General features: G+C 36.1%; 58 protein-coding genes and 1 other annotated feature (2 of these 59 cut by a window edge). Of the genes, 15 read left to right on the top strand and 43 right to left on the bottom strand.

Features of this window, described 5'->3' with window-relative positions; translation table 11 throughout:
* On the bottom strand, positions 1–127 hold the 5' end (the start) of the coding sequence (locus D1Z92_RS09545; RefSeq protein ID WP_128895443.1) for a hypothetical protein. The gene continues 335 nt to the left of window position 1, outside the view; 127 of the gene's 462 nt are visible here — the first part of the coding sequence; it begins with the start codon at positions 125–127; its stop codon lies beyond the left edge, outside the window.
* A 462-nt stretch (positions 128–589) separates the two neighbouring features.
* Between D1Z92_RS09545 and D1Z92_RS09550 the strand changes: the two genes are divergently transcribed.
* Positions 590–1,759 carry a DUF418 domain-containing protein gene (locus D1Z92_RS09550; protein ID WP_240666648.1) on the top strand — a complete coding sequence of 390 codons (1,170 nt, stop codon included), beginning with the start codon at positions 590–592 and terminating at the stop codon, positions 1,757–1,759.
* A gap of 81 nt (positions 1,760–1,840) precedes the next feature.
* Here the strand turns inward: D1Z92_RS09550 and D1Z92_RS09555 are convergent, their stop codons facing one another.
* From D1Z92_RS09555 to D1Z92_RS09570, 4 genes are all read right to left on the bottom strand, one after another.
* Positions 1,841–3,331, bottom strand: a complete 1,491-nt coding sequence (locus D1Z92_RS09555) for a methyl-accepting chemotaxis protein (protein WP_164931541.1) — start codon at positions 3,329–3,331, stop codon at positions 1,841–1,843.
* A 17-nt stretch (positions 3,332–3,348) separates the two neighbouring features.
* The gene (locus tag D1Z92_RS09560; RefSeq protein WP_128895445.1) at positions 3,349–3,885 is read right to left on the bottom strand and encodes a hypothetical protein; all 537 of its coding nucleotides are present in this window, start codon (positions 3,883–3,885) and stop codon (positions 3,349–3,351) included.
* 68 nt (positions 3,886–3,953) lie between these two features.
* Positions 3,954–4,481, bottom strand: coding sequence for a hypothetical protein (locus D1Z92_RS09565; protein WP_128895446.1), 528 nt, complete (start codon positions 4,479–4,481; stop codon positions 3,954–3,956).
* 285 nt (positions 4,482–4,766) lie between these two features.
* Positions 4,767–5,141 carry a VOC family protein gene (locus D1Z92_RS09570; protein ID WP_128895447.1) on the bottom strand — a complete coding sequence of 125 codons (375 nt, stop codon included), beginning with the start codon at positions 5,139–5,141 and terminating at the stop codon, positions 4,767–4,769.
* Positions 5,142–5,242: 101 nt separating this feature from the next.
* Between D1Z92_RS09570 and D1Z92_RS09575 the strand changes: the two genes are divergently transcribed.
* The gene (locus D1Z92_RS09575; RefSeq protein WP_240666646.1) at positions 5,243–6,028 is read left to right on the top strand and encodes an SIR2 family NAD-dependent protein deacylase; all 786 of its coding nucleotides are present in this window, start codon (positions 5,243–5,245) and stop codon (positions 6,026–6,028) included.
* 115 nt (positions 6,029–6,143) lie between these two features.
* Here the strand turns inward: D1Z92_RS09575 and D1Z92_RS09580 are convergent, their stop codons facing one another.
* The 10 genes from D1Z92_RS09580 to D1Z92_RS09625 all read right to left on the bottom strand — a co-directional run bounded on the left by D1Z92_RS09580 (position 6,144) and on the right by D1Z92_RS09625 (position 14,017).
* Entirely contained in the window at positions 6,144–7,031 is an 888-nt protein-coding gene (locus D1Z92_RS09580; protein WP_128895448.1) for a PDZ domain-containing protein, read from the bottom strand.
* A gap of 3 nt (positions 7,032–7,034) precedes the next feature.
* Positions 7,035–8,201: an NAD(P)/FAD-dependent oxidoreductase gene (locus tag D1Z92_RS09585; RefSeq protein WP_128895449.1), complete on the bottom strand. Its 1,167-nt coding sequence runs from the start codon at positions 8,199–8,201 to the stop codon at positions 7,035–7,037.
* 90 nt (positions 8,202–8,291) lie between these two features.
* Positions 8,292–8,810: a hypothetical protein gene (locus D1Z92_RS09590; RefSeq protein ID WP_128895450.1), complete on the bottom strand. Its 519-nt coding sequence runs from the start codon at positions 8,808–8,810 to the stop codon at positions 8,292–8,294.
* Positions 8,811–8,933: 123 nt separating this feature from the next.
* Positions 8,934–9,179 (bottom strand): acyl carrier protein, encoded by a 246-nt coding sequence (locus tag D1Z92_RS09595; protein ID WP_128895451.1) that lies wholly within the window; start codon positions 9,177–9,179, stop codon positions 8,934–8,936.
* Positions 9,180–9,245: 66 nt separating this feature from the next.
* The gene (locus D1Z92_RS09600; RefSeq protein WP_128895452.1) at positions 9,246–10,280 is read right to left on the bottom strand and encodes a hypothetical protein; all 1,035 of its coding nucleotides are present in this window, start codon (positions 10,278–10,280) and stop codon (positions 9,246–9,248) included.
* A gap of 13 nt (positions 10,281–10,293) precedes the next feature.
* Entirely contained in the window at positions 10,294–10,701 is a 408-nt protein-coding gene (gene acpS / locus D1Z92_RS09605) for a holo-ACP synthase (RefSeq protein WP_128895453.1), read from the bottom strand.
* Positions 10,692–11,516 carry a phytanoyl-CoA dioxygenase family protein gene (locus tag D1Z92_RS09610; protein ID WP_128895454.1) on the bottom strand — a complete coding sequence of 275 codons (825 nt, stop codon included), beginning with the start codon at positions 11,514–11,516 and terminating at the stop codon, positions 10,692–10,694. Before D1Z92_RS09610 ends, acpS begins: the two co-directional genes overlap by 10 nt.
* A 27-nt stretch (positions 11,517–11,543) precedes the next feature.
* Positions 11,544–12,194: a helix-turn-helix domain-containing protein gene (locus D1Z92_RS09615; RefSeq protein ID WP_164931542.1), complete on the bottom strand. Its 651-nt coding sequence runs from the start codon at positions 12,192–12,194 to the stop codon at positions 11,544–11,546.
* A gap of 54 nt (positions 12,195–12,248) precedes the next feature.
* Positions 12,249–12,503 (bottom strand): hypothetical protein, encoded by a 255-nt coding sequence (locus D1Z92_RS09620; RefSeq protein WP_128895456.1) that lies wholly within the window; start codon positions 12,501–12,503, stop codon positions 12,249–12,251.
* A 32-nt stretch (positions 12,504–12,535) separates the two neighbouring features.
* A complete protein-coding gene (locus D1Z92_RS09625) occupies positions 12,536–14,017 on the bottom strand; it encodes a class I adenylate-forming enzyme family protein (protein WP_164931543.1) in 1,482 nt (493 codons plus the stop codon).
* A 338-nt stretch (positions 14,018–14,355) separates the two neighbouring features.
* On the opposite strand from D1Z92_RS09625, the gene D1Z92_RS09630 reads away from it, so the two are divergent.
* The 5 genes from D1Z92_RS09630 (at position 14,356) to D1Z92_RS09650 (ending at position 20,173) form a co-directional block, all read left to right on the top strand.
* Positions 14,356–15,294 carry a 3-oxoacyl-[acyl-carrier-protein] synthase III C-terminal domain-containing protein gene (locus D1Z92_RS09630; RefSeq protein ID WP_164931544.1) on the top strand — a complete coding sequence of 313 codons (939 nt, stop codon included), beginning with the start codon at positions 14,356–14,358 and terminating at the stop codon, positions 15,292–15,294.
* On the top strand, positions 15,269–16,510 hold the full coding sequence (locus D1Z92_RS09635; protein ID WP_128895459.1) for a hypothetical protein: 1,242 nt from the start codon (positions 15,269–15,271) through the stop codon (positions 16,508–16,510). Before D1Z92_RS09630 ends, D1Z92_RS09635 begins: the two co-directional genes overlap by 26 nt.
* A gap of 19 nt (positions 16,511–16,529) precedes the next feature.
* The gene (locus tag D1Z92_RS09640) at positions 16,530–17,030 is read left to right on the top strand and encodes a chorismate pyruvate-lyase family protein (protein ID WP_164931545.1); all 501 of its coding nucleotides are present in this window, start codon (positions 16,530–16,532) and stop codon (positions 17,028–17,030) included.
* Between the two features lie 371 nt (positions 17,031–17,401).
* The gene (locus tag D1Z92_RS09645) at positions 17,402–19,378 is read left to right on the top strand and encodes a YheC/YheD family protein (RefSeq protein WP_164931546.1); all 1,977 of its coding nucleotides are present in this window, start codon (positions 17,402–17,404) and stop codon (positions 19,376–19,378) included.
* Between the two features lie 21 nt (positions 19,379–19,399).
* The gene (locus D1Z92_RS09650; RefSeq protein ID WP_128895462.1) at positions 19,400–20,173 is read left to right on the top strand and encodes an aspartate/glutamate racemase family protein; all 774 of its coding nucleotides are present in this window, start codon (positions 19,400–19,402) and stop codon (positions 20,171–20,173) included.
* An 89-nt stretch (positions 20,174–20,262) separates the two neighbouring features.
* On the opposite strand, the gene D1Z92_RS09655 is transcribed toward D1Z92_RS09650, so the two are convergent.
* From D1Z92_RS09655 to D1Z92_RS17305, 8 genes are all read right to left on the bottom strand, one after another.
* A complete protein-coding gene (locus D1Z92_RS09655; protein WP_128895463.1) occupies positions 20,263–21,525 on the bottom strand; it encodes an MFS transporter in 1,263 nt (420 codons plus the stop codon).
* A gap of 7 nt (positions 21,526–21,532) precedes the next feature.
* On the bottom strand, positions 21,533–22,084 hold the full coding sequence (locus tag D1Z92_RS09660) for a hypothetical protein (protein WP_128895464.1): 552 nt from the start codon (positions 22,082–22,084) through the stop codon (positions 21,533–21,535).
* Positions 22,081–23,352 (bottom strand): M16 family metallopeptidase, encoded by a 1,272-nt coding sequence (locus D1Z92_RS09665; RefSeq protein WP_128895465.1) that lies wholly within the window; start codon positions 23,350–23,352, stop codon positions 22,081–22,083. The genes D1Z92_RS09660 and D1Z92_RS09665 overlap by 4 nt, the downstream gene beginning before the upstream one ends.
* A complete protein-coding gene (locus D1Z92_RS09670) occupies positions 23,352–23,918 on the bottom strand; it encodes a flavoprotein (protein ID WP_164931547.1) in 567 nt (188 codons plus the stop codon). Before D1Z92_RS09670 ends, D1Z92_RS09665 begins: the two co-directional genes overlap by 1 nt.
* A gap of 31 nt (positions 23,919–23,949) precedes the next feature.
* Complete coding sequence (locus D1Z92_RS09675; protein WP_128895467.1) at positions 23,950–24,780, bottom strand: hypothetical protein; 831 nt, start codon at positions 24,778–24,780, stop codon at positions 23,950–23,952.
* On the bottom strand, positions 24,773–26,074 hold the full coding sequence (locus tag D1Z92_RS09680) for a radical SAM/SPASM domain-containing protein (protein ID WP_128895468.1): 1,302 nt from the start codon (positions 26,072–26,074) through the stop codon (positions 24,773–24,775). The genes D1Z92_RS09675 and D1Z92_RS09680 overlap by 8 nt, the downstream gene beginning before the upstream one ends.
* Positions 26,075–26,175: 101 nt before the next feature.
* Positions 26,176–26,325, bottom strand: a complete 150-nt coding sequence (locus D1Z92_RS17300) for a hypothetical protein (protein WP_164931548.1) — start codon at positions 26,323–26,325, stop codon at positions 26,176–26,178.
* Positions 26,326–26,451: 126 nt separating this feature from the next.
* Positions 26,452–26,595, bottom strand: coding sequence for a hypothetical protein (locus tag D1Z92_RS17305; RefSeq protein WP_164931549.1), 144 nt, complete (start codon positions 26,593–26,595; stop codon positions 26,452–26,454).
* A gap of 288 nt (positions 26,596–26,883) precedes the next feature.
* On the opposite strand from D1Z92_RS17305, the gene D1Z92_RS09685 reads away from it, so the two are divergent.
* Entirely contained in the window at positions 26,884–27,486 is a 603-nt protein-coding gene (locus D1Z92_RS09685) for a response regulator transcription factor (protein ID WP_128895469.1), read from the top strand.
* Between the two features lie 155 nt (positions 27,487–27,641).
* Here the strand turns inward: D1Z92_RS09685 and D1Z92_RS09690 are convergent, their stop codons facing one another.
* Positions 27,642–29,357: a M3 family oligoendopeptidase gene (locus D1Z92_RS09690; protein WP_128895470.1), complete on the bottom strand. Its 1,716-nt coding sequence runs from the start codon at positions 29,355–29,357 to the stop codon at positions 27,642–27,644.
* 257 nt (positions 29,358–29,614) lie between these two features.
* Here D1Z92_RS09690 and D1Z92_RS09695 point away from each other — a divergent pair, with 257 nt between their 5' ends.
* Positions 29,615–30,115 (top strand): GNAT family N-acetyltransferase, encoded by a 501-nt coding sequence (locus D1Z92_RS09695; protein ID WP_128895471.1) that lies wholly within the window; start codon positions 29,615–29,617, stop codon positions 30,113–30,115.
* A 52-nt stretch (positions 30,116–30,167) separates the two neighbouring features.
* Here D1Z92_RS09695 and D1Z92_RS09700 read toward each other — a convergent pair whose 3' ends face one another.
* The 3 genes from D1Z92_RS09700 to D1Z92_RS09710 all read right to left on the bottom strand — a co-directional run bounded on the left by D1Z92_RS09700 (position 30,168) and on the right by D1Z92_RS09710 (position 32,866).
* Positions 30,168–30,614: a GNAT family N-acetyltransferase gene (locus D1Z92_RS09700; protein WP_128895472.1), complete on the bottom strand. Its 447-nt coding sequence runs from the start codon at positions 30,612–30,614 to the stop codon at positions 30,168–30,170.
* A 156-nt stretch (positions 30,615–30,770) separates the two neighbouring features.
* On the bottom strand, positions 30,771–31,679 hold the full coding sequence (locus tag D1Z92_RS09705) for a S41 family peptidase (RefSeq protein ID WP_128895473.1): 909 nt from the start codon (positions 31,677–31,679) through the stop codon (positions 30,771–30,773).
* 89 nt (positions 31,680–31,768) lie between these two features.
* Positions 31,769–32,866, bottom strand: a complete 1,098-nt coding sequence (locus tag D1Z92_RS09710) for a peptidyl-alpha-hydroxyglycine alpha-amidating lyase family protein (protein ID WP_128895474.1) — start codon at positions 32,864–32,866, stop codon at positions 31,769–31,771.
* A gap of 633 nt (positions 32,867–33,499) precedes the next feature.
* Here D1Z92_RS09710 and D1Z92_RS09715 point away from each other — a divergent pair.
* Positions 33,500–34,411: a phosphate/phosphite/phosphonate ABC transporter substrate-binding protein gene (locus D1Z92_RS09715; protein WP_128895506.1), complete on the top strand. Its 912-nt coding sequence runs from the start codon at positions 33,500–33,502 to the stop codon at positions 34,409–34,411.
* A gap of 133 nt (positions 34,412–34,544) precedes the next feature.
* Here the strand turns inward: D1Z92_RS09715 and D1Z92_RS09720 are convergent, their stop codons facing one another.
* The 13 genes from D1Z92_RS09720 to D1Z92_RS09780 form a co-directional block, all read right to left on the bottom strand.
* On the bottom strand, positions 34,545–35,798 hold the full coding sequence (locus tag D1Z92_RS09720; RefSeq protein WP_128895475.1) for an MFS transporter: 1,254 nt from the start codon (positions 35,796–35,798) through the stop codon (positions 34,545–34,547).
* A gap of 85 nt (positions 35,799–35,883) precedes the next feature.
* Positions 35,884–36,144 (bottom strand) — a binding site (T-box leader).
* 76 nt (positions 36,145–36,220) lie between these two features.
* A complete protein-coding gene (gene phnE, locus D1Z92_RS09725) occupies positions 36,221–37,039 on the bottom strand; it encodes a phosphonate ABC transporter, permease protein PhnE (RefSeq protein WP_240666649.1) in 819 nt (272 codons plus the stop codon).
* On the bottom strand, positions 37,039–37,839 hold the full coding sequence (gene phnE, locus D1Z92_RS09730) for a phosphonate ABC transporter, permease protein PhnE (RefSeq protein ID WP_128895477.1): 801 nt from the start codon (positions 37,837–37,839) through the stop codon (positions 37,039–37,041). Before phnE (D1Z92_RS09730) ends, phnE (D1Z92_RS09725) begins: the two co-directional genes overlap by 1 nt.
* Positions 37,836–38,630, bottom strand: coding sequence for a phosphonate ABC transporter ATP-binding protein (gene phnC, locus D1Z92_RS09735; RefSeq protein ID WP_128895478.1), 795 nt, complete (start codon positions 38,628–38,630; stop codon positions 37,836–37,838). Before phnC ends, phnE (D1Z92_RS09730) begins: the two co-directional genes overlap by 4 nt.
* A 166-nt stretch (positions 38,631–38,796) precedes the next feature.
* Positions 38,797–41,370: a lamin tail domain-containing protein gene (locus D1Z92_RS09740; RefSeq protein WP_128895479.1), complete on the bottom strand. Its 2,574-nt coding sequence runs from the start codon at positions 41,368–41,370 to the stop codon at positions 38,797–38,799.
* A 395-nt stretch (positions 41,371–41,765) separates the two neighbouring features.
* Positions 41,766–42,131: a cupin domain-containing protein gene (locus D1Z92_RS09745; protein ID WP_128895507.1), complete on the bottom strand. Its 366-nt coding sequence runs from the start codon at positions 42,129–42,131 to the stop codon at positions 41,766–41,768.
* A 254-nt stretch (positions 42,132–42,385) separates the two neighbouring features.
* Positions 42,386–43,240, bottom strand: a complete 855-nt coding sequence (locus tag D1Z92_RS09750; protein ID WP_128895480.1) for a hypothetical protein — start codon at positions 43,238–43,240, stop codon at positions 42,386–42,388.
* Positions 43,241–43,450: 210 nt separating this feature from the next.
* Positions 43,451–44,944, bottom strand: coding sequence for an NCS1 family transporter (locus D1Z92_RS09755; RefSeq protein WP_128895481.1), 1,494 nt, complete (start codon positions 44,942–44,944; stop codon positions 43,451–43,453).
* 134 nt (positions 44,945–45,078) lie between these two features.
* Positions 45,079–46,716: a bifunctional metallophosphatase/5'-nucleotidase gene (locus D1Z92_RS09760; protein WP_128895482.1), complete on the bottom strand. Its 1,638-nt coding sequence runs from the start codon at positions 46,714–46,716 to the stop codon at positions 45,079–45,081.
* Between the two features lie 66 nt (positions 46,717–46,782).
* The gene (locus tag D1Z92_RS09765; protein WP_128895483.1) at positions 46,783–47,616 is read right to left on the bottom strand and encodes an alpha/beta fold hydrolase; all 834 of its coding nucleotides are present in this window, start codon (positions 47,614–47,616) and stop codon (positions 46,783–46,785) included.
* A 16-nt stretch (positions 47,617–47,632) separates the two neighbouring features.
* A complete protein-coding gene (locus D1Z92_RS09770; RefSeq protein WP_128895484.1) occupies positions 47,633–48,172 on the bottom strand; it encodes a GNAT family N-acetyltransferase in 540 nt (179 codons plus the stop codon).
* A gap of 67 nt (positions 48,173–48,239) precedes the next feature.
* Entirely contained in the window at positions 48,240–48,563 is a 324-nt protein-coding gene (locus tag D1Z92_RS09775; protein ID WP_128895485.1) for an antibiotic biosynthesis monooxygenase family protein, read from the bottom strand.
* A 212-nt stretch (positions 48,564–48,775) separates the two neighbouring features.
* Positions 48,776–49,780, bottom strand: coding sequence for a helix-turn-helix domain-containing protein (locus D1Z92_RS09780; RefSeq protein ID WP_164931550.1), 1,005 nt, complete (start codon positions 49,778–49,780; stop codon positions 48,776–48,778).
* A 352-nt stretch (positions 49,781–50,132) separates the two neighbouring features.
* On the opposite strand from D1Z92_RS09780, the gene D1Z92_RS09785 reads away from it, so the two are divergent.
* The 3 genes from D1Z92_RS09785 (at position 50,133) to D1Z92_RS09795 (ending at position 52,443) form a co-directional block, all read left to right on the top strand.
* On the top strand, positions 50,133–51,299 hold the full coding sequence (locus tag D1Z92_RS09785) for a tyrosine-type recombinase/integrase (RefSeq protein WP_164931551.1): 1,167 nt from the start codon (positions 50,133–50,135) through the stop codon (positions 51,297–51,299).
* A gap of 31 nt (positions 51,300–51,330) precedes the next feature.
* Positions 51,331–51,855, top strand: a complete 525-nt coding sequence (locus tag D1Z92_RS09790) for a hypothetical protein (RefSeq protein WP_128895488.1) — start codon at positions 51,331–51,333, stop codon at positions 51,853–51,855.
* 69 nt (positions 51,856–51,924) lie between these two features.
* Positions 51,925–52,443, top strand: coding sequence for an ATP/GTP-binding protein (locus D1Z92_RS09795; protein WP_128895489.1), 519 nt, complete (start codon positions 51,925–51,927; stop codon positions 52,441–52,443).
* A 103-nt stretch (positions 52,444–52,546) separates the two neighbouring features.
* Here D1Z92_RS09795 and D1Z92_RS09800 read toward each other — a convergent pair whose 3' ends face one another.
* Positions 52,547–53,305 carry a serine hydrolase gene (locus D1Z92_RS09800; RefSeq protein ID WP_128895490.1) on the bottom strand — a complete coding sequence of 253 codons (759 nt, stop codon included), beginning with the start codon at positions 53,303–53,305 and terminating at the stop codon, positions 52,547–52,549.
* Positions 53,306–53,965: 660 nt separating this feature from the next.
* Here D1Z92_RS09800 and D1Z92_RS09805 point away from each other — a divergent pair.
* Entirely contained in the window at positions 53,966–54,325 is a 360-nt protein-coding gene (locus D1Z92_RS09805; protein WP_128895491.1) for a ubiquitin-like protein, read from the top strand.
* A gap of 216 nt (positions 54,326–54,541) precedes the next feature.
* Here the strand turns inward: D1Z92_RS09805 and D1Z92_RS09810 are convergent, their stop codons facing one another.
* Both D1Z92_RS09810 and D1Z92_RS09815 read right to left on the bottom strand, forming a co-directional pair.
* Positions 54,542–55,765, bottom strand: a complete 1,224-nt coding sequence (locus D1Z92_RS09810) for a serine hydrolase domain-containing protein (protein ID WP_128895492.1) — start codon at positions 55,763–55,765, stop codon at positions 54,542–54,544.
* Positions 55,766–55,792: 27 nt separating this feature from the next.
* Complete coding sequence (locus D1Z92_RS09815) at positions 55,793–56,869, bottom strand: M23 family metallopeptidase (protein WP_128895493.1); 1,077 nt, start codon at positions 56,867–56,869, stop codon at positions 55,793–55,795.
* A gap of 324 nt (positions 56,870–57,193) precedes the next feature.
* On the opposite strand from D1Z92_RS09815, the gene D1Z92_RS09820 reads away from it, so the two are divergent.
* On the top strand, positions 57,194–57,671 hold the 5' portion of the coding sequence (locus D1Z92_RS09820) for a cupin domain-containing protein (RefSeq protein ID WP_128895494.1). Its footprint extends 128 nt past the window's final position; 478 of the gene's 606 nt are visible here — the first part of the coding sequence; its start codon is at positions 57,194–57,196; its stop codon lies beyond the right edge, outside the window.

Here is a 57,671-nt window from a genome sequence, read left to right on the forward strand (position 1 = left end):
CTGGAATATCGTTTAACGTTGCTGGGGCCTCACTCATTCCTTGGAAAGGTTGCTCTGTGGAAAGAGCATTGGAATCAAAAGGATTTGAAGCGAAAGGATTTTGATGTTCTGGTGGTGTTGTAGTCAAATCATCTACCTCTTTCTATTATGTATTCAATAGGGCTTATCCTCTTTGCTTTTACTCATCGTTTAGTATATTTAATATAACATGTGTTTAAGAAAATGTTAACGCAGAAACAAAAAAATCAACACCACCATTGGTGCTTGATTTTTTTTGTCTCGTACGATATCAGCATAAATGAATACAGTAGATAAAAAATTGTAATAAAATGTAGATTTAAAAGTTATTATTTAACATAAAAACGATATAATAGGCATAAATTCTTTATTATTATTTAAAATTTTCCAATACATTATGTTGAAACCTGTTTACTAAATTAATGAAATAGTGTATTGTTTTAATACGTTTAATCATTTGTGATTGGTTTTGTAATTGCTTACATATCCTATATTTATCAAGTTCTTCACAACTTTCGTTTTTGTAATTTTTATAACAGAACATAACTTATTAGGAGAGAGAGTGATTTCTTTGGTTCAACAGAGCAAGAGACTACCACTAATTGATATGATACGTGGATTTGCTATTTTGGGAACATTGGGAACTAATATTTGGATTTTTGCTCATCTTGGAGATATTTCTTTTATTTCTACTAGCAACTATTCAGAATGGTGGTCATTCAATGATTTGCTTAGAATGATTGTTTTATTTTTTGTAAATGGAAAATTATTAGGTTTGTTGACTATAATGTTTGGTGTTGGTTTAGAAATGAAGTATCAGCAGTCGATTAGGAAAGGTAATGCTTGGCCTGGTATTTACTTATGGACTGTTGCATTTTTGTTCGTAGAAGGTTGTATTCACTACATATTAGTGATGGAATATGATATTTTAATGAGTTATGCTGTAACTGCACTTATTATATCTTTTATTGTCAGAGCTGGGGAGTCAGTAATAAATAAAGCGATGGTTATCACTGGTACTTTTCATGTTCTCATGTTACTTTCAGTTGTAATTGCTATATTACTGGGTGGCATTGACACTACACTTACTAATTCTAAAACTCTAACATCGCTCTATCAGTACGGTTCTTGGTTTGAACAAATACAATATCGATTAGATAATTTTTTATTTTATAGACTGGAGTCTATTGTCATCATTCCTATGAATATATTTTTATTTTTATTAGGAGTGAAGTTTATGCGTCATGGTGTATTCTCACAAGATGAAAACGGACGCCATAAACGCAAAAAACTATTTCAAATTGGTATTTTCATAGGGTTACCACTAAATCTTTTAATTTTTGTTCCAGGTGGCATTTTTGATTACCCTGCACGTTATTTATTCGCCCCAATATTATCTTTAGGTTATATTGGCATGTGGAGTTTCTTCATTCGTTTTACAAAGTTAAATTGGTTGTGGTATCGTTTTGGGGAAGTTGGTAAAATGTCATTAAGTAGCTATGTATTACAAAATATTATAGCCTCTATTATATTTTACGGTTGGGGATTGAGTTTAGGAGGCAAACTAAATAGTATTGAAATCATTAGTATTTGGATTGCACTTTCATGTGTACAACTTTACTTAGCACCAATTATCATCAAGCATTTCAAATATGGTCCGATGGAATTTATTCGCAAGCATACCATTCAATATATCGTACAAAAGCAAGCAAAGCATTCCAATCATAGTGAAAGATATTAATTCAGACTTCCTGTATGATATCTGAAAACTCATTATTTCATTTTAAAAAAATCAAGTCCCTTATAAGGGACTTGATTTTTTTTATGCATTAAGTTCAGAAAGCTTGCTTTCTAGTGAATTAAACTTGGTATAGATGTTTTCCATTCCTTCTTTTTGATTCATGACTAAATTCCGTACTTGTTCAATGCCTGCTTTGTTTTGCTGTGTAATAGCCGAGTTCGTTTCTGCTTTTGCGCCTACTTCTTGCAACATCGCTTGTACGTTGGTAATAAATTCTTGCAAACTTCTCGTTTTCTCATGGAAGTTTTCCATGTGCGTCGTGATCGTGTCGAAAAGTTCTTTTACTTCTCCCATGCCCTCACGATTTTTGACGATATCTTGTTGAGAACGTGAAATAATTTCATAACTTTTTTGCGTATCTGTTCTAATCGTTAATAGCATTTCTGAAATGTTATTCGAAGCTTCTTTAGAGGATTCCGCTAACTGTTTAATTTCTGTTGCAACAACAGCAAACCCTTTTCCATGCTCTCCTGCTCTTGCTGCTTCAATCGATGCATTTAATGACAATAAATTTGTTTTTGAAGCAATGTCAGAGATCGTTGTAATAATTTTTTCTATAGATTCCGTTCTATTCTCTAAATTCTTCATGATGTTCGTGGTCGTTTCGATATTGCTGTTAAATGCTTCAAGATCATTTTCCAGCAATTGTATACGCTCTCCACTTTCTATTGTTGCATCTTTTGTGGATTGAATGTAGTTGTTCATCTGTACAGCAGAGTGCGTCATATCATCTACTTTTTCATTTGTCGTTTCCATTTCCATATAAATAGCTTCCGTTTGATCAGATTGAACAACATACGATTTGGAAATGTCCTCAATAGATTCAAAGATGTCGGCTGCCGCTTGGTTAACCACTTCAGTATCACTGTTTAGTTCTTGCTGATATTGTTTAACTAAATCAATAGAAGATTTAATATGACTTAGTACAACTTTCAACTCTTCTTGATTTTTCTCTGCTTTCATTTTCTGAACTTGTAGATCCTCTTGCATCTTTTGATTAAAACTAGATTGCAATAACGTAACGAGTGTAACAAAAGAAAAAGGCATGACAAGATACAGGATATCAGAATCAGATAAGTTAGAACTTACTATACTGTCGTTATAAGTTAAAATTAAAGCTAAAGTAATCACATAACTAAAAACATTAATCATTTTATCTTGATATATACTTACAATAGAAACAAAAACAAAAAAGAATAAAAGATTAATAATATGTGGTTCGTTAATCATAACTAGTGCTAAAAAAACAGAAATAATAGCTACCGTTACATATTTTATAATTTGATGTGTTTTTAATAAACTAGTTTTAAACAAAGTAATATTTTTATATATAACGAATGCTAACGGTAGGATAATAACAACCATTATTCCTATTAATTGTAGTATGGAAATAATATCTTTTTGAACAAAAAAATTAAAAATCTGTGTAAATGTTACGAGTAGTCCAAATACGGTAATGCACCAAATGTTTCTTTTTTTCGATAATGATATTGCATGATCTGCTCCACTCAACTTGAGAAACCTCCACTTCATTTTGCTTTCACTGGTTCAGGTATCCACTTATCACGATACCTTTCACTTTGTTTATTTTGATATACATGTGCGACGTCGATCAGCGTAGGAATAACTTTGCCTCCTTTATACATAAAAGGCTCACTTGTCATCTCTACTATTAAATTTAATTTATTTTTTAGCAAATAAAAAACCTCTTCACTCGTTAACGAAACACAGTGGGTCATCTGATGTCTTTCACCGTAGTCCATGGCCACTTCCATAATCACAGGCGTTAACTTACCTCTGTATTCTGGTAAGATAGCAAAACCATCCACCTCGAAAATAGCAGGGTACGTATCGATAGCTTTTTTGAAAAGCTGCTTAGACTCGTCTCTCATTTTCTCATACGGTGTTATTTCACATGTACCACCGGCCGTATCGCTGTCCACCAGCATAAGATATTTTTCTGATCTTTCATTATGTTCAATTTCAAACCCTTGTTCTTTCCAACAAGCATCTTTAATTTGATAGAATTGTTGTGACATTTCTTCGTTATTTACTAGTTTATACATGAGAACACCTCCTTTTCTTACATATCGGAAAGAAACAAGTTATTTATAAATGTTTTGCATGTCTTCCTTTACTTCATTGCTACTGTCTTGCGCATCCATCTGTAACGGCGGTTCTCTTTGCTGCTGTATACATCCTGTACATCAAAGCCAATGGGTATTGTTAACCCACCTTTATAGATAAAATTTTCACCTACTTTGTCCACCATTAAATTTAATTTTTTCACTAAATAATACACTTCTTCGCTTGCTAACGAAACACAATGGGTTAGTCCATGTTTTTCACCGTAATCAACAATGAGTTTCATAACTATGAGTGCTAGTTTTCCCCTTTGTTCAGGTAATATAGCAAATCCGTCCACTTCAAAAATGGAAGGATATGTATCATAAGCTTGTTTAAAAACATGTTTGGACTCGTCTCTCATTTTTTCATAGGGAGTAAACTCACAAGTACCTCCTGCAATACCGGCATTCGTATAAATGAGGTATTTTTCTGATTGCTCGTGATGTTCGATCTCATATCCAGCTTCTGTCCAACAAGCATCTTTAATCTCATAAAATTGTTTTAACATTTCATTATTATTTACTTTTTTATACATGGTATTACCTCCACTTAGTAAGTTCGGCAAGAAACACTAAAATTATAAAATAATTGTTGCTGTATTAAAAGATTCATTTATACAAAATAGGATAATTATGGTTAAAATATAGTTTATATTTGTTGAACATTGGATAAATAAAGTGAAAAATCTATTACTTTTATATATATGTGTCATATCTATGTAAACAAAAAAATCAAGTCTATGTTGCCTACTTGATTTTTTATCGGAAAATGTTCACTATTTTTTTAGTAGAATTTATAATATTTTAGTAAATGTTTAAAATTATTTTACATGTCTTTCTATCATTTCGATTCGGTTGCCAAATGGATCATGCAAATAGATTCGATCTGCAAAGGGTAGGTTTTTATCTTCGATGTAAGGGATCTGTTGTTCTTTTACATGATGTATCAACGTTTCAAGGTGATGAACGTGTAGCGCGGGATGAGCCTTTTTTGCAGGAATGAAGTGGTCTTCTACTCCTAAATGAAGTTCAATATGACCTGATTTGAACCATACTCCACCTCTATGTTGTAAAGCAATTGGCTTTTCTATTTCCACAAAACCTAATAGATTGACATAGAACAACCTTGCTTCTTCTTCTTTTCCTTTGGGCATGGCTAGTTGAACATGATCAAGATGAGTGAAAAATTCGTTCATAATAATACTTCAACTCCCTTCATCTCTTAGTATATCATGAGATGGAAGAGAATTTTCACGGTCAAAATCGTGGTATGATAACAAAAAGGAGGGCGTTCAACTTGAAATTTAATGCTATTTACGAAGACATAGCACAGGTAATTACAAATGCGAAAAAAACGGTCGTATTAACAGGTGCAGGCATGTCAACGGAAAGTGGTTTGCAAGATTTTCGCAGTAACAACGGGTTATGGGCTGGAAAAGATCCCATGGAAATAGCGAGTACGCATACGATACGTCCACAATCTTTCAATGAAAGTGATACACAATATCAGCAACGTATTCACGCGTTTGTTGACTTTTATGTAACGCGAATTAAGGAAGTGAACACACATGAACCCAATGCAGGCCATCGAATATTAGCCGATTGGGGACGTAAAGGCTATATTTCTAGTATTGTTACGCAAAATGTAGACGGCTATCATGAAGCATGCGGTGATCCCGAAGTATTTCCACTGCATGGTACGTTGTTGCGTTTACGCTGCCAACAATGCGATACTGCATATGGTATAGAGAGATATATGTTGACTTCTGATGAGCGTACATATTTTTGTGACCAATGTGTGACAGGACTCATTCGTCCAAATATTGTACTGTTCGGAGAAGGATTGGATGAGAATTATGTAAAAGCGGAACAAGCTGCGAAACAAGCAGACGTCATGCTTGTCTTAGGAACGTCACTGCAAGTGATGCCAGCAAGTTATTTGCCGATGGAAGTTGTGGATCGTGGTGGTAAACTCATTATGATTAACTTTGACGACACGCCATTAGATCGTTACGCAGATCATATCATTCATGGTGAAAAAATTGGAGAGGTATTACATAAAATAGATTCCTTGCTAAGTTGAATAAATAAGTTGAATCCAAATGAAATGAAAGATAAGAATGAATGTAACGTGAAAAGGCTGTCCCTCAAGTAAGTTGCTACACTTAGAGGACAGCCTTTTCATTGTAATGCATAACTTATGATTGTTCTTTCCACATCGCACCAGATGCCGAGCGTTGTCTTGCAAGTTCTTCTCTTTTCTTCCTTACCTCTTCTAAAGGGGTGTCTTCAATATCTACGAGCCCTGTAAACGTATCGTCGATAGAAAATACAATAGTGGACTGTTGTTGTGTACCGTTTCTGATATATACAACTTCCTCCGATGCTTGTTTTCCATAATAAGAAGATACGACACGAACAAATTCTCTATAGTTGTTGACGGGTTTACCCCCAATGGAGAGAATGACATCCCCTTTTTGTAATCCAGCTTGATCTGCAGGACTGTTTGGGAATACTTCCATTAAGTAGTTTCCAGCTGCTTCGGCAGTACCCGTTTGTTTACTTTGCTCTTGATTCACGGTGCAATTGACCACACCCATTCGTGGGAAGCTAAACATTTCTGTTCTGAGGTCTAAGCCTAACTCCAACACGGATTTTAAATTCATGAGCGATCTTCGCCATCCCATTTCCAAACATTCGCGAAACCATTGACCGTGTGTATTGTCTTCAAATCCTTTTACTTCTAATTCTAGTTTAGTGAACTCACCTGCTGCTTCTAATCTATATGTCGTTTGCACGATGTATTTTCGCATTTGCCCGTCGGGGTCCATTGATTCATATTCATCGGCTAAAGTCATCAAGGCATATGGCTCACACACTTTGACGGTGGTCACATTGTTAATGTCTCCATAGTTGTAATGGTACATATCTCCTACTTTAGGTTCTCCATCTATTCCAGTTGTCGTTCCATAGAACGTCAAATACGAATTAGAACCTGATGGGGTTGCTACAGACCACCAAACTTGCTCTATTGGTGCTTCTAAATAAGTAATATTGAGAGAACGATCATTTGGACATGTAATCACGGTTTATCCCTCCATTAACATCGTATAAATATCTTGAGCATGTACACTCATTTCTTTTGCGAGACTGGGGAATGTACATAATAAGTCTGTCATTTGTAATTGATCTTGTGGGATGGAAGTTGCTGCTTTTGCTAACGTTTGTAAACAGGCATCGTACTGTGGTTTAATACGTTCATCACGTTTTGCAACATAAAGGCTCATTGCACTTTCCCAACATAATTCATGCTTTAACCATTTATCTAAACATTGTGCAAGAATTTTAGCCATGCAAACTGCATTATCTATGCCTGAGCCAGAGATCGGATGTAAATAAGCAGCGGCATCACCAACCAATACCCATCCTTGTCCATAAGCTTGTCTTATGTAGCTAGCTGTACTGGCAATCCCGCGTATGTTATTTTTCATTTGAATGTTCTTGGTTCGTGAACGTAACGTTTCAATTTGCTGTATTCTTTGCAAAAAATGATGAGTCACATCGTGGGACCAATGTTCGAATGTTTGCTGTGGAATCATGACGGCAATACAGTGCATGTCCTGGTCCAATGGGTTACATAACAAAATGTCTTCGCCACTCCAGTACCATTCCATCGTGGGAATCGGCAAAGCATACATACCATCTACATAGGCATAGTACACCGCTAAATGGTTTGCTTTTGATGCATGGTACATTTCCGCTTTAACGCTTTTGGCAACGATGGAATTTCTTCCGTCTGCACCAATGACGAGTTTTGCCTCTACTTCTTTTTCTTCTCCTGCTATGGTTTTGTATTTTACTCCTGTAATGTGTTCGTCTTTTTGCAGTGTGGTAAGGACTTTCGCTTGTAATACAATATCGATATTTTCTGTATGCTCTAACTTTTGAAATAACCATGAATCTAATAACTCTCTTCTTACACTGAGTGCTCTTGGTGTCACGGTAATGTTAGACTCGAACACCCTGGTTTCTACATCTACCCTCATTCTTGTCATTTCCGGTATTGCACTTTCCTTAAACTTTTTGGTGATATCTAGTGAATCATAAATGTCGGTCTCCCCAATAATATGAGAGGAAAGCGTAGGTCCTGGTTGTTTATATTGATCGATAATGAAAATGCGATAACCTTGCTTGGCCAGAAAATATGCTGTTACTGCACCGGCACACCTTGCACCGACGATAATGAAATCGTACATATTCTCCTCTCTTCTCCCTTCCTTTGCATGTCAATGATACAGAAAGGAAGGGTCATACGAAGATGACCCTTCTGCTTGAGGTTTATGTCATTAGTTGGATTGTAAGCATCCGTAGATTTGACCAATTTGATTATCTTGCTCATCATACATAGGGACAACACTTTCAGAATAGAAAGTAGCATCTTTCGGTGGAAGTCCTTTTAAAGTACCTTTCATATGAATAGGTTGTTTGTTATGGAAAGTACCTTCAGGAGTTTCTAATGTCCAGTACAAGTAAGACTCACCTTGTACACCGTCTGTCATTTTTTTGTTGAAAGGTATAGTAGCACTAGCTTTCATTGGTGCACCTTGTCCATCTAGTCCACCGCGAACACGGATGGTTTGTCCAGGCCAGATAACTTCAGAAGTTGCAACAAGGTCTACATTCATAATGTCAAGATCAACTGTTACACCAGATTTTAAGCTGAATTCTGAATCATTTACTGTGAAGTGAGTTGGTTCAGCTTGCGTAAATTGTAATTCCTCTGTTCTACCGTCTAAAAGCTCTAAATACGTTTTACTGTTTGAGTTTTCAAGTGTCATGGAAAGTTTTTTTAATGCTGTTTTCATGGATACTACCTCCTAATATTCTTCTTGTGATTGCCTCCCGGGGATAGTTACATTTTCTCATGATTTTTAGGTATTGACTCAGCTTTAGTGACCTTCACTTTCGTTTTTATGTGTGGTGTGAAACTATTTCGCTATTAATGCTTCTAGTAAATCGCAAATACTAGTGACTTTACTGAAATGATCTAAATAAATGGACTGATCTTCAATTTCAATGTCAAAAGCATCTTCAAGAGAGACAACGAGTCGAATAAAGGTCATCGAGTTAATGCCTACTTTTAATAAATCGGTGTTATGATCAATTTGTACATTAGAAGGGATGATATCTTCAATGCATTGGATTACTTTACTTTCTAATTGCGCTCTGTTCATACTATCTGCCTTCTTTCCTTACATTAGTAGTCATAAAGGGGATGTGTGTTTTGTAGGTTAACGGGGTTACAGTTTAAGTTTAGTATCAATGAGATATTCCATCAGTAATGGTACAGCTCTTCGCTCTTGCTCAAAAACGGTCTGAAATTGTTGGCTAATAGAAATGAAGTATTGCTTGTCCAACGTTTTTTGATATTTAAAACTATGTGCTCTAATTTGAGCAAGCGCACGTTTAGCACGTTCATATTTTTTCTCCACTTGTTGCAGGATAGGAAGATCTGCAACTTCTTTGAGCCACTCTATACGACGTAACATCCATGTTTTATGCTGTATCATTTTCACCACGGTAATATTCCATAAGCCGTGCTCCCTCTCGTCTATCTCTCCACTCTCCATTAAAGATGAAAAAAAGTGAGATAAATATTGATTAACATAAGGCCCATTAGCAAGCATCGCTTTCGTCCCTTTCCCTGCTTGCATATTGCCACGTTCTAAAGAGAAAAACAGGTTGCTCATGGGATGGGATAAGTATGGGGCTTGCACTTTAATAGTAGAAAGAGGAAATCCATAAAAGGCGAACCATTTTTCTGACGTGAGGTGATGGTTTTTCATGTCAAGTAATTGTTGCTCACACTGCGCATACGATATGGGGACGGTGTCATAGGCTTTACCATTCACCTCGAATGCAATAACGTCAAAGGTTTCACTATTATCGTCGTAACCATAGATGATGGCATCATGAATTAAGTCATTTCCTTTGTAAAAATTAGAAGAAGCAATGTGTTTCCAATTCAAATAAATGACGATATATTGCTGTTGATGCAGGGCTTCTTTGATGAGAGAGACGAGCTGGGTAGGTGAATAGGCCCTAATATCGATGGTTTCTTCCTCTAACACGTGGGTGTATATATCTAGATGTTCTTCAAACCCGACGAATGGGATAGAGAGATGGTCTTTACTTTGTAGTTGCAAGTTTACAAAGTGGTTGTAGTACCATGGTGCAAACTGGGGATTCGTCATTAAAATACTAAGTCGAAAATTATGATAACATTCTGTTGCTAATCCTGGATTGGTGTGAATCGGTAATTGTTTTTTTGCCATGAGTATACTCCCTTTACAGGTCATAGCGATACAATATAACCATACCGATAGCATATTGACCGGAGTGAGACAAACTAATGTCGGTTTGGAAAGGTAGGGACTCCATCCTCTCCTTCACTACGTCATAAAACTGTAGGTATGGTTTTCCATCTTCTCGCTTTCTTATTTCCATGCCTCTGAAGTGGTATCGAATACGTTGCATTTCCTCGCTCATTGCTTTGTAAAATGCTTCTTTCACTGCCCATCTTGCAGCAAAATGCTGAGATGGTGTATGTTGCTTCTTGCAATACTGTATTTCGTGGGAAGTGAATACTTTTTGTATAAAATGCTCCCCTTGTCGTTGCAGTGTTTGCTCAAATTGCGTGATGTCTTGGATGTCCACACCGATGCGGGGGACAGGATGAGTCACTCTTATTTCCATGGTTTATTCCCGCCGATGCCACTCCATTCTGATTGCTTTAACGTATCGGTTTTCAACTGCTTTCGACGTAAGTTTAATCTTCTTCTCACTTGCTCCCCTTCTTGATTGATTAGTTTTTGATGATTTAATGACACAGCTTTCGTACTTTCTCCTGTAAAATGAACGACAAATGCTTTTCTGAACTCGTTTTTCGTTTGATTTTCATATGAACCGTGCATGAGATTGCCATGAAATGCGATGACATCTCCAGGCTTCGTATGAACAAAGTATTCTGTTTGCCCGTTTTCTAAATGTAATTTTTCCCCATACTCTTCCTCAGAGGAAGCAATGACATGGGGTTCTAATAGTCCAGCAGTATGAGATTGTGGAACAATAAAAATGCCCCCGTTTTGTTTATTGCCTTCGCTGAGGCTGACCCAAAGGGAGCAAGTAGTATTCGGAGTAGAACCCACACTATAGTTGTCTTGATGCATGGGTAGTCCCCTAGTGCCTGGGCTTTTGAAATAGTAGCTGGTGGATATGGCAAGTGCAGGTTCTTGCAGCAAGGATTTTGCGGCTGCAAACATCTTGTCACTTAACATGATGCTAGCTATCTGAGGGTGAGTGAGGTGGTAGTCTCGTAGTCTGGGAAAAATACTCTCTAATAGTTTTTGCTTATCTTGTTTGATGGTACCTTCACGAACAAGGTCCATCCACAGTTGTGTGAACTGTTCGTTGAGTTTATTTACTTCTTGGGGATCGAACCATTGTTGCAAAATGACATAGCCATGTTCTTCGTAATGTTGCATTTCTTCTTTCGTTACACTTCTTTGCATGTTTTTCCTCCTATGCGCATTTATACATTATGCATGGTGCCTCTCTAGCATATATCCAACGTATTTTTTATGCTTAATGAGGTGATTTACTTCAATGGACATGTTCAGTTGTTGTATTTTTTTGCGTAATCGGTAAATGTATTGTCTAACAATGTCTGTCGTCGTATAAGGGTCCCACAAATGATACAGCAATTGATCACCGGAGACATACATTCCTGCATGTTGCCATAAGTACATGAGCACCGCATCTTCTTTCATCGTTAAGGAAACATCGTGTTGATGAGATTTTAGTTGTTGTGATTTTGGAAAATAAGATAGATTCGGATGAAGTTTTATTTCGCTTTGCGCCGCTGGTTGGATGATATGTTGTAGCTCGTCAATGGACTGATGTAATGAATGGGTAACGTAGATAGGGTGATGACGTTGCAGCGAAAGAAAGATGGGTGACGGGCTTGTGGATTGTAGCTGTATGATCATTGGTGTATCCGGTTGTACTTGCATCCATTCTGATACATACGACTGAGCTGTGGCGGACATTTGTGGCAAATGCCAAATGACACATGTAATAGGTAGCCCTTGTCCCCACAGATGAAACAGTTCATTTACATCGGTAATAAATAGGATGGACATAGGTGATGGTAGGTGTTCTTTGACAGTGGAAAGATATCTTGGGTTCATATCAATAAGAATAATCCAGTCATGTGATGTTTTTGTGAAAGGAAGCGTGTTCATTTATGTGGATTCTTTCTGTCGTAGTTGTTGTTGTATCACATGCACGATATGTTGGATCGTAAGGTGAGCATGCTCTTCTTTCAGGTCCTCTAAATCAATTTCCACTTCAAATTGTTGTTCTAACTCCATCCATATTTTCAACCAAGCTAATGAGGATGTAGGAAGGGTAAGTTGATCCTCGTTCTCTTTGTTTTCTTGTGGGTTATATTGTATGATGATCTTTTTTAATGTGTGGTGTACATCGGTTGATTTCATTCCTTCTTCACCTGCGTTCTGCACTTGAATAGTTAAGATTGTTTCCAGCTTTTTTTGATTTCTTCTACGATCAAAATTTGATGTGGTATTTTATAAGCTGCTAATTGTTTTCGCAGTGCTGTCTTCATCTCTCTTACTGTTTTGTAAGCAGACAATATAACTTCTGCAACAATAATTTCTCCGTGTAACTGATCTTCTTTTCCTCTTACCACCACATCGACGATTTCTGGAATGGTACGACACGCGGCTTCGACTTCTTTCGGATTGACTTTGCGTCCCGCTACATTAATAAATGTTGTTTTTCTCCCTTTAAGAAACAGTTGCTGCTCATGTAAAACAGCAAGGTCATCCGTTTTGTGCCATTGTTTTGCTTTCATCATGCCGGGCATGTCCGAGGTGCGATCATGTCCTTCCTTCTCCTGATCTACTGTAATATACCCATGGAATAAGCTAGGACTAGAAACGACTAAGGATTGATCTTTAGCGATTTTCACTTTTACATCGGGTAAAATAAATCCGTTACTTCCTTCCAAATGTTTACGCTGTGGATGATGTGCTGCTACTGCTCCTGTTTCTGTACTGCCATATAGTTCGAGAATGGTTACGTTTGTCTTTTGTTTAAATTGACGGGAAACATGTTGTGGTAAAGGGCCTCCAGCAGAGATAGCAAATCTCATATGTTGAAATGTTTTTTGCTGCACAGTGTGGGCATCGGAGAGTAGTGGATAAAAAGAAGGAACACTTAATAAGATGGTAGAGCGATAGGTTTCACTTAGTTTGAACACTTTTCGCGGAGTCGGATGACGACAGAGGACCAGTGTACTTCCTGTTAATAGCGAGGCGAATAGCGCTCCAGTCATGCCGTATAAGTGATGTAAAGGGATTGTTGCAATGATGTGGTCTGAAGCAGCGTATTGAAACCAGCTACGATACACATGGCCTTCTCGGATGATGGTTTGCAGTGAAACACATGCCATTTTGGGATAGCCTGTCGTACCAGAAGTTAACTGATAAACAAAAGTGGGCTGAGCTTGTACATGCTGCGGCTGTGCATCTTTGTGATTTATATCCTGCTTTGCTTCAGTACGTTGATGCTGGTGGTGATAGATGTCATCGTAGGTGTAGAGGGACATATGATCATGGTTGTGACAGCTTTCGCTTTCCATACGCTCGTTACGTTCAAAAAGGTTCACATTCGTGTTCTTTTTCTGCGTTGGAACAACCCAGGTTGTAATACCGCTGATCTGTTGGATGCGACTCATTTCTGCTGGCGTTTGTTTATTGTCTACGGGTAAGACTGCATGTCCTTTTTCTAAAATAGCAAGAAATAGCTGGATGGACATGACGGTTTGATCCATAACAAGACCATATTTTTGTGATAAAGGATAACGAGGCAAAGCATTTGCTAACTGCTTGATGTTGTACCTGAGCTCACTGTACGTTAACGTTTCTTGTCCATCTATAATAGCTGTATGTTCCAAATTATGATTGACATGACAAAGCACGTTTCCCATCCATACTTCCCCCCATTTGTATCCATCCATGCTTCGATATAAGATGAAGAAATAATAAGATAAAAATTTACGCCTCAGTAACCGGTGTAAAGATGGCTATAGCGATTTCTCCACCTTATGCGCAGTGGTAATAAGTTGCTTGAACTTGTTTCTTCAACTTATTACTATATTATAAGCTTTACGGTAATGGCCCTCTCGGCTTTGATTGTATATCCATGCTTCACGCTCCATTTACGGTACATTCACTTTTCATTCATGTACATGTAGGGATGATAGGCGTATGGTAATAGAAGAGCATATCGCTCATCTGATTTTCACTTATGAAATTGGAGGAAGCTATGGTTGGTTTACAACAGATCGCATGTTACGTGCCAGAAAAAAAGGTGAATGTAAGTGCCTTTCTCCCTCTTTCCACGAGTCAAACACAAAGTGAAATGATGGAGGAAAAAGTGATTTCACAGTATGGACTCCATCACATTGCTGTCGAGGAAGAGCTAACTGTACATGAAATGATAGAAAAAGCAGCAGCTACAGTGTTGCAAAAACATGCTGGAACAGAAGAACCAATAACTTGGATATTACATACCCACACCTTTCACCCTTTTACCCCCTACCTTGTAGATCCCATAAGCAGCATTCAGCTGGACTGGGGATTAGAAAATGCGAAAGTTCGCTGTATAGCGCAAATGAATTGCGCTTCTATTGATATGCTTTTACAATTTGCCAATCGACTGTTACTACAAGAGCAACAAGGTGCAATACTGCTCCTTTGTGCAGATAAAATGATCATCCCAGATAGCAGGTATTTAAAAGACAGCACCGTGTCGGGAGATGCAGCGGCCGCGATGATTCTCTCTAGTCAAAGTGAACATCACCAATTACTTGCTTCTGTTATACAGTGTGATGCTAGTCTATACCATAGTGTGCAGTCAGACCCAGCGGATTTCGCTTGGTTTCAACAATCTTTCTATATGGGATTGGTTAAAATTTTACGGCGTGGAGTGAAGCAGGCAGGTATACAACTATCTCAGCTTACTTTCATTTTTCCGTCGAATGTGAACGAACTAACTTGGCGTAGCATCGCATCTGCTTGCGAGATGGATGATGATGTATTTTATTACCCTACAATGCGTGAAGTTGGACATGCCCATAATGCAGATCCTTTGTTAAATTTACAGCATGCATTGACACATCAAGCCTTAAAAAAAGGAGATTACTATGCAACCTTAACTGTGGGGATGGGCAGTACATTTGGCTGTTCTGTTTTTCAATATTAATCACAGTATGCATGATCATATAAATAACAGTATGAATGAAGGGACGTCATTTTCTATGTATATATCTTCCATCTATTCATGTGTAAACAAACAAAAAACGTGCTATGCTGCCTTATTACAAAAAGTAAAAGAGATGAGCCCCCCTTCAAGTAAAAAGAAAATCATAGCCCCTTTAGATTTTCCTTTGTGGTATTTATATGACGAATATGAAATTCCTTTGTATGGAGATAAGGGGCAGTATAACGAAGAGTCTTCTTTCTTTCCAGAAAAATTAGATTTTCATCATCACGAATTCGATGTAGCCGTGAGCAAGCAACCCGCTGCAAAACAAGCTTTGCATGCGATAGAGGGGATGTGGAACCAGCACGTTTCACCTTCTAGTATGACCGATGCATGTAAGTATTTGATTTATGGTCATGAGACATTAGAAGCAAACTTTTATTTCACCCCTGCGATATATTTGAAGAAAAAGTTGAAGCAAAAACGTATCCAGCCATTTTCTATTCATGCTAAAGGATCGCTCGTATTGTATGAAGCTATCCAGATGTGCGAAGCTCTCTTTTCTTCTTCAAGTGATACTTCCCTCCCTTCTCTTCCCTCACAATTAGCTTCAATATCCTCTTCGGAGTCATGTGCGGCCATGTTCGTCGTTAGTGATATCATTCAACCGCCTATGCGAAGACTGTGGTTGGACCACTATCCAAAAGGAGACGCTGCAACTGCTTGTTATATCTCTCCTACCCATGGTGATTGGAAAATACTACACATGTTCGCTGATGAATGGCCATTAGAACATCACAATCCTTATATATGGTCTGCTTCATTGCATGCATCACATCAACAGATGCTGCTAGAACGTAGTCAACAACTGCTAACTACAGCATTGCAACAATACGGTACTCCATGTTCATACTCTTGTGATGAAACGATCAATAAAGCAGTTACAGTGACTCCCTTTACCCCTTCCTCTCGTTATGTCATCATGCAGCATATGGATGCTACGTTTCAACATACGTTGAAAGCTACGGTGGAACAACATGGTGGAAGAGTATTTACGAGAGAAAGCCTTGCGGAATGTAATCTGCTTGGCAGTGATACTCTATATTCTTTGCAACAACTGGAGCAGCAGGTTGCAATTTCTGTCGGAGATGTCGTTTTTCTTGTCCTCGCAGGCCCGATTGCCGACGTGGCTATTTTAGTATTACAAAAGCAATAAGATGTCGGAGGTGAATAAATTGAACAAACATACATTGCCTGATGACAATGCTTCACGAATGTTGCTACAAAGCGATGGTTCTACTACTCAGTTGTTAGAGAGCATGCTAAATGAGCCCTTAGATGTCATCGTTGTGAAACAGGAAATGCTGCAAAGTTATCATATTGATCCAACCATTGCAGCATTGTTGCGCATTCCAAACGATGAAAATGTGTTAGAGCGATATTCCCAATTAGTAACGAAAGATAATACCGTTGTATCTAACAATTATGTCGTTTGTAGACTTGGCTTAGATGCTAACGTGATGCAAAAACTGCACCAAGGCAGCATACCCATAGGAAAGATATGGAGCTCCAATCGTCTGTCTGGACATCGCATGCTGCTTGGCTATGGTCAGGAGTTTCATGATAAAGAGCAGCGTCAAGTACCGTACAAGCATTACATTCAATGGCATGACGATGTCCCTCGTTTATATATACGAGAAAAATTCAATCCAGCATATGTGAAAATACCTTGCTAATGTGACCTTCCATTTTCTGCTATAATGATATAAATGCACTGACTTTCGATCTTATGACAGATAACGAGAAAGTAACATTTCTAGGATTGAAGTGGTGGACTAAAGAAGCATTACGTTTAAAAAGTGATGTTGCACCGTTGGAAATACTAGAACTATTTTAAATGTGTACATGAAGTATATGAATTAGTGAGCCTCTAGTGATAGGTATTGCACACCTATTTAACTATCAACTTATCTAGAGGTTTATTTGTCGTTGTCGTTTTCCCCCAAATAAGCATGCTTCAGGTAAACTCGCCGTTACTGAATCTTCTTTTTTTCATATAGTAATGGTACAACCCTTTTTATTTTATTATAGTTTGGAGGATGTATATGTGAAATTTTTTTTCAAGAAGGACAATGATGCTCACCCTACTATATTAGGTCTATTTGTGAATAAAAAAATCATCAAAGATGCGATGTTAGGTCACATCAATAAGCATCCTAATATTGCTGGTCCGATACAAGCCAATAAAAAAGTAGGCGTAACCCTTTATTTATTTTCTCAACACAATGTGAACTTTAGAAGAAACACAATACTAGGTACAGTGTATGATAGTACTCAAAAGAAATGGAAGAAAAAACGTTTTGTACTTCCACATGTCGTGTATAATTTTAACACCTTAACCCCTAGGAGTACGTTTATTATTAAAACCATGAGAAAAAAAGGCATTAGATTCATCACTCCACCCATACGAAAATATTATAAGTGGCATCAGCATACGATGTTAAGCAAAAATGAAGAGATAAATAAACATTTGCCTGATACGAGACGCGTTCATTTGCAACGAATCAATGTGTTACGCCAAACACTGCGTTTGATGTTGAATCAATATGGCTCTGTGTATATCAAAGGTAACTTCGCTAACTACGGCTCTCAAATATTTAAAGTATCAACATCTCCATCTCCACATCATGCATTCCAATACAGCTTTAAACGAAAACATATTATACGAGGAAACGTTGACAATATCGATCAAATCATCACTGTGATGAAGAAATATTTTAAAACGAACGATCTTATTATCCAGCAAACCATCCCCCTATTACACTATAAAAATCAAATTGTAGATTTTCGAGCTGAGGCACAGCGTGGAAAAGATGGTGAATTAAATATTACAGGCATAACGACTAGAATCGGTGTTCAAAACTCCCCCATAACGAATTACGGTTCGATGGTAGATTTTGATACTTTTATGATGGACTACAGTGATCAAATTAGTATACACCTTGACGATCTTAAAAACTCCGTAGAGGAAAAGCTAAAACAAATATATCTCGCTTATGAAAAAGAGTATGGCAATATTGGAGAAATGGGAATGGATTTTGCCTTAGATACCAATTTTAAATTTTGGCATATCGAATGTAATCGTAGATCGGGTAAAAACGCATTTTTGGTAGCGCAAAAACGACAAAACATTGAAAAACTGTATATGAATCCGTTATTGTACGCAAAATACCTTCGCTCTTTAATAAAAATTAAAAAAAGTAATATAGCAAGTAAAAGAATGAAAAAAAATAACAGGAATAAAAGAATTATCATGCCAAGACGCAGCAAAATGAGAATCATGTATATGCTGGAAACAGACGAGCGTATCCAACCATACTTGCCAGAAACGACCATGATGAGCCCGTACAAACTAAGGCGCATGTTAAATAAATATAAAATGGTGTACATCAAGCCCAACGATGGCGGTGCAGGAAATAGACTGATGAAATTAAGAAAAGTAGTTCGAAATAATAGAGTGAGATATCAATATGATATGAATACACCGAGGAGAACGATAAGCGGCAGTACCCCTTCGTTTCTAGCTTTATTAAAGACAATTAAAAGAAAGAAATTAAATAGACCGTATGTCATTCAAAAAGGGATACATTTATTGCGATACAACAATAGAATTACGGACCTGCGCGTCATGGTGCAAAAGAAAAGAAACACGTGGAAAGTAACCGGCATCGTAGTAAAAATAGCAGTCAAAAACAGAGTGGTGACGCACTCTCTATATGGTTCTAAACTCATTTCCTTGCCTTCTTTACTAGAACACAAAAAATTGTCTCCAGGTAGAAAAAGAACGATACAAAAACAGTTAGTACATTTATGTATCGATATTGCTAAAAAAATTGAAACACAGTACCCTCAATACCGCGATTTTGGCATCGACGTTGGTTTTGACACTGCTTTTAAACCATGGGTTTTGGAAGTAAACTATAAAAAGCCATCTATAAAAATGTTTAAAAATTTTGATAGTACGATGTACAGGCGCATTAAAGATAATGTGTCATCCAAGTGGCTACTCGGCAAATCATTTTAACATATAAGAAAGGTGATCATCATGTATAGCGGCAAGACCATTGGCATCGTTGGTGGATTAGGACCTTTCGCTGGCATTGATATGGTGAAACAGATTTTTTATCATACTAAGGCAAACACAGATCAGGATCACATTCCCGTCATACTCATTTCTGCACCGCAACAGATAGAACCAAGAGTGACTTTTGTATTAGGAGAGAGCAGTAAAAATCCAGCACATTCTATTGTCACTGTAATACAAAAACTAGAACGTGCTGGCGCTGATATTATAGGTATTCCTTGTAATACTGCTCATGCCCCTATGATTATGAATATAGTGAAGCAAGAGCTAAAGAAAAGAAAGAGTAACATTGTGTTGATCAATATGATAGATGAAATCTTTCATACGATAAAGAAAAAACATCCTAACACTACTAACGTTGGTATTTTAACCACATCAGCAATGTATGAGACACATATTTATAAAAATATAATACAGAGTCATGGCTATAACGCCATCATTCCCCCTGCAGATATGCAACGTCATCTGGTGAACCAAGCGATATACGATAAGGAGTATGGCATTAAGTCTCAGTCTCATCCTGTCTCTTTGCAAGCGAGAGCCAATTTACTTGAAAGTATGCAGTATTTAATAGAGGAGAAAGCAGATGTCATCATACTAGGATGTACCGAATTACCGCTAGCCATTCATGAACAAGTTATAGATCAAGTACCTATTATTCATTCAACTATGGTACTTGCCACAGCTCTTATTAAAAAAGCATCCCCAGAACGTTTAAAAGATGGTATGTCATGACCAAGGCCTCTCCTCTTCTTCATCTTATAGATAAGTGGAATGAACTTGTTCAACCAACTTATTCCCGCTGCTGTACCAACGTCCATGGTTTACGTAGCTGCAACGGATGGTTGCTGTTCTTCCTGTTCTGGTTGTTGTATTTGATCTGCCGTTAAATACTTGAATCCCTTTAATAATGGAAAAAACAACGCTAAAGCGATCATGACAATGCCCGCTATTCCTGTAGTAAAGATAGAATCGGTGAGGCGAGCAAAATAACCTCCAGCTAAAATCCCAATCATCATGCCCACAGCAATGGTAGATTGATAAATACCTGCCGCCCGTCCTAAATACTTTTCTGGTGTAATAGCCAAAAATAAGGAACTGAGTGGTACATTAAGCATGGCATTTAATGTTCCAACGATAACAGCCCAGCAAAATAGTACAATGGAACCTGTGTAATCATACAACATAGCTAGTGGCCAAACGAGTACCATAATGATACCGATTAAACCTGTCGCAAGAAGAAGCATAACTCCTGCTTTCATTTTCTTTAATAATAATGGGGATACCAACGCACCGATAACCGCCCCTACACCTACAACTGATTGGAGAAAGCCGAACTGCTCTGCTTTTACGTTGAAATACTGTAAAAACATCGCGCTATTATTCGTGCTCAATATCCCGGCCGTAATCGTTACAGGAATAAGAAGTAGGATTAAAAAACGAAGTGCTGGTAATATCCCGACAGTACGATAGCCATCTATTAAAGAAGAAAAAAATGATTCTCCTTCAGCAACTTCTCCCTTCACAGCCAGTTTACTAATGGTAAAAAGAAAACAGGCGGAGAGAATATATGTAATCGCATTAATAATAAAGATGATATTGACATTGCCTAGAAATAATAGTAAACCAGCAACGGAAGGCCCAATAATGTAAAGTGCTTGCGACGTGCCTTGAGAAAAGGCCATAGCAGAACTTAGATTTTTTTTACCAACGAGGAAAGGAATGGAAGCAGCTCTGGCTGGTTCGAATACGGCCGTCCCTATCCCTTCTAAGACAACAAGCAACAAAAGCATCCAGGCATTGTCGCTAAATACAATCATGAATAAAACAATCACCATGCGATAAAGGTCACTGGATATCATCATCGTTCTTTTGGGGAAACGATCGGTGAATGGGGCTAACAAAGAGGAAAAAACAGCACTTGGTAATAGAGCTGCAAAAAGGACCATTCCAATCATAAATGGATCCCCCGTTAATGTAGACACAAGCACGATGATTACCGTTTTCGTTATGCCGTCCCCTAATTCTGAAATGACTTGTGCTAACCATAAACGTATATATTGTGGATTTTTAAATAATTCTTTCATCGGTATATTACTCCTTCCACTTCATTTCGGGATTGGTATAGAAAGAAAGAGAAAGAATAACATTGGTCGTATCTTTATTTTGACTCATATCTTCTTTTTCTTTTTCTTTAATAAATTCAAATAGTTCATTCACCTTATTTGTAACTTCACTGTATGAACGCTCTGACAGTTGATAAGACGCGTAAGATACTTTGGGTAAAAAGCTTTCATCATAGTGAGATAAGACTTGTGTCAGATCTCGCTGCACTTTTTTTGTGATGAGATGTGTTGCACCTATTGTATTCTTCTCTGCTATATTACTTAAATCTACATCATCCTCCGTGCTGCGATAGGTGGAGAACTGTACATTTCGGTCGCCGACATAATCCATTTTATTCACAAGTTGATGCTTCATGAGTTGGTTGAGAATATGAACCACCCTTAGTTGGGTAAAACCTGTATAACTTATAATTTGTTTAATCGTGGATTCCGTGTCGAGAAATAAGTAGGTAAGTAAAATGTCTTCATCTTCTAGTAATTTTTCTTGTGGTTGAGATAATTTAGTCTCGGATATGTTCAACTTACTTCCTCCTTTTTATATAAGGCATTCATGATGTCATCCTCTGTTATGTTCCCAATACTAATGATAGATATGTTGTCGGGTTTAATGTACTGCTTTGCTATATGCTGTAGCTCTTCCGGTGTCACTCGACTTAACTCTCTTATCATTTCATTGATGAAAAAGTAATGACCGAATACAGCGCGAGATCCTATCAATTTAAGTAAAAAATCTGGGGAGTTTAATTTAGTAAGGAGAAACGTTTTCAAAACAGATACGGCTCTTGAGATTTCTTCTGGAATAAATGATTCTTGTGTTAGTAGTGAAAATTCGTAGTACAGGATATCGATGAAATTTTGAAAGTTATTTTTATGTACGTTAGCAATGACGCCATAGTTACCTGTTTGTACATAGGAGTTGCTAAACGTTTGTACTTGATATACAAGATTGTGTTCTTCTCTTAAAACTTGAAATAAACGGGAAGATGGGATACTCCCCCACACTGCTGTTAACAGTTCAAAAGACACGGAATGATGATCGCTAAACGAAGGACCTTTATCTCCAAAGCAAACAACCAGCTGATCGCTATTCGTTTGAATGTTGGTTAACCCCACTTCATGTGCGAGTACGACTTCTAGTGGCGTAGGCATTCCATTCTTTACATCACTGAAAATGTCGACGGTCATATTAATGACTTCTTCCGCTTTTTCATTCGTAATTAATACGACGGTCATATTATCTGCTACATAAGTTTCATGATAGTAGTTTGTAATGTGATCACTATCAAAATGATGAATGTTCTCTTCTGTTCCGATGATCCAATTTCCGTAAGACATGTTTCCGTAAATCGTAGACCAAAAATGCTCGTAGATTTGATTTGTCGTTTTTAATTTATTCCTATATTCATCTAGTATAATTTTTCTTTCTCTTTCAATATCCTCTTCAGTAATGTTAAATTGACAGACTAGTTCATAGAGGGCATGTACTAAATCATTACTATACTCTTTCAGACAGGTTCCAAAATAATAAGTTAATTCTTTGGTAGTAGACGCATTTAAAATACCACCGTTAGCAAGGATACGTTTGACATGCTCTTTTTCACTAGTAATGGCACTGCTTGTATTAGCAAGTAAATGTTCAATAAAATGACTGATCCCATTGTTTACGTCATTTTCATTTCGCCCACCTTGACGAATAAATATGCCTGCCGTCGTTGTCATTAATTGATCATTCGGATTGACAACGACGACTCGAATCCCATTCTCTAAAACATAAGTATGCGTATACATTAATTTATGATCTCCTTTTCCAAATGAACACTGTTTTCTAACATATGTAATAACTGCTTTGGTTGCAGCATGCCTAACGTCGTTTTATATGCTTTCTCAGAAGCAATATATGTTTCTTGTATCGTTGGTGGGATAACGATCATATCGAGAGACTTTAAGGTTTCAACATTGCGCTGTACGATTCTGGAATGCCACATTTTTTCATTCATATTAGGGACCATAATGACCGGTTTATCACAGGCGATCAGCGTGCTCAATAACACATTATCTGCTATTCCAGCAGCTGCTTTTCCCATAGAATTTGCTGTGATGGGAAGAATAAGCATGACATCGCACCATGAAGCAAGTTCGATATGAAATGGAGCACTTTTGTTTGCTTGCAGTTCATCGGTGTATACGTCATCTACTAAGCATTCCATCACCAATGGCTGCACAAAGCGACTACTTTCTTCTGTGAGGATGAGCTTGATCTCACATTCTATTTTTTTTAATTCCATTACATACTGAGGTAAATTGATAGCACCAATCGATCCTGTACATCCTATTAATATACGAAGTGTACTCATTTTCATCCCTCCCCTTTGCATTTTTTAAGCTTTATTTTACTAATAACCTTTCCAATTTTTCTTTATTATTTTTTAAATATTGCGATATTTGTTCGTTGTTTTTTTCATCATGTGATGTTTGAAGCAACTGTATTGCTTTATGAAGCAGTTTATGAGCATGTGCATAATCTTTTCTTTTATAATAGTAAAGGGCGCAAATATTCCAAAAATCTACTTCTGTTTTTACTGTCATTCGTGGTAAGTCATTTTGCTCTAACTGTATCATTTTTTGTTTTGCTTCCTCATACGCTTCATAATGTACACATAACACAAGGTATTGAAGGTGGTATTGTATTGTCTCTTCATCTGGGGTGTATTGATAACTATGGAGAAATTGATGATACATATCATGCATGTGGTGAAATGTTTTTTGACTGTAAAAGCACATAAGTAAGGCTGTGGAGCTTAGTTCGGACACTTGTTTTGGATTTAATTGATCAAAACATTGATGTTGTTCGAAGAAGTCGTAATGTCTCCAAAATTGATGATGATGGTAGTGGTAATAAGCGTGTAGTAGTAGAAAGAATCGAATGCTTGGTTTGTGCTGTAGCTTGTCCCATTGTATCATTGGTTCGCTTTCTAGAAATGATGAACTTGGAAGTATAATGTGGTCGTCTTGTAGTTGTTGTTTCAGTGAGGTATATTGTTGTGTCCATTGGTCTCCTTCGTTCAGGAGAAAGTGATCGAAGTTAGCTCTTAATTCATTTTGATGCGCGGTTGAAATGTAAAGATCAGGTAGCATAGCTCCTACTATTTTGGAGAAAGCAATATCCCCATGTAAAACTTTTTCGTAGAGATGCAGTCGTAATCTATCGTCACGCATCGGAAGTCACCTCTTGCTTTAATTTCACTTCATCAAAGCGATGCCCTTGTATGTCTAAGATTTCAACCAGTTTAGACATATCATTTTTAAAGTCTGGGCAAGGTTGACTCCCTGTTTGCATACGGATTAATGGACAGGAGTCCCCGTGGCAACTTGGTGCTAAGTAACATGAACCACATCGTTTATCAGCTATACCTTGATCGACCCATAATGCAAACTTACTTTGATCTAAGTTTATGTTGCCCGCTTCTGTCAATTGACCCACTTGGTTTCTTTCGTCATATAAAGCGACAGTACATTTATAGACAGTACCATCGGTTCCAATAACGAACGATTTTGGATCTGCTGCGTAACAAACATTGTCTGGTTTAATTAATGCTTTGGCTGACATCGTTGGGATTTTCTTTTGCGAAGATTGTTGTAATAATTTGACCATCATGTTCTCTTTACATATTTCCACATGATCATCGTTTTCTCCTCCCCAATGTCCAATATTATGAAAATATAATTCAAATCGGCTATCTTTTTCAAATGTATCCTCCATTTTCTTAATATGTGCTTCTACTTCCTGATAGTTATCCGGAGATACGTTCATTCGTAATAAAACGCGGAATTTTTTGTTGCTGTTTTTCATTGTAATTAAGTTTTTTAAAATGGTGTCGTATGTGCCGCTGCCGTCTTTTTGTATTCTTTGTTGATCATGTACTTCTTTTACTCCGTCGATGGTCACTTGATAGTTATACACTTTCATTTTATCTAGCTTTTCTAGATTCTTTTTGGTAATAAGATACCCATTTGTCGTAATACCTGCACTATAATGTACATCGTACTTTTCACATTGTTGTATAATAAATGCACTCAACCTTTCCATTACATCGATTCCTAACAATGGTTCTCCACCAAACCAACTCACGGTAAAATGTTTATATCGACCAGAGGCTAATTCTTGTGCAATGTATTTTTTTAACCCTTGCTCCACTTCTGGAAGCATTTTATTTCTTTCAAACTTTTCATAGCAATATACACACCTAAAGTTACAATTTTCGTGAGGAAGAATGATAAGATGTAATGTTCGATTTTGCATGCGCTTCATTTTATAGTTCTCTAACACTTCCTCGTCTTCTCTTTCATTATCTTGAATCAAAAATTTGTTTTTTACTAAATACGACTGGAGAGAAGGGTGATCCCACACTTTTATACTTTTGCTGTATTTTAGCCCTCTCCCTGTTCTTATATTGTACAGGATATGATTCTCTTCACTTTTAACTTTGACAACGTATCTGGAACGTTTCATGCTGTTTCCTCCTTTTTTGTAGTGTGATTTTTATATTGTTGATATTGTATATGTAAGAGAGAGTTACTACGATATAGTAACTCTCTCCAGTGGAATTGTTATTAGCAAGCAATAATGTTAATGTCTTTTGCTAAGTTATCTCCATCCTGATTTTCTAATACTGATTCTACTGCCTCACTTACTTGTTCGATAGTTAAATCCGAGATCTTCTCGTTGGATAATTCAGAAACTTTCTTTTTGTTCTCCTCCATGCTATACACCTCCTTTAATTAATATCCATTATGGTAAAGAGATGATGTGTATTTTTTATGCTCCTTTTGTCTTAATCTATTTTTCTATTTCATCCATCTATGATTGCAATGATTGAATCTGGATAATCAACAAGCAACGACATTTAATTCTTTTGCATGATCTCCATCTGCATTATCTAACACGGAATCAACGGATTCCTCAATATTCTCTACTTGTAATTCAGGTAATTCTTCTTTTACCTCGTCTGTCTCTTTATGATCTTCTGGCAATGGGCTACACCTCCAATGAAATGATCAGTATTTTGTAATTTGCTTTCTATCTTTGTTGAATATGCTTTGTATGGTCGAATTAAATATTATCTTAATTCTATAAATATACATAATATTTGTATATCAGTATGTTTCGTATTTAGTATTGCGGGATGTCGAAAAGATGGTAAGTATAAAAAAATTTGTTAAAAATAATTTATTTAAAGAAAATTGGTAATGAAATACGATATAATATATTTATAACTATTCATATCTTACATAACATCATATAGACAAGGAGGTAGATTCTTGTATAATACAGTGGTGTTTGGGAAGAGAGCGTTATTTAATCAATTAATCATAAACTATTTACAGAATGAAAGTAGTGTTCTGGTTACAGAAACAGTTGCTAACTTGGAAGCCATGTATGAGGCGATCAATTGTAAGCAAATAAGTTTGCTAGTCATGACGGAGTTTGAAGGTACATGGTGTGAACTTAATGTTGTTTCTATACTGAAAAAGAATCAAGAAAATCCTGCGAAAATAGCTGTTATCAACTCTAGCATGAATGTATCTTCTATTCATGTTGCCCATTCACACGGCATCGATGCTTTCATCACCTACGAGTCCACGCCACGTGAATTACTTGAAACGTTAATACAAGTTATGAAAGGCAAGATGATTTACCCCTCCTCTTTGATGAATCAAGCCCATACGCCTGTTTTAACTCCTAAAGAAAAAGAAATTTTATTACAGATTGCTGAAGGAAAGACAAATAAAGAGATTAGCAATGAGTTTTTTGTAAGCAAACGAACCATTGAACATCACATTAGCTCTATTCTGTCCAAAATGAACTCCAAAACGAGGGTTCAGGCAGTCGTTACTGCTTTACAACAAGGAATATTGTATTAAGAGAGTATGGATTACTGTATGATAAAATAACATGCCCAGGAATTCTTTTTCCTGAGCATGTTTCACATGTATTTGTGTCTTATCTTGTTATCTGTGTTTTTATCTTGTAGATATTTCACGACAACACAGCATTGTTTCTTCTCAATGCTATGGTATTAAACCGATTTATGCAGGAGATCATACAGCATCTTTTCTATCATTTGGCCGACACGTTGTAAAGCTTTTTCAGAAAAATCAAAGGCTACACCAGTGTTGTTATATATTTGGTGGATCGATTGTTGAATGGAAGTGCTAGCTCCTTTTTTGTATAAATGGATAGCGTGATTGGGGTCTTCATGATAAAGCGCTAGTAGCTGTAGTGCACCGAGAATAGAAATAGAGTATTCAATCGAGTAAAAAGGATGTAAGAAAAAATGTGATTTTTCCATCCAACTGTTTCCTATTTCTGATTGTAGCCCTTCAGTGTGTACAGGATTCAACCTAAACCGTTTACTTATTTCAAAGTACTTATGATTACGCTCTTTGGCCGTATGATGTGGATGAGTATAAAGCCAATGTTGAAACAGGTCGTCAGATAAAGGACCTATCATTAAGTTAACCGCTCTACGTAATAGTTCAATTTGTGCATTGGTACAGGATTGCTGATCTGTATAGAAGACATCTATCTTATCTAGACATAACATTTCCAGCCCATGTGAAAATAACTCTGCTATTTCTTCACGCATGTATTGTTCTTCAACATCTTGGTGATGATCAAATTGCATGTACATATGGATTGCGTGCCCCATCTCATGAATAAGTGCGGTGTGGGCTTCAAACGAAGTATGAAAATGACTTGAAATGAGAGCTTCTTTTGATGTCAATAGTGGATCCATAAACGCGCCATGATGTTTCCCTTCCCGAGGTGTTACATCGATTAATCCATGTTCTCTCATTCTTTTAAACTTTCCTGCAATATAATCATCTGTTCTATGTAACATAGACTGAACGCCATCAAGTAATTGGCTTTCATGTAAAGAAGGAATTTCTCCGATCAATTTTTGAGTTTGATCCCAAGGATGAATCACATCACACTGTTTATTGGACTGTGCTAATTTCGATACTTGGTTCCAAATCGGTACGATATGTTTTTCAGCAGATGAATAAAATTGATGACAGTCTTCCATACTGTATTCACGTCCCATGGATTCAAACATATAATCAACATAGTTTTGAAACCCAGCTTGAATTGCAATCTGGTGACGCAGAGATATAAGTTCATCCATGATACTATCTATTTGTGGCTTGATACGTTGGCGAGCTTTCGCTAGTGCTAACCATGCTTGTTTGCGAATGTCTCCATTAGGATGATTTAAGTACGTTTTCGCTAAGTTATAAGATATATTATTTCCGTCCCATTCCACTGTGAGATTAGCCATTATTTCACTATATGCTGCACCCAGCTCTTTTTCTCTAACGAAGAGAGGGATGTTGTCATCCCGATGTTGTTCCACTCTCGTGAAACGCTTACGCTTGATGACACCATACTTTTCATCATCTAATTGATGACTCCCTGCATGTTGACAAAACTTTTTATCTAATTGTGCTTGGTATTTCAGCCATAGCGCATGAATTGTTTTTTGATCTGTAGTATACCTCTCTTTTTTTACCTGATTGGCTGTATCTTGATAGTAGGTAACTTTTTGACGAACCATATATTCGTGAACCAGGTTGCTTAACTCTCTTTCCTCTTGTAACCACCTTTCTAAGTCTTGAACGGATAGGATTTTGCATTGTAATAGGTATTCGCATTTCTCTTGTATCGTTGCAGTCTGAAGATGAACAAAGCTAGAAGAAAAGTCAAAAGGAGTAGCAAGTTTATCGTGTAACATTATTTCACCTCACTATAGAATATAACGATGATGAATTGGCAAGATGTATATTGTACTTACGCAAGTGATTGCAATAAGTTGTTTTGTATACTACCGCCATTTTTCATCGTGAAAATTCAACTAACAAAGACAGATCAATATTTTTCATTGATTAAGCAATATAAAATGAATGTATCATTATATTTGTGGTTTATGATAAAATGTATGTACTATTTTAGACCAACTTATGAATGGAAGCAGCATAAAGGAGACGGCTCATGAAGATAAGAGAGATTACGATAGACGATGTGGATTCTTTTATACAAGTCCAAGCTAGCATTGAAGGTGAAACAGATTACATGCTGTTCGGAGCAAATGAAAGACATATGAGCAAACAAAAAGGAGAGAAATTTATTTCATCTTTCATTGCTTCTAGTCACTCCACCTTGTTGGTCGCAGAAGAAAATAATCGAATACTAGGATTTTTACTTGCTCGTGGAGGCGCTTCACAACGCAGTAAACATGCTGTGTATATTGTTATTGGTATTTTGCAGGCTTATGGTGGAAAAGGAATAGGGACAGCATTATTTAGACAACTAGAAGCTTGGAGTAAACAACAGGGAGTTGCGAGATGGGAGTTGACGGTACAAACTAGAAATGAAACGGCGGTTGCATTGTATAAGAAAGTAGGATTTGAAATAGAAGGAACAAAAAAGAAGTCCCTCTTTATTCATAAGCAATATGAAGATGAATATATGATGAGCAAGTTGTTTGTTTGAAGAAAAAAGTGCAATTAGGCATCAAATAAATTGCACTCTTTTTTATAACCATTTACTTTACGTTTACGATCAATAAAGGTAATTTTCGTTTAGGGAATACGGTGGATGCAATATCACCTATTCTTTTTGCACCCATCTTCAAATAAAATCCTTCTGCATTAGGATCGCTATCTATTGTGAATTTTTCCATTTGTAGTTGTTTTGCATGATGTAATAAATGTTTCCAAACAAATTTCCCTATTCCATTTCCTATATATTCTGGATCTATAAACAATGCGTCTAATTTTTCTGTTTCTAGTGAAAAACTATAGAAACCTATCATTTCATTGTTTTCTTCTATCACCCAGACATGATTTCTATCCATATAACTTTTAGTAATAGTTAGTTCATTTTTACACGATTGTAAAAATTCTTCCGAATAGCCCCAGTAACCTTTTGACTTGTAAGCTATGTTGCTGAGTGTGTTGCAGTCATTAGTATGTGCTTTTCTAATAATCAATGATATTCCTCCTTTTCTAATGCCCGTGTAATTCATTGATGATCCTGTAGTTGTGAATAGAAAATTCAGATGATAGTTGCAATGACAAGATGTGAAAATAGGTTCTACGTAGCGAACTCTTGTATGTTGGTTATTTATTGATTGTACATAGTGAGTTTATGTCTTCATTTCAATATTGTCTATAGCAACTTGCAATGCTTCGTTCTCTTCACAATGGATGTCCGGTATTACGCCCTTTCCTTCCCAATTAGAACCTGTAGCTTCAATGATAGGCTCTCCTGTTGAGATTGAAATTCTTAATTGTTCTGAAACAGAAAAGTACGTATTTCGATTTGCAGCTCCATTCGAAGTTTCACCAACAATGGTGGCCTTTTGATGAGCTTGTAATACATAAGCAAAAAACTCAGCAGCCGACCCTGTTTTTGGATTAATCAATATATAAAGTGGGTGATTTAATTTTCTTTTTCCGACAACAAACGGTGTCGTAAACGTTTGAAAATGTTTAATCTCTTCATCTGCAAAATACGTGGTGGAAAGTAATGTAGGTTCATCGTCAAAAAAGTAACTTAAAATGTATTCTGCCATTCCCCCATACCCCCCGCCATTATCTCGTAAATCTATCATAGTTGCAGTGTCATTTTCAATCATTTTCATTGCAGCAATGGCGGTATCAATCCCTCGATCTGGATTAGCAAATGATTTTAATTTTAAGTATCCTATGTTGTTAGGCATAATTTTAGCTTCTGTGAATCCATAATTATAGCGTTGCTCTTGTTCCAATTCTTTTTTCAACCAACTTTCTGCTATGCTATCTTCTGATTCTTTTTGTTGGCTATCCTTATGATGTTGAATGGATTCCACATATAAGTGCTTATCGTTCGAATGTTGTATGAGCAATGCGTTCACCATTTGAATAAATTCACCCTCTGACTTTACATCGTCAAATCTTGCTTCATCCACCTCTTTCATCCCATGTAGTAGTGATTCTTTTTTAGACTGAATGACGTAATTTTGTTCTAATAATTTCACTATCTTTTGGTATGCTGCATAAAAATCGTACGTCATGCTTTATTCCTCCCTATACTGTTTTATAATTTATTTTTAATGAAGTGGTAACCGATTTATATGTGCTTTAATCCATATGGTGACCTTGTTTATTGTGCTTGATATGTGAGCATCTGAATGCGATGATTATTTAAATCTGCAACATAAATGTTTCCGCTATCGTCAACGGCTATATCATGTGGAATCTTAAATTCTCCGACATTTTCGCCCCACTTCCCAAAACGCTCTATAATAGAGCCATTACTATCAAGTACAACAATTTGACTAGACTGCTGCTCATTTGGATACAACGCATCTCCTCCGTCGCCAACATAGACGAGACCATTGGAAGCTACCTCTACAGAAAACGGTCTTCCTAGATCATTTTCGTCCCAACTCGCGATGGCATTACCGCTATCATCTAAAACTTGTATTCTTGCATTATTTCGATCTGCCACATATATATTTCCGGATTGATCTTGACTGATTCCATGCGGAAGGTGAAATTCCTCTATTTCATCACCCAACTCATTTTTTTCCCATAAAAAGTTACCTTCTGCATCAAATTTAACGATTCTACTATTTCGGTATCCATCACTAACAATAAATGATCCATCTTCATTTACTGTAACATCAGTAGGCCTAGCAAACATATTTTCCTTTATTCCTGTAGGGAAGTTTGGAAGTTCATTACGAACACGAAGTGCAGTCTCCATATAGAATGGGTAATCTTCTCCATAAGATGAAATAAGCTCTCCATCTGCCGTAAATGTATATACTTTATTTTGAGCAGTATCCGTAATCCAAACATTATTTTCTTCATCTATTTCAATTCCATGTGGTGATTGAAATACATTCTCTCCCCACTCCGCCTTTACTTGCTTTGTTATGCTATCGAAGACAATAACAGTAGGTTGTGTAATTAATGCTTCTCCCCCGTATTCATTGCTTCCGCGATGCAAATAATATATGTCCCCGTCTTGATTAACGGCTACTCCAGCAGCCTGACCTGCGATTTGTTGATCTTCTTCTGTCAGTGGCCATAAAATGCTCGGTTCATAATCCCCTGATTCTTCAATGGAAATCGAAACAGGAAGGTCTTTATATACTATAGCCGCACCTCCTACTTTAAAATATACTAGTAATAGTGTTAAACATAATACGATTAAAATAGTAACTTTTGTTTTTGTCTTTATCGTCCATTTCATGGTTCATTCTCCTTTTTTGTGAAGCTTATAATTTGATGTTATATGACTGTATTATAAATAAAATGAAAATTTGATAAAATAGACTTATGAACAGGATTGAACCTATACTAAAGTCTAGTTTTTACCTAGACAAAGTACTGGATAAAATTTGTAGACGCAAAGTAGGATATACAAATAACGTTGTGAAAACAAAAACAATGAATGTACCTATTCATAATGTATTGATGGGATGTTGATCATGATAGCGATGATAGCCTTATAGTAATGTGAAAAAAGAAAAATATTTTAATTTTGTCAAGTCAAAATCGATGATTTTAATGTATAAGCTTTAATTTTTTAACTTACGTCATTTATTTTCTTAATTTTACATAAACTTAAAAGTATTTCGTCACAAATTGTGATATATTGTTTAAGGGATTACAGAAATAAGAAACAAATGATACACTATACATAAGTTGATCGACAACTTATCACCTTTATTCATAAGATGCAGAATTTTTAAAATTTAATGTTTAGGACTAGAAAATGAATCCTGAATTTTTATTCTACTCTTTCTGCACCTTATATATAAGTTGAATCAACTTGTAATCTCATGTAGTATATTAATCATTTTGGAGGGGTAACATGTTTAAAATGAAGAAATTAGCGGTAGTAGGAATGTCTTTAATGATGACAGCAGGTTTACTTGCAGGTTGTGGTGATGACAGTGAAGGGAGTTACGTTCCAGAGAAATTAACAGTACAGTTCGTACCTTCACAATCCGCTGAAACATTAGAAGCAAAAGCAAAACCATTAGAAAAATTATTAGGAGATCGCCTTGGAATTCCAGTAGAAGTAAGCGTTTCTACAGAATACAACACAGTAGTGGAAGCAATGAATTCCAAGCAAGTGGATGTTGGGTTCTTGCCAGTTTCTACATACATTTTAGCAAAAGAACAAGGTGCAGCTGACATATTGTTACAAGCAAATCGTTTTGGCGTTAACGACGAAGATGGTACTGCAACAGATGAACTTGTTGATTTCTACAAATCTATGGTTATCGTGAAAAAAGATTCTGGAATTGAAAGTATTGAAGATTTAAAAGGAAAGAAAGTGGCATGGCAAAACGCAGTATCCCCTGCTGGATACATTTGGCCTGCAATGTACTTAAATGATAAAGGGATTGACCCACAAAAAGATATTGAAGGTGTAACGGTGAAAGGTCATGATACTGCAGTACTTGCTGTATTGAATGGTGATGTGGATGCAGCGGCTATTTTCCAAGATGCGCGTAACATCGTAATGGGTGATTTCCCTGACGTATTTGATCAAACAGAAGTACTTTTCTTCACTGAAAAGATTCCTAATGACACAATCACGGTTCGCCCTGACATGGATCAAGAGTGGAAAGATAAAGTAGCAGAAGCGTTTATTGATATCGGTAAAGATGAAGAAGGACATAAAATCATCAAAGATATCTACAGTCATGAAGGTTATTCCAAGTCTGATGACAGTAACTTCGACATCGTTCGTGATTACAACGAGAAAATGAAAGATATGCAATAATCCGATAAATTGGTTTTATGATAAGGTTTATGTTTAAAGAAAAAGGATGAGACTATGATCTCATCCTTTTTTAGTCTTTGCAAACGTTATTTTGTTATTTATATTTGATATCCCACATTGATTAATGTAGGCTTTATGGCATATTGCTGTGTTGATTTTCAATCCTGTAATACGTTTCTTTTGATGGTTGTACATTAATACATAGTAGTAGACTCGTTAATAGCAACATAAAGATAGCACCTGTGACAACAACAAACTTAATAGATAATATTTGAGCTGCAAGGGCGAATACAGATGTAAAAATGATCACTAACAAAGCTTCTATAAACCCATAAACACTTCCTATTCTCCCCATAATTTCTACAGGTATATGATTTTGGTAGAAAGTATGGTAACCAGTATTGGCAAAGGCAAGTGAAAATGCTAAAACAAAAAATCCAATAGATGCAACCAAAAAATCATTTGAAAATGTATAAATCATGTACCCGACGGAGACCATCACTGAACCTAAACCAATAAGATAAGAAAGCGATAATTTATTCGTAAATATTACATTAACAAAGCTACCTAATATAATACCTGCTCCTGCTATACTGACAAGAAAACCGTATTGGCTTTCCGAAAGAGAAATGACTTCTGTTGCGAATGCGACTTCTAGTGAGTCCACAGCACTTTGCATCACAACAAATATGTTAAATAGAAAACACACGGTCATCACATACAAAAATCGTCTACTAAATTGCAACACTATTTTTAAATCCACTATTACTATACGTAAAGATAGTTTTTGATTAGATACTTGATTGACAATGTTTTTCTCCACATTAGGCATCAATAAAGTGACTAAAGCAGAAACGTAAAAGGACATTCCATTAATAAAAATGGCCAAAGTAGGTGTGCCAATGATAAACAATAATCCTGCCATTGCAGGTCCAAGTAAGAATGCACCAGAATCAAGTAAGCTTCTTAACGAATTGAATCGTTGTCTTTGTTGTAATGGAATTAATCTTGTTATATAGCTGACAGATGTTGGCTCATATAATGAACTGGCTATGTTGATAAAAAAGACAAGCATATAAATCATCCATAATGTATGAGTAGAAAAAACTAAACAAGTGATGAGAACCCCTTGCATTATATCCAACCATACCATGAAGTGCTTTTTATTTTGCCGGTCAATAATACTTCCACCCCATAAGTTTGTAAATAAAGTAGCTAATGGTTTCATGATATATAACACGGAGACAGCAAGCGGTGATCCCGTCATATGAAACACGATTAAATTCAAGGCAATAAAATAAATCCATGTTCCTATACTTGAAATTCCTATGCCAAACAGTAAAATTAAAGGATACTTCCAATACTCTACTATTTTTTTAACATTCATGTTCAGCCTCCTTTGGCATGTTTAAAATAATGAACGCGACATTTTAATGACTATAACAAAAAAATCTCATCCCCAAGACATTAGCCTTAGGAACGAGATTTGAATTGTTTTATCGCGGTACCATCCCAATTTGTTAATATGTCACCATATTAACCTCTATAAGTACAGCATAACGATTGCTTGTACTTTAGCTCTATAACAGGAGCACCTGTCACGCCATCATCATCAATAAAATCCGACGTTATGCTCTGAGTCTTGTTTCAATGAAAGTAGCATACCCCTTTTCACCAGTAAGAGCTCTCTGTTATGCCTTGCTTTCACTTACTCTTCTCTTCATCGCGTTTTGCATTTTCATTTTAAGTATATTAACATTTCAAAATATGAGTTGCAACATTTTATTCCAATTATTTTCAAACCATTTGCTATACAAGTCTTTTACGAATCATGCCTGAAATCCAATCGATAGCAATAACCATCACAATAATACCTAATAAAATGATGCCTACTCTATCCCACGATCTTCCTGCTAAAGCAAAAATAAGTGGTGTACCGATTCCACCAGCACCTATAACCCCTAAAATGGCTGCTGCACGAACGTTAATTTCAAATCGGTATAAAACGAAAGATAAATATTCTGGCAGCATTTGAGGTACCACAGCAAACCATATCGTTTGTAAACGCCCTGCGCCCGTTGCTTGCAGTGCTTCCATTGCACTTAAATCCATACTTTCAATGGCTTCGGATGACAGTTTGCCAAGCATTCCTATAGAGTGAATACCTAACGCTAGCACACCTGCAAAAGAACCAGGACCGACAGCGGTGATGAATAACAATGCCATAATAATTTCCGGAAAAGAGCGAATTAAGCTTAATAAAAATTTGCCACCCATCGTTGCAGATTGAATACGATTAATGTTGGCAGCTGCGATAAAGGCTAAAGGAAAAGCAACAATCGAAGCGATAATCGTGCCGAGAAAAGCAATAGCTATCGTTTCTAGTAAGCCACGCAGCAAATCTTCTCCTTCAGGCAAGTATACATAGCCCCAATCCGGTTGAAACAATCCGTTTAATATCGATTTAGAGACTTGTCCAGCCGTTTCTTTAATTCCGCTGTAATCTATTCCAGCAAAAGCCCATACGTAAATGACAGCAAGAATGAGAATGTACAGCCACTTCAAATATTTTTTAAGTCCTTTTTGTTTTGGTGGTGTAGGTATTGCTTTTCTTAATTGTCTATCCATCATATTAAACTCCTCCGTAAGCGTCCGCTAATGAAATCAATGACGAGTACAACGGCCAACGTATAAATAATCATCGCTGAAACGTTGGGATAGTTAAATAAGGATAAGTTTGTATCGTAAAATTGTCCAATACCTCCAGCACCAACAAGCCCTAAAATAGCGGCAAATCTGATATTGATTTCAAACACATAAATACAGTAAGACAAATATTGCGGCATTATTTGTGGAACGACACCGTAATAAATAATCTCCAATTTATTCGCTCCTACTGCTGTCATCGCTTCAAGTGGACCTGGATCAATCGCTTCAATGGATTCGTATGTAAGTTTGGAAACAATTCCTAATGAAAATAAGCTTAAAGCAATAATACCCGCTGTAGTTCCTAAACCGAAAACAGCAACCAACAATGCTGCCATTAAAAGATCGGGAAAAGCTCGATTAATGTTCATTAAAAAACGAGTTGGAAGTAATACCCACTTTGATTTAGTCACATTTCTTGCAGACAATATAGCAAAAGGAATAGATAAAATAGACCCAAATGTAGCGCCAACTACAGCCATTCTTATCGTTTCTAGCATAGGTTCCGTTATGTATGAAAAATATGACCAATTAGGAGGTGACATTTTATCAACCAAATTAAACATATTAGGAAAACCTTCAAATAGTTTCTGAAATGAAAAATCTACACTGATAGCACTCACGATCATTAGTACGACAAATAAAAGAAGTGTGAAATACGTTTTGCTGCGTGATGGCTTTTTCAAATGCTGCAAATCTGTTTTTAGTTTTGTTTGACTCATTGCACTACCTCTTCCAACGGTTGTTGCTTTTCTGGGAAGCTCTCCACTGTTGTTGTGCCTTTGCCATAAATGAAGTCAAGTACTTCATCCGTTGCCTCTGTTACTGGCCCATCAAACACAATCTCCCCTGCCCTCACTCCAATCATTCGTGTCGCATACTCTCTTGCTAATTGAATCGAGTGTAGATTAACAACCATTGTAATACCCATTTCTTTATTTATGTGATGCAAGTCATCCATCACTTGCTTTGTGGTCAATGGATCAAGTGAAGCTACAGGTTCGTCTGCTAAAATAATTTTCGCTTCTTGTGCTAATGCTCTAGCTATAGACACCCGCTGTTGCTGCCCTCCAGAAAGTTCATCCGCCCTCGCATATGCTTTCTCCAACATATTCACTCTATCTAGCGCTTGAAAAGCTAAATCTTTATCCTCTTTTGGGAATAAACCGAATATCGTTTTCATGGTAGAATGATATCCTACTCTTCCAGATAAAACATTACGTAAAACGGAAGAACGTTTCACAAGATTAAAGTTTTGAAAGATCATGCCAATGTCTCTGCGAATATGAAGTAGTGGTTTCCCTTTTGCTTGTGTAATGGACTTCCCGTTAACTATAATTTCTCCGTCCGTCACTTCATGCAGTCGGTTTATACATCTTAAAAAAGTAGATTTCCCAGCACCTGATAAACCGACAATGACAACGAATTCCCCTTTTTCCAATTTCACATTAATGTTATTTAATCCTCTTGTTCCGTTTGGATATACTTTGGAAACATTATGAAATTCTATCATGTTATCCCTCTTTCTCATTAATATACGGTAAAAGGGTGACGTAAAGTCACCCAGTAGGTATCGCTTTTATCCATGATAGGACAAATTATTACATTATACAAGCAAATTTGAATATTCTATTATCTATATATTCAATATCATCTTACCATATGTGAGAATAAATAGATTAGTGAGAACCTAAATAGTTGAAAGTATTTTGTGCATATACTTCCCATTCAGCTGCCAAGTAAGAAGTAGTTCCAGCTGTAACACATGGCTTTCTTACTAGTGTAGTGTCCTTAGCATATTCTTGTGCTGGACCAAAACCAAGCATATCTACAACTGTTTCTGATGCTGTATCCATAAGTGTTACAGTATCATCGCCATTGAATTCAAGGTTTGGATGTGTCATATCTGCCTCTGCTAAAATCGTACTGTCAGCTTGGGAATGCGCAATGACAAATACTTCACCAGCTGCGATAGTACCCTGTAATGTAATACTTCTAGGGTTAGAAAGTTCTAATGTGTAATTGGACAAATCTATTGCTACATTCGTACCGTTGTACAACTCTATTGCCTTACTATTACCGCTACCTTCAATGTACTCAGATACAAATAATCCGCCATTACTAGAACCACCACCAATATCGTGAGAACCAAGGTTAGTAGTAGTGTCTACTGCATACACATCCCACTGTGTTGCATCATATGTTGTAGATCCTGTCGTTACATCACCCATGCGAACTAATGTAGTGTTCTTAGCATATTCTTGTTTTGGGCCAAAACCAAGCATGTCTACAACTGTTTCTGATGCTGTATCCATAAGTATTACAGTATCATCACCATTGAATTCAAGGTTTGGATGTGTCATATCTGCTTCTGCTAAAATGGTACTGTTTGCTTGCGAATGTGCTACGACAAACACTTCACCAGCTTCGATAGTACCGCTTAATGCAATACTTCTAGGATTAGAAAGTTCTAACGTGTAGCTAGATAAATCGATGGTAGCATCTGAAGCGTTATACAATTCTATTGCTTTGTTGTTGCTGCTACCTTCAATGTACTCGGAAATGAAGATTTGATCAGATGCTACCATATCAATAGTATGCATACCTAGATCTGTTGAAACATCTTTCCCATAAACATCCCACTCGGAAGCGTCATATGCTGTTTGTCCTGTCGTAACATTACTCATACGCACCAATGTAGTATCTTTAGCAAAAGTAGTTCCTTGTATGCCTACTACATCTACTATTTCTGATCCGTTATATAATGTTACAGCATCGTCTCCGTTGAAATTCAAATTAGCAGCTGTCATATCTGCAACACTTAAAATATCGCTATTTGCTTCGGAATGTGCAATAACAAATGTTTCTCCCGCCTCGATTGTACCGCTCAAAGCGACAGTTTCTGGATTAGAAAGCTCTAATTTATAGCTAGATAAATCAATTGCTGCATTGGTGTTATTATAAATTTCTATTGCTTTATTCAGACTTCCACCCTCGATATATTCAGAGATAAAAATTTTATCTGTTGGGCTTCCGTCACCGCCTCCATCATCTCCGCCACCGTCGCCTTCAACGTATCCATAAGAACCTGGTTTGAATGTAGTACGGTCATACCATTTATAACCAGGAGCAGGTTCTTGCCAAGGCTCATTGTATGGTTCTTGAGTAGAGTTTTGCGGTATTTCAAAATCATATAGTGCTGTTACCGGACTTAATGAAAAGCTATCTGTTTCTGTAAAACTAGTATAGCTCTCTGGTGTTGCTAACCAATCTACAATGTTTACTAGTAACGTTCCATTATCCTCATCCGTAAAACCAGGATACGTTGTTTTGCTTGTGCCACTCTCTTCACGTAAGTATTTAGGTGTGTTATCTTCTACCGGGGAAGAATCTCCGATGAAAGCAGCTTTCCCTTCACCCATCTTAGAAATTGCAGCATATGGTCCTTCTTCGATACCACCATTGTTATATACACCGCCGTCTTCGGCATACTTCCATGATTCTACACCTGTTGGGACATAAGCAATCCCTTTTGCCTTTGTATTATCTAAAATCGCTAACGTAGAACCTGCATACATCGTAATTAGTTCTACACCTTCTGTTATACCAAAACTCTCACTTGGTGCCACTATATTTGTTGGTTTTGCATTACCTAATCCATTATATCTGAAGCGAATACCGAAGTTTTCTCCTAACCAATCAGAACTTTCTACTCCTTGCATCGCTTCTTTCTCTTCATCATTCATTTGGAAAGTAGGGTCTTCCCAGCCACCTCTACGATAACCGTTCATAATTTCAGAAGAGTCGATACGGTTTTTATTACGGTCTGCATTGTAATGGTCAGAAATAAAGAAAATACTTCCTCCACTACTCACATATTCCAACATTGCATCTTGCTCAGATGTTTTAAAAGGAATGTTTGCTTCTGGAATAACAAAGACATCATAATCCTGAAGATCGCTGTAAGTAATTGGTGTTTCTTGTCTTAATTCCTTAACATAGTAACCATTATCTGCTAGTCCTTCTGCAAAATCAGAAAAACCTCCATCAATAACCCAATCTGCAGCACCTGCTGTTTGTCCATGCGTGTTGTCAAACAATACTTTCTTATCGTTTACATTACCTCTTGCTTCAATGTAAGGTGCTGGGTCTAATGGGCCTTCACCAAATGCAGTAGGTGCCACTCCTCCCCACAGTGTACCTAGTAGAACTGTTGTTGCTAAAAATCCTTTGGTTAATGACTTTCGAAACATTTACATTCCTCCTAAAGTTAGATAAGTTGTTTCTCTACTCTCTATCCTATCATCTATCATATCAAAGAATTGTTTTGTTTGTGTTAAGATTAGACAATTATAGTCAAAATAATTGAAATAATACGTTAAGTTTATAGTTTTAAAAGTAATTTTTTATATTGTTAAACATAAAATTTATATTTACTTAAATTATTCATTTAAAATATCTAGAAAATTCAAATATAAATATATGATTTATCATTTATTGTATTCTTACTATTTCGTGGTTTTGAAATGCTTAAAAGACCTAATTTCTCAACATAATGTCAAAAAAGTAGGTCTCTTTTTAAACTCTATTTCAATCTTGAACCAACAACAATCATAAAAAAAGTTAATATTATTAATAACTTAGGGGTTTAAATCCATACGTTATTTTCAGCAGTTAGTTCAGAATGAGTATCCCCTGTGTTGATAACGCCTTTAGGTTCTACTAGCATAATATGGCATTCTTTTTCGGCATAAGGCTTATGTTCCACCGCTTTTGGTACAACAAACATTTCGCCTTTGGAGAGTTTAACTTCTTTATCTCGGAAAGCAATGGACATTTCACCTTCTAATACGATAAATACTTCATCTGTATCTTTATGATCATGCCATACAAATTCACCTTGAATTTTAGCAAGCTTAAATTGATAGTTATTCATTTCAGCAATAATTTTTGGTGACCAGTGTTCATTGAAATTCGACAATTTTTCTTTAAAATTGATAGCATCGAAATTGATAGTAGTCCCTCCCAAGATGATTTTTATTGTTTGATATTACTATTATAAGATACTCAAATAAGTAAGTCTATATCCCTTCCTTCTGTCAGAGGATAGGTTTCCTATTCCATTATATGTAAGGTTAATGATGAAGCTGTATGATGGAAAAATATCATAATGGCAAGTTCATGTATTTCTTCTAATTGAATTGAACTCATTACCATTATGATATTGCAATGATATCGATGACTTTCATTACGGACTAAATTTACTACTTAGATTGTCTTTTCTAGAGCTTGTGAAAGCTTGGCATTCATCATTTCTAGCTGTATAAGCACTTTATCTGAATACACTGCTCTCTCTTCTTTGTCGTTTTTCGCTTTATTTTCATTTTCTTTTACTTGGTTTTTATGAGTATTATTGAACAATACAAGAATTTGATTTTTTCCCATTCGTGCTATAACGCGATACCCTTTTTTGGATGGTGTAGCTATCCCATGTTCATTCGGTAAACAGTTGTTACCGACTTTACAATTCCCATCATCCTCTACCAACCATTTGTACACTGCTTCTTCGCTGTTAACTTCTGTTTTTTCACTTACAGTTTCTGCAATTGAGTCTATGTTTGTTTCGTCTTGTTGATTTTCATTTTCTATGACTTTATCTATAACTGGATCTTCTTCTTTTGTCATCTTTTCTTCTAATTCTACTTTCAAGTTTTCATCCTCTTTCTTCTCTTCCTTACCCTCTTCCTCTTTCAATTTCGTTTCTGTTTCGCTTTCGTATTGGTCATCCCCGTTTTGCTGTAACGTTTCTACTTCTAAAGGGGACATATTTGAAACTATTTCTTCACCTTCTTTCTCATGCAACTTTTCATTCATTGTTGCAATGATATTGTCTTGTGATGCTACTTTTTCTTTTTTTGATTTTTTCTCACTGTTAGGGGTAATTTTTTTTCTTTTTGCTTTACTATTTTTATCTATAATGTTTTTACTTGAACCATTTTTATTTGTGGTTTGTCTTTTTTTTCTTTTCATTTTTGTCGTATTTATTTGTTGTGGTTCCTCAATATCTTCCATCAAACCATATCCTAAGCTCTTTCTTACAATTACTTTGCGTAAAAGTATCAATGTAATCTTCTCCTCTTTTATAATATCATGTCATATATCTTATGTAGCATGACATGATATGGGGTAGGCGAATGACTATTTGCTTCAAAAATGGGCGCTTACACCCAACATCACATCAATAAAATAAAAAAACCTAGAAAACCGCTACTACAAGGGAGTAAAGGTTTTTAGGCTTCTCATTTCATTTCTGTATAACCATGTATGATACGTCTAGAAAGAGGCGTTTGCTTGCTTATGCTCATGACTAGGTGATTGTAATGGTTTTTCTACGTTATGTTCATCATCTATGATCCAATCACGACCCACCGTAATGCCTAGATAACGCTGTTCATTTGGCTGTTCAATTTCTGCTTGCTTATATTTAACAAACCACCAATATTTTGCAAGTATATAATAACTTACTGCTCCGACGCTAAAACCGACAACAAAAGAATACGAGGATAAAGCATAAGAAGTGACGCCACCAAGTACCCATGCTACGAGTCCCGCTACATTAAATCCTTTTAAATAATGATATTGACCTTGATGTCGATATAAATCTGGTACATTGACTTGTCTTTTTCGTAGTAAATAATAGTCTGCAAACAAAATACCTACGATAGCAGATAAAATACCTCCAACAACAAGCAATGCAGGCATGATAATATCAAATAGTTCCCATGGTTGAACTAAAATTCCAATGACTCCGGCCATCACAACACCTACCCAAAAAGGTGTTTTCGGCCCGCCAATGTTAGAAAAAATAGTTGCAGCAGGAATCAGGTTTGCTGATACGTTCGTGGACCATTGTGCCAGGACGATCATAAGCAGTAATACCCCAAGTATAATGCCACTTGCAGCTTCTTGAAGCGCGATAACGGGATCATAATTTTTAACGGCGATATAAGATACGCCACCGATAATCACCATGAAAGTTTGCGTGACGGTGAGGGCAAATAAGTTTCCTGTAAGGGACGCTTTATTTCTTTTAAACCAATTTCTTTCATATTGTGGTGCTTTTATAAAACGGGAAATGGAAGGCATGTCCGCCGCTAATGTCGCCCAAAAACCCATATTAGCCATAATGACAATAATAAAAGCGGTAACCGCAGCACTACCAGTAACCGGACTTTCTACCCAAGCCCATACTTCTCTTCCTTGTTCTAACGCTTTATCAGATAAAGTGGTGTACATCCATGCTGAAATAATAATGATGATAGGAGCAGCTAAATTAGCAAATCTTTCTACTGCTTTTATACCAAGAGAAGTGTTGATCACTTGAAACGAAGCAAAAATAATAAAACAAGCAAACCAATTATCGTAATCTGTAAGCACAGATAAAATACCATTAATCGCAGAAGCGCCGAAATATGTATTAATACCAAACCAACATGAAGCTGCTAAACCTCTAATTAAAGAAGGAATATGTGTTCCTATCGTTCCAAATGGAGCTCTCATATACACAGGGAATGATAAACCATGCTCAATTCCGATGTCCCCAATCAGTGTCATGAAAGTTCCAATAGCAATAGATCCAATAATGGTAGCGAGGACGACCCATGGAAGAGATAACTGTTCCACTCCATTTCCACCAATAGCGAATGTTGCAAGTAACACGGCCATCCCCACCCAGATGAAGGCGAAACCTAAACTACCAATCTTCTTGTCACTGTGTTTAACAGGCAACAAGTCTTTTGACATTAAATAATTTTCTTTTTTGCTCATGAACACCCATCCTTTTCGTTATGTAGTTTAAACTTGAAGTTGGTTGTAGCATTGTACAAAAAAATGTACAAACGTCTACAAGGATAGCATGTTTATCATGTAGCGTCAACTAACTTGACATATATTTTCTTTATTTAACCAATCACTTTCCAATTATGGTTCACGGAAACGTCAATTTTCTTTTTTTCTATGATGTAATCTGCAATAATTTCCGACACATCAAGCGGAATGTCTTTTACAATCGGTTTTCCTTGAAACATATCATAGTTTCCTCCACCACTTGCACGGTAATTGTTCATGACGACGTCATAGTGTTCATCCATTTCTAAAAGTTTGCCGTTGTATGTGATGCTTTCAATTCTTTTTCCGATCGGACGTTGTACCTGTATGGTGTATTCTATCCCTTCCCACATATCATAGTTATAATGTTGCGGTTTTGGATCTAAATAAGTAGGGTTCACTTCTATTTGCCGTCCATCGTATGGAGCAAAGTAAGCCGCAGTTTGTTCTAACGCTGCTTTAATATCCTTCCCACTCACCTTGATCACTTGTAATGTATTGGGATAAATATAGTTGGAAACGACGTCACGCATCGTAATGTGAGTCGGAAAGCCAAGTGAGCGATTATCAAACAAGGATGTACAGGAGATCGGTGCACCTGAAACTTCCATTTGAACGACATTAATAAACTGTATGAATGGATGTTCTTTTATTCTTGCTTCAAATGGATCTGTAATTAGCATATCTTTGTTGTTTGCAACTTCACCAATGGGCTTATCTAACCACTGTTGTGTATCTGTTTCGTAAGGTTCCGTCATTTTAATTACAGTGGGATCTGCTGGTATGCCTTGCACACTTAATAGTTCCCCGCTCTTTTCACTTATGTGCCAACCTATATCATTTTTAATAAGTTGTAAGGTAACTTTTGCTGCGCGTTGTGCTTGATGTCCAGGCTGCACAATAAGAACGTTATGAACTTCATCTATTAATTCACGATGTTGATGCCCAGTTAACAATACATCAATTCCACTAACTTCTTCACAAATTTGGTAAGCTTGATTTTCGCCGGTTAACGGTTCTGTTTCTTTCCCTGTTTTTAGATCTTTTTCAAATCCACCGTGGTAGGAAACGATAACGATATCCACTTTTTCTTTTTCTTTAAGCACAGGCACCCATTTCTTTGCACATTGTAATGCATCTTCAAAAGCTAACTTTTTAATATGTTTGGGGTTTTCCCAATTTGGAATGTAATGTGTCGTTAAACCTAAAATGCCGACTTTACACCCGTTCTCAAGTTCTTTAATCATGTATGGTTGTCCGAAATAAGGTTGTGATGTTTCTTTATGTAAAGTGGAAGCAGAAAGCCATGGGAATTGAGACTCTTTTACTGCTTGTTCTAAATAAGGCAAGCCATAGTTAAACTCATGATTGCCAATGATAGCAGCATCGTATTGTAAATAATTTGATATGGCAATCATCGGATTCGGTTTGTGGTGGTTATACTTGGCATGATGGTATGTTAGCGGAGTTCCTTGCAACAAGTCTCCATTATCAATAAGCAGCAAATGAGGGTCTTTTTTTCTTTCTTCATGAATGATGGTAGCAAGCTTAGCCATTCCCATCTCCATTGCTTCATTGTTACCATACCAGTGAGGTAAGATGTTGCCGTGTATATCACTTGTTTCAATAATGGTTAGCTGGTGTGTTTGTTGCACTTGTTGTACTGTCTTATCTGTATTGGATCGTTTATTTTGTTTGTAATCATTTGACATCTTATCCCTCTCCTTTAAACTTGCTTCATATCTGACAAAAAAAATATTTTTTTCACTTTTTAGTTGTTATGTGATTCTCATTTCTTTAGATGGTTGGACCCTCTGCAACCACTCATCTATCAACGACTCCAATAATGAAGCTTGTTCAAGGTGCAAGTTGTGACCACCTACATCCAGTACAGTAAACGTTGCATGCGGAAAATGAGGAAGAATATGAAATACATCTTCATAACCAGTTACTGCATCTTGTTTTCCTGTAATAAAAAGTGTAGGTCGATGAAACATATCTATCTGTTTATCTACATCAAATGAAAAAGCGTAATTTTCTCTTATTTTTTCTAGAAATCTATGATCTGCTATGTCTATTCCTGTTAAGATCTCATCGTGATACCGATGCCAAACTTGTTCATTTAAAATCACACACATGGATTCAAAATCTGTTCGCTCTTCCTTACTTAGTTGTTCCAAAAATGTTTCATCTCGCTCAAAAACAACATGATGCGGTAAGGTTCGCTTCTCTCCATCAGGAATGATAACAGGACAAAGAAATGCTGCCCCCTCGACTTGCTCTTTTTTATGAGCAATAACACCTCGTGCAATATATCCACCGTAAGATTGACCCACAATCATAAAAGATGCATCACCGATAATCTCATCAATGAAATCTAAAACGATCTGTAACATATCATCTGCGTTTTGGAGATGATCATATCCTGAAGTTTTTCCCATGCCAGGTAAATCAATATATATCCGTTTAAATTCTGTTTTATGTTTAAATATAGGTTCCATACATCCCATCATAAGGCGGTGATCTGGAGTGAATCCATGAATCATGATAATAGGCTTTCCAGTGCCATGTATTTCATAATATACTTGCGTATCTCCTAATGAACATTTCATTGTTGACTCCCTCCTTTTAATCCAACGGGTTAATGATCGCCATGACTTGATGGTCTTCCCATTTCCCATTAATTTTAACGTTTTTGATGGCAATGCCCTCTTTGTGAAATCCTGCTTTCTCTAGCACTCTAATGGATCTTATATTATGTGGCATGACACCTGCTTCAATTCGGTGTAATTTCAATTCATGAAAAGCATAGTGAAGTGAAAGTTTAACGGCTTCTGTTGTATATCCTTTACCATTGTGCGATTTATCAAGGAAATAACCGATGAAAGCACTTTGATAAGCACTTCTCTGTATGTCAAATAAATTAATGGTACCAATTAAGGCATCACTTTCATTTAAAAATATACCGTAATGATAACTAGCATCCTCTTTTTCAAGTTGAATTTGCTGGTTTATTCGCTTTTCTTGTGTGGCTAAAGTGTAAAAATCCTCGTTTCTATCTAGTGCATACGTTTCAAAAAAACTTTTGTTTCTGATTTGTAAGTTTAGAAGTTCAGTAGCATCAGATGGCTCAAATGATCTAATATAAATATGATTTCCTTTTAACAAATTTTATTCATCTCCTATGACGTAATGAAAGTATGAATCATGTCATTCCAATTCATTTTCGCTATTTTTATTCAAAAAAGGTATGTCTTTCTACTTTTGCTATTCTTATAGCATAACTAGCATACCATTCTTTCTTCCCTCTTTCTTGTGCCATTTGATGTGCAGCATTTTCTTTCCATGCTTTTATATCTTTTAGTGATTTCCAATAGGAAACCGTAATGCCTAGCATGTCATCACGAGCACTCTCTATACTTATAAAGCCTTCTTGTTGTGAAGCTAATTCCACCATTTTTTCTGCCATTTTCCCATACTCATTGTCACCTGGTGTGCGTTGTGAAGAAAAAATAACAGCGTAATATGGTGGATTAACATCTTGTTTTTTGGTGTTCATTTCATTTTTTCCTTCCCATGAGATGGTATGACTTTTCTCAAAAAAACGTAGTATATCACTTAGTGTGAACTGTGATGATAATGGCTATTATATAACATAACTTGTAAAATAAAAACATACTTGTAGTAAATAAAAGCAAAATGTACTAACCGTCTGATTTAATCTACGATTAGTACACGCAAATGCTTCTCCTCCCATGTTTTTACTGTAACTTACTGTCTGTTTCGTATTGCTTCTTCTAGGCTTTGTATAATGAATTGTTCCTGTGTTATTCCTTCTTGTTCGGCAATATGCTTTATTTGTGACTTTAGTTTGCTAGATCCATATGCAATAAAAGGAGCTTCATTGCTTTGGAATACAATGCCATTTGGTCGTAACATTAATTCCCCATCTATTTTATTGCGCTGTAAAAACTGAAATCCTTCTTCTATTATAATAGTAGAAACACGTATAAATGAAGGTTTAACTTGTAGTGAAATTTCTGTGTGCGTCATCTCAAGTTTAAGTGCTGTAGGCCCCATTGCTACAATTATTTTTTCTATCCATTCATAAGTGAGAGCATGTATCGTTTTCGGTTTGGGAAAGGAGAAAGAAATCACCCCTCTTTTACGATTGATCTCATAATTATCGGAAAGCGAAGTAAGCGGTACATAACCGAGCATTTCTAATTGGTGTATGTCGAACTCTTCTTCATTTTCCGTTCGAACAATACCGTTGACACCATCAAAAGAGACGATACGCGATAACTCCCCACTTTGTTTGTGTTTGAAAGATTGGAAAATAAAATAGCCTGTCTTTTTATTGTGAAATACAGTTTTATTTTCTCTATTGCTTTTGAAAAGGTGTAGATGTTGTTGTAATATATCTTCCTGCACGAAATACGTATCCAAATTTCGATAAGATTGTTTGATAGCAGGTAATTCCCCTGATTTCATTTTATTAATGACTGTAGATGGAGATACATGAATATTTTTCTCTGCTAATCTACTTCGTATCTCCTTTGTGGTTAAACCAGGTTTTTCAACCTTCTTTTCTATTTTATCTACTTCCTCTTCTTTAAATAAGTACGTGCCGTCCATTTTCCACGTATCTTTATTCCATGGTTGTAATTCTCCCGTTTTCACATAGTTGTATATCGTCTGCTCTTTCACTTGTAAGCGATGTGCGACTTCTTTCGTTGTCAGTCCAAGTTCAAAAGATGGTGTAGTTGTATTCAAATCTTTTCCCCTCACTTTGATGTGATCTTCATAAGTCTTTTATGTATCTTTGTATCTTGCAATCTATTCTACTCATTGTACATCTGATGTTGCATGATATGAATTATTTACTATATTATTATATTCCATTGTACCATACAACTATATAAATATATACTGTATATAAAACATAGTATAGATTAACAATGATAAATATCATTATTTTATATTATCATGGTTAAAACCCTAAAAATGAACTATTTTTAGGGTTAAATCATATTAATCATTATTTTATATTAAAATAAAAAGGTATATTGTGGTATAATAAACCTTATCTATCTTGATCATGTTACTAAAGGAGTTTCGACATAATATGTTAATGGAAACTAAGCAAAGCTCTACAGTGATACACTTATATAATCAGGAACAAAAGTTAACGGTGTTAAAAAAGAACTTTATTGATTTTCTAAATGAAGATCAATATTATAATGCTTTGTCTATCATCATGGATGATAACGAAAGAAATGAACATATACCATACACTAACTTCACAGATGAAATGATGATCTATACCTTTATACATAAACCTTCTCATCTTCATGTCGAGTATGATAAAAAAGAAAATACAAAAAAAGAGTACATCAGAGACCTATATCAGTTTTATACACATTTGCATAAGGAATCGTCTTTTATTAAACAAGATGTACAACACTACAACGATGCTTCTCTACTAAAAAGTATTCAGCCACGTCATATGAAACGGTACCAGCAATGGCTGAAAAACGAAGTGCCGCTACGAAATGGTAAAGTTGGTTATGGGAGAGCAACGTTAGCGAGAAAAGTTGTTGTTCTGAAAAGTTTTTTTAAGTGGTTATATGAAGTCGATTATATTGAGCGAAAACTTCACACTGCTTTTTTAAGTAGTGAAGTACACAAAGAAGATCGTCCAGATCGTTATCTCAGCTACGAGGAAGTCAAACAGTTAATTGATTATTACGCCTATCACCCCCTCCATCATGCTTTACTTACGTTGCTTGCAACGACGGGATTACGCATTCAAGAAGTTGCTACAGCAGCATGGCGTGATATATATTACGATAGTAGACAAGGTGCGTTTTATTTAAAAGTGAAAGGAAAAAGAAATGAAGTAAGGCATGCTTTAATAAAGCAAATCGTGATGGATAGGTTACAAACGTTGAGACAGAGAAAAGGGCTCTCTCCCCTACTAGATCCGTCAGATGATACCCCATTATTTACAACAAACCGCGGAAACAGTTATCATTTTAGTGATTTATCTAAGTATGTAACGAAAATAATTAAACAAACGCAGTTTCCTTTTTTACAATATAAGCAAGGGAATGTAACGCCGCATTGGTTTCGTCATTACTTTGCACAAGAAGCACATAAACAAGGCGCTCCCCTGCTCTTTATTCAACAAACGCTAGCGCATAAAAAAGTAGAAACGACGGAGATTTACTTGAAAGAAATGATGAAGAAAGAAAACGATGCAGCACAATACCTTCGTGATGATCAGTATTAATGTGATGAGAACATAAGGGGTTGAACTAGATATGGACAAATGGTTGAAACTAACGATATGGATCGTTTTCATATTGGCAATTTCTTTGGTCAGTTTTTTAATTACTTTATCTAATGCTCCCCCTTCAAAAAAAGTTGTAGCTGATTTAGCCCATGCAGAAAAAGACGAATTAAATGAAATTGGATTTGTAGAAACAGAATGGAACACCTGCCATCCAGACAACTATGCTTACTTTGACGATCAATATATATACATTGTAAAGTTAGATCGATTTAAGCATAAAAGTTGCAGAGATGATATTATAAAAATTTCTGCCCAGCAACCTATCCTTGAAGCTGATCTTCCAACTGTTAAGCAAATAGAGTCATTCATAAAAGAATACACCCTTCTCTCCAAACACAAAGTCATTTACAATCACAGTGGAACCGATGAGAAAGAAGCTTGGTTTTTCAAGGTACAAGATGATAGATCTGACAAGAGAATTGTATTTATAGAAGAAAAAAATTTAGATAATATCATTTTTCATAAAAATGTTGATCTCATTGTTGATTTTTAACATGGGACATGGACAGTGTATACTTGATGCAAAATCTAAAATACATATAATCAAAAAAAGGAGATATACATGAAAATAGCGATAATGGGTGCACATAGAACGGGAAAGACTACGTTAGCAGAGCATTTGAGTAAATCACTTGCACATTTTGAACTGATAGAAGAACCATATTATCAATTAGTATACGAAGGACATTCCTTTCCTGAAACACCTTCCATAGATGATTATATTTTGCAATTCAACTTGTCTGTAGAGCAAATTACCAGTCATACAGGAAATGTGATTTTCGACAGATGTCCTATTGATTTGCTTGCATATATTCAAGCTCAAAACGAATGTGATCATGATGATTTACAATCCTTGCATCGAGAAGTGGAAAGTGTAATACATGACATTGATCTTTTTGTTTTTGTGCCCATTGAAAGGCCTGATTTGATCGGATGCTCTGATTTTCCCGAACTTCGAGAAGAAGTAAATAATTTGTTGTACGATTTGATGGGAGACTTTGATATCGAGACAGTGACAGTTCAAGGCTCCTTAACGGAGCGAAGTAAGCAAGTGATGGATAAAATGAAGAAGATACAATAAACAATCTGTAACATCTAGATGGATGTTTATTCTAGGAATTACAATACTGGCAAGGTAATCACTAACCCCTGTCAACGGGAAATAAAAGTACAAATACTACTATTTATTGCTGTTTATACTCCTGATAAAGTAAAGTCATTACTTCAGCAATCTTCTTGTCAGCTATCTGACTATTATATCTATCTGGTAAATTGGTCGCGCCTAATGCAAAGATATAAGGGTTTTTATTGAAGTCGCCCATGATACCTATATCAACTACAACATTTTTTAAGCCGCCTGTCATATGGTTTAGATGGTGTATCGGAATTTGATTTATACCTCCCCTTTGTCTCACAAGGCCGTTTATTATAGGTGTCCATATCAGTGGTTGTGTTTGATAACCTTTGTATATGTGTATCATCAACTCTAGCATTTGATCCAGTTGTGCCTTGTTTTCCATGTCTCTTGCGTTTTCACATATTTTAATTGTTGGAAAGTAGAATTGAATGTATTGATTTAATTTTTCCCATCCACCACAAAAATTAACAATACATTTAGCAACATTACTATCATGACAAGCAATCATCACTTCAATTCCTTCACTTAAAGTAAGTGAACTCCTATTTTGCAAATGGGGATACAGTTCAATGCTATCTTCTTCTGTGTTAAAAGAAATATCTTTAAGTATATCGGTCCAACTTAACAAATCTTCACTTACCCATTTTGTAATACAAAATGCTATTGCCACTTTTGCTGATGATGCTAGTGGAACTACAATGTCATGATTTAATGTAAGTTTATGCTGCTGTTCTTTAGTTGAATATATAGCTAATCCTACTTGTCCCTTATCTATTTCGCGTAGTTTATGTACCACTCTATCCACTGTTTTCACCTACCAGTCTTTTCATTAGTATTTTTTAAACTTGTCTTTTTTTCATTTTTTTGATATGGGTTAAGAATAATACAAAAGAATAATCTTTGCAAAACACATGTAAATATATCTAAAATCTTTTAGGACTTCCCTACCGTATATACTACTTTATTTAAATGTGATACAAACAAAAATGACAGGTCTTTAAACCGCCATTCTCAAATTCTATTTAATCAATAAACAAGCAAATTGGAGTTTCTAACCAATGATGAGAACGTGTGAAGATAATTAATGAAGCACATAGCTTTTGAATAACTACGATACCATAATTACAATTAAATCGGAAATTTACAGAAAATTTAACGAATTATATTGTAATTACAAAAGTATATGTTATAATTTTATTTAAATGAACAATTAATTAAGTTTTACTCAAGGAGGTGAAATTCATGTAAAAGCAAAAGAATGAATAGATGGAAGGTTCCCTTAGAACATTAAAACAACAAAGGTTATTATTTAGACAAGCAATTTGAGAATTGTAGAACATGATATGATGTTACATTTGAAAGAGATCTCGCGAAATTTTTTTATTAGTAATAGTGTAATACTATTGGCAATGTTATAGCTCGTGTTAATGAAACAATTAAATTAAACTAAAAAGGTGGAATTCATATGAAATTAAAAGGAATGAAATTAATTACTATTTTATTATCAAGTATTCTTTTGTTGTCAAGTACTGCTGTTTTTGCTGAAAACTCCAATCCAAATAAGGATAAAATATCTTCTGCTGAAGAGTTTGGAGGTAGGCATTTTTATATTAATATAAAAACTATTTCAGGAAAAACAATTCGATTGGGTGTTATTCATGGTTCTACTATACGTGAAGTTAAATACGATCTTGCTTGGAAAGAAGGATTAAACCCAGATAGTATAACCCTTATTTTTGCAGGTAAAAAACTAGAAGATGATAGGACAGTTGAAGATTATAATATTCAAAAGGAATCAACTTTACATCTTGTGCTAAGGATCTAGATGAATTTAAATTATTGATTGTAACCATTACAAGCTAAATCTTGATTTTGCAGAGAAGTTTGATTAGTAACAATACCATTTTATTCAACAAAATTATTTGAATGTGCTATATTGAAAATCCTGCAGGTGCAACAGCACCTGTGGGTCGGCACAGCAGATATAAAAAAATGACGGACTATGAATCCGTCAAGTTACCTTTATATGATACCTAATGGCTTATAAGGAGAGGTATTCTTTCTTTAAATTTGGTATTTCTACAGTTAATGGATTGCCTGTTATGATTTCAAAAATCCCTTGGAAAATCAAATCATCAGCACCTAAAAAGTTATGATCAATGCGATTTTGAATCGTCACAATACCATATTCTCCGTTACTCCATAATCTAGTATAGAAACCGAATGTCCCTCCATCGTGAGTAAATGTGTTATCTTCCACAAGCCAACCAAATCCGTAATTTAAGTTTGTACCTTCTATTTCTATTCCAGGAGCGTGCATTTGTTCTACACCTTCCTCTGACAATACACGGTTATCTTTATAAACACCGTTGTTCATTTGTGCTATGAGATAATGTGTCATATCTTCTGCACTAGCATTCAAAAGACCGGATGGTTTAAATGTCCGTTCGTTCATATCTTTAATCGGGATAGGAGGACCAAGTGTTGTATTATAAGGAGTTGGTAAACCATTTTCAATGGCATCTGCTCGATAAGTATAACTGTTGTTCATTTCTAGTGGCGTAAAAATATGTTCTTCTACGTACTGTTCGTAAGATTGATCCGTCACAGCTTCAATGACTGCTCCTAGAATACTATAATTGAGATTCGCATATTGATAAACTTCACCTACAGGTTGGGCTAATTCAATCTTATCTAAATGCTTAATATGCTCAGAAATAGACAAACCTGTGTCATTAATGGAATGCTCCAGTATGAAGTCACTTTCGTTTCCTTTATGTGATGGGTCTCTCGATATACCACTCGTTTGAAGTAACAAATGACGAACCGTTATTTCTTTGGAGGCTTTTTTATCTGCTAACTTAAATTTAGGTAAATATTGTTGTACTGGTGTATCTAAATCTATTAATCCTTCTTCTACTAATTGCATAACCGCCAGTGCGGTAAAAGATTTGCTGGTAGAACCTATTGTAAACGGCGTTTGAGCGGTAACAGCTGTTTCGTCTGCTCCAGAAATACCATAACCTTTTGTATACAGAATTTGATCCCCTTTTACAATGCCTATCGCTGCTCCTGGAATTTGCATTTTATCCATTGCCTCTTCCACAAAGGCATTGATTTGTTCTATGTCTAGTTCACTGTTTGTATCTGTTTCCGCATTTGTCACAGGTGTATGTACCATGGTGAAGATTAAGGTACATAGTAAGGCGATGATAGTTGCCGTCTTAATGTTCATATTAAATTTTGATTTTGTTTTTATGATCATGTTTGAACCGCTCCTTTTTTATTAGAGTTATTGCATGTCCTGCTCATGATTGCACGGATTTTCCGATGTTGGTTTTTTCACAAATTGTCCACCAACAAGCTCATCAAAATCATTCCAATTCAATCGAATTGACTTTCCTTCGTATATGTCAGCATCATCAGATACTTGAAAATGAAGATGTGGTGCCATAGATTGTCCAGAGTTACCTACCTGTCCAAGCAAGTCGCCTACACTCACTTGATCGCCAACGTTTACCGCTAAGGATCCTTGTTTTAAATGGAGATAATAGCTGTATTCGTTATTTCCATGATCAATCACCACATGATTTCCTAGTATTTGAGTATTATTGATTTCACCAGGGACGTTATCTACAATACTATTTTCCACCACTACGACCGTTCCTGCTGCTGGTGCAATGACCTCTTCGCCATATGCATAATAACTTTCGTTCTTTTGTGCATCTCCTTCGTATGTTTGATGCTCTTTTACAATAGTGAAGTCATAGGCGTAACGATTTAAATTGGAAACGCCATAATGTTTGTTATCGATTGCGTTTGTTCCCCCATGAAGAACGTACCATTCTTCGGACAAAGGAAGGGAAAATGATGTTGTTGTCCGCTGTTGATCGGTATCGCTAAACTGCTGGCCAGATAGAATATAAAAGTTGGTGGTGAGTTTCTGCTCATCATCAAAGTGAGTATGTAATACCCTCGATTCTGCATCATCACTCCACACATATGTTGTTGTTCCATCTAGCGTCGTTGTTTTTCGTAGATGATAGTCCTCCACTCCATGATTTAAATAAAATAACATTCCACTCCATACTTCTAAAGGTAACCACTGTTTGACTGTGTCTGAAAATTGTGTATACGTCTTTTCATCCTTACCGTCTAACATCGCCTGTATAAACTCATGTGGTGACAAAGGGTTCTTTTTCTGCGCTTCTGCAATCTCTGTTTGTTGCATCGTTTCATTGGATTCTGTAGTCGTCTCTTCAGCTGCTATCGAGATATTTGCAGGACCTATCATGCTACTGCATAATGCTAGAGCCAGAGTGGAAGCGAATAACTTTTTCTTATTCAAAACAAATGATTTTTTAACCATGTGGACATCACATCTCCCTTTAATTATTTTAATGCGTTACAATATTACTTTATCTTTACTTCAATTAAAATATGCCTAGCATTCAAGTTTGTGAATAAGAGGTACTGTATTGGCTAGGGGGTTTATACTTATGAGTATAAGATGACACGCAAATAGTAACCATCGATTTACCTTTCATTTTCCTTACAATATTGTCACTTTTATTTTTTAAATCATATCATGCGTTAATATCACCTCCACCACTGCTTTACTGAACGAATGAAGCACTCATTCATCATCTATGCATAGACTAATGCTATAAATCATGAAGGGTTGGAGATGTGAATGTACCACCAGCATTACATGTATCCATATTATGCTGCTGGCCCCAATCGAGTTGTAAATACAACAGGACATCCGTATGCATTGCAACATGGTTACCTTGGTTACTGGTCGTACCCTTACCACAGGTACTATAATCCAAGATATTATGGTATTCGTTCCTCCTATGCAGCTCAAAGTATGTCGTTAAAAGACTACGGATCGAAACCATTTGTGTTCAACATTAATGAAGCTACGTTGCAAAACAATAATTTCCGTAAGGCCATATGGACAGGAGATTATTTACAAATGACGTTGATGAGCATCGGTGTTGGAGAGGATATTGGATTAGAAAAGCATCCTAATTTAGATCAATTTCTACGAATTGAGCAAGGACAAGGAATTGTTCAAATGGGAGAAGATAAAAATAATTTGAATTATGAGAAGAATGTATTTGATGATTACGCAGTATTTATTCCAGCTGGAACGTGGCATAACCTTA

The sequence above is a fragment of the Longirhabdus pacifica genome, from assembly GCF_004115085.1.
Taxonomy (GTDB): domain Bacteria; phylum Bacillota; class Bacilli; order Paenibacillales; family DSM-105158; genus Longirhabdus; species Longirhabdus pacifica.

What these genes read in the sequence shown, in the direction of transcription:
- D1Z92_RS09560 (WP_128895445.1), bottom strand. Translation starts at nt 3,885, where the DNA reads ATGTATAAACTAGTAAATAACGAAGAAATGTCACAACAATTCTATCAA.
- D1Z92_RS09795 (WP_128895489.1), top strand. Translation starts at nt 51,925, where the DNA reads ATGAAAATAGCGATAATGGGTGCACATAGAACGGGAAAGACTACGTTA.
- D1Z92_RS09805 (WP_128895491.1), top strand. Translation starts at nt 53,966, where the DNA reads ATGAAATTAAAAGGAATGAAATTAATTACTATTTTATTATCAAGTATT.
- D1Z92_RS09680 (WP_128895468.1), bottom strand. Translation starts at nt 26,074, where the DNA reads ATGAAACGTTCCAGATACGTTGTCAAAGTTAAAAGTGAAGAGAATCAT.
- D1Z92_RS09775 (WP_128895485.1), bottom strand. Translation starts at nt 48,563, where the DNA reads ATGAACACCAAAAAACAAGATGTTAATCCACCATATTACGCTGTTATT.
- D1Z92_RS09765 (WP_128895483.1), bottom strand. Translation starts at nt 47,616, where the DNA reads ATGAAATGTTCATTAGGAGATACGCAAGTATATTATGAAATACATGGC.
- D1Z92_RS09710 (WP_128895474.1), bottom strand. Translation starts at nt 32,866, where the DNA reads ATGAAATGGACGATAAAGACAAAAACAAAAGTTACTATTTTAATCGTA.
- D1Z92_RS09675 (WP_128895467.1), bottom strand. Translation starts at nt 24,780, where the DNA reads ATGCGTGACGATAGATTACGACTGCATCTCTACGAAAAAGTTTTACAT.
- D1Z92_RS09595 (WP_128895451.1), bottom strand. Translation starts at nt 9,179, where the DNA reads ATGAACAGAGCGCAATTAGAAAGTAAAGTAATCCAATGCATTGAAGAT.
- D1Z92_RS17300 (WP_164931548.1), bottom strand. Translation starts at nt 26,325, where the DNA reads ATGGAGGAGAACAAAAAGAAAGTTTCTGAATTATCCAACGAGAAGATC.
- D1Z92_RS09610 (WP_128895454.1), bottom strand. Translation starts at nt 11,516, where the DNA reads ATGCAAAGAAGTGTAACGAAAGAAGAAATGCAACATTACGAAGAACAT.
- D1Z92_RS09570 (WP_128895447.1), bottom strand. Translation starts at nt 5,141, where the DNA reads ATGAACGAATTTTTCACTCATCTTGATCATGTTCAACTAGCCATGCCC.
- D1Z92_RS09705 (WP_128895473.1), bottom strand. Translation starts at nt 31,679, where the DNA reads ATGACGTACGATTTTTATGCAGCATACCAAAAGATAGTGAAATTATTA.
- D1Z92_RS09585 (WP_128895449.1), bottom strand. Translation starts at nt 8,201, where the DNA reads ATGTACGATTTCATTATCGTCGGTGCAAGGTGTGCCGGTGCAGTAACA.
- D1Z92_RS09755 (WP_128895481.1), bottom strand. Translation starts at nt 44,944, where the DNA reads ATGAGCAAAAAAGAAAATTATTTAATGTCAAAAGACTTGTTGCCTGTT.
- D1Z92_RS09810 (WP_128895492.1), bottom strand. Translation starts at nt 55,765, where the DNA reads ATGATCATAAAAACAAAATCAAAATTTAATATGAACATTAAGACGGCA.
- D1Z92_RS09630 (WP_164931544.1), top strand. Translation starts at nt 14,356, where the DNA reads ATGGTTGGTTTACAACAGATCGCATGTTACGTGCCAGAAAAAAAGGTG.
- D1Z92_RS09620 (WP_128895456.1), bottom strand. Translation starts at nt 12,503, where the DNA reads ATGAAATCAACCGATGTACACCACACATTAAAAAAGATCATCATACAA.
- D1Z92_RS09670 (WP_164931547.1), bottom strand. Translation starts at nt 23,918, where the DNA reads ATGAGTACACTTCGTATATTAATAGGATGTACAGGATCGATTGGTGCT.
- D1Z92_RS09815 (WP_128895493.1), bottom strand. Translation starts at nt 56,869, where the DNA reads ATGGTTAAAAAATCATTTGTTTTGAATAAGAAAAAGTTATTCGCTTCC.
- D1Z92_RS09590 (WP_128895450.1), bottom strand. Translation starts at nt 8,810, where the DNA reads ATGAAAACAGCATTAAAAAAACTTTCCATGACACTTGAAAACTCAAAC.
- D1Z92_RS09665 (WP_128895465.1), bottom strand. Translation starts at nt 23,352, where the DNA reads ATGTATACGCATACTTATGTTTTAGAGAATGGGATTCGAGTCGTCGTT.
- D1Z92_RS09600 (WP_128895452.1), bottom strand. Translation starts at nt 10,280, where the DNA reads ATGGCAAAAAAACAATTACCGATTCACACCAATCCAGGATTAGCAACA.
- D1Z92_RS09695 (WP_128895471.1), top strand. Translation starts at nt 29,615, where the DNA reads ATGAAGATAAGAGAGATTACGATAGACGATGTGGATTCTTTTATACAA.
- D1Z92_RS09655 (WP_128895463.1), bottom strand. Translation starts at nt 21,525, where the DNA reads ATGAAAGAATTATTTAAAAATCCACAATATATACGTTTATGGTTAGCA.
- D1Z92_RS09785 (WP_164931551.1), top strand. Translation starts at nt 50,133, where the DNA reads ATGTTAATGGAAACTAAGCAAAGCTCTACAGTGATACACTTATATAAT.
- D1Z92_RS09565 (WP_128895446.1), bottom strand. Translation starts at nt 4,481, where the DNA reads ATGTATAAAAAAGTAAATAATAATGAAATGTTAAAACAATTTTATGAG.
- D1Z92_RS09690 (WP_128895470.1), bottom strand. Translation starts at nt 29,357, where the DNA reads ATGTTACACGATAAACTTGCTACTCCTTTTGACTTTTCTTCTAGCTTT.
- D1Z92_RS09760 (WP_128895482.1), bottom strand. Translation starts at nt 46,716, where the DNA reads ATGTCAAATGATTACAAACAAAATAAACGATCCAATACAGATAAGACA.
- phnE (WP_128895477.1), bottom strand. Translation starts at nt 37,839, where the DNA reads ATGAGTCAAACAAAACTAAAAACAGATTTGCAGCATTTGAAAAAGCCA.
- phnC (WP_128895478.1), bottom strand. Translation starts at nt 38,630, where the DNA reads ATGATAGAATTTCATAATGTTTCCAAAGTATATCCAAACGGAACAAGA.
- D1Z92_RS09720 (WP_128895475.1), bottom strand. Translation starts at nt 35,798, where the DNA reads ATGAATGTTAAAAAAATAGTAGAGTATTGGAAGTATCCTTTAATTTTA.
- D1Z92_RS09650 (WP_128895462.1), top strand. Translation starts at nt 19,400, where the DNA reads ATGTATAGCGGCAAGACCATTGGCATCGTTGGTGGATTAGGACCTTTC.
- D1Z92_RS09790 (WP_128895488.1), top strand. Translation starts at nt 51,331, where the DNA reads ATGGACAAATGGTTGAAACTAACGATATGGATCGTTTTCATATTGGCA.
- D1Z92_RS09615 (WP_164931542.1), bottom strand. Translation starts at nt 12,194, where the DNA reads ATGAACCCAAGATATCTTTCCACTGTCAAAGAACACCTACCATCACCT.
- D1Z92_RS09740 (WP_128895479.1), bottom strand. Translation starts at nt 41,370, where the DNA reads ATGTTTCGAAAGTCATTAACCAAAGGATTTTTAGCAACAACAGTTCTA.
- acpS (WP_128895453.1), bottom strand. Translation starts at nt 10,701, where the DNA reads ATGGAAATAAGAGTGACTCATCCTGTCCCCCGCATCGGTGTGGACATC.
- D1Z92_RS09715 (WP_128895506.1), top strand. Translation starts at nt 33,500, where the DNA reads ATGAAGAAATTAGCGGTAGTAGGAATGTCTTTAATGATGACAGCAGGT.
- D1Z92_RS09625 (WP_164931543.1), bottom strand. Translation starts at nt 14,017, where the DNA reads ATGGGAAACGTGCTTTGTCATGTCAATCATAATTTGGAACATACAGCT.
- phnE (WP_240666649.1), bottom strand. Translation starts at nt 37,039, where the DNA reads ATGGATAGACAATTAAGAAAAGCAATACCTACACCACCAAAACAAAAA.